Source organism: Halodesulfurarchaeum sp. (genome assembly GCF_036626455.1).
GTDB lineage: Archaea > Halobacteriota > Halobacteria > Halobacteriales > Halobacteriaceae > Halodesulfurarchaeum.
The window spans coordinates 1-45,958 of the sequence record NZ_JAZKRK010000016.1 but is presented as its reverse complement, the minus strand read 5'-3'; the positions used below and the strand labels follow the sequence as shown (position 1 = coordinate 45,958).

Sequence of the window (45,958 nt, the reverse complement as noted above, 5' to 3'; positions counted from 1 at the left end):
GGCCCGATTCGAGCTGGGTCAGTTCGGCCCCGCTGATCATCGGAATTTCGAGTTCGCGGGCCACCATGGCCGCGTAACTGGTCATTCCTGATTGGGCGCTGACGATCCCACCGAGGTTCTCTACCCCACTCGTAAGCTCCTCCTCGAACTCGGCCCGGATGATGCCGATGCTGCCAGGGTCGACGGTGGCTAGCTCCGTGGATTCGAGTTCGACGACCGGGCCAGCGATCCGTCCGTCGACCACCGAGCGACCGACTGCGAGCGTTTCGGCCGCGACATGAACTTTTAGCGTGTTCGTGGTGTCCTCGCCCTCGAGTTCGGTCATCATCCCGGTGAGGACCACGATCGTGTCCCCAGGGTCGATGACACCTGATTCGAGGCCAGCGCTCACCGAATCTTGGACGACCGAGGTCGCGGTTCCCGTCTGGACGTCGGCGTATTGTGCATTGACACCCCACACGAGTCCCAACTGTCGCCGCACGCTATCTCTCGGCGTCGTCGCGACGACCGGGACGCTGGGCCGGAACTTGGCGACCCTGCGGGCGGTGTACCCCGATTCGCTGGCGACGACGACGGCGCTTGCATCGACGTCTCGGGCCAGGTATCTGGCCGACCTTGCGAGTGCCTCAGTGCGGCTGTCCCCCGGTGCTTCCGGAACCCGTTGTTCCACGATATCGCCGTACTCATCGCTCGCTTCTATCTCCCGGATGATCCGATCCATCGTTTCGACCACCCGTGTCGGATGGTCGCCGATCGCGGTTTCGGCAGAGAGCATTACCGCGTCAGTGCCATCGAGCACTGCGTTAGCCACATCCGAGGCTTCGGCGCGAGTCGGGCGGGCCTGATCGACCATGGAATCGAGCATTTCAGTTGCGATAATCACCGGGACGCCGGCGGTTTGGCTCTTCGTGATGATCCGTTTTTGAATGAGTGGCACGTCCTCCATCGGGAGTTCAACCCCCAGGTCGCCACGGGCGACCATGATGCCTTGTGCCGCGCCGATGATCTCGTCCAGATGGTCGACCGCGTCCGCACGTTCGATTTTGGCGATCACTGGGATATCCCCAGCCAGGGATTCGATTTCTCGACCGACTTCGAGAACGTCCTCGGCGTCTCTGACGAAACTGGCCGCAATGAAGTCCACGTCGGCTTCGACGGCCAGTTCCAGATCGGCCCGGTCTTTTTCGGTGACGACGTCGACGTCGAGGTCGAGACCGGGCACGTTGACGCCTTTGTGACTTCCCAACGCGCCACCGCTGAGGACCGTCGCTCGAACGGCTCCTGCCTCGACGGACTCGACCTCGGTCTCGATGCGGCCGTCGTCGAGTAAGACACGGTCACCAGGCGTCACATGAGAGATATCCGTCGAAAGGCCGACCCGGTCAGCTGACACTGCGGACGACTCGACGAAGGTAACCGTCGACCCTGATCCGATTTCGATCGGGCTGTCCGTTTTGCCGGTTCGGATTTCAGGCCCTTGCAGGTCGACCATCACCGCCACCGGTTTGTCGGTTGCGGCATCGACCTGTTGAGCCCGCTCGATGAGCGCGGCCCGGTCTTCCCGGGTGCCGTGGCTCGAATTGATCCGTGCCACGGTCATTCCGGCGTCGGCGAGGGCGCGGATCGAATCGCGATCCTCGGTCGCCGGGCCGAGGGTGCAGACGATTTTCGCGTTTCGCATTACCCTCCCTTCGAGCCCACATCGAATAAAGGTGCCAACTGTGCGCCCGGATTCAGGCCCTATTGGATCTTCGTGCCGGGGAGACTGTCCCCCTGTGTGGTAAGGAGGTCGGCGTCGTCACCAGCGGCCAGGATCATTCCGTTCGACTCGACCCCGAAGAGGTCGGCTTTCTCCAGGTTGGCCAGGAGAACGATTTTCGTTCCGGGGAGTTCCTCGACATCGTGGAGTTGCCTGATCCCGGCCACGACTTGTCGGGTTTCGACGCCAATGTCGACCTCCAGACGGACTAATTTGTCAGCCCCTTCGATCGGTTCGGCGGATTCGATCTCTCCGACGCGTATGTCCAGGTCCTGAAAGTCATCGAAGTCGATTCGATCCTCGGCGACAGGTTCGATATCAGTCATTGTCGTGTCGGTGTCGTCCGCTGCAGCCGTTTCCTCGATCTGCTCTTCTAACGCTTCTTGGCGGGCCTGGACTTGCTCGTCCTCGATTTTCTCGAACGGCTCTCGAGGCGCTTCGAACGTGTCCGGCGGGACTTCGAGACAGGCCTCAAGGTTCGTGTCTTCGAGTGAGCCCTGCTCGTTAAGATCTGCCCAGATCTGGTCGGCGGTGTCCGGGGTGAACGGCGCGAGGGTGATGGTGAGTGCCTTGACCAGTTGCACGGAATCTCGGATGACCTGTGCGGCTTCAGCCGGGTCCTCGTCGACGAGGTTCCAGGGTTCGTTGCGCTGAATGTACTCGTTTCCGTACCGGGCGAGTTCCAGCGGAACATTTCCGGCGTCTCGAACTGAGTAGTCGTTGATTGCCGACCGAAAGTTCTCCTTGGCCGCCTCGATTTCTTCTTCGACGGCCGGGGAAACCTCCACGTCGGGGGTCCCGTCGTAGTTCCGCGTCGCAAAGAGGAGCGCCCGGTAGACGAAGTTCCCTACAACGTCTGCCAGTTCGGTGTTGGCCCGTTCCTGGAATGCCTCCCAGGAGAAGTCGATGTCACGCTGGAAGGCCCCGGACGTGGCAATGTAGTACCGCAGCAGATCGGTCTCGAACGGGGAATCGAGGTATTCGTCAGCCCACACGGCCCGATCCCGGCTCGTCGAGAAGCCTGCTCCGTCGAGGTTGACAAAGCCGCTTGCCATCACCGCTCGTGGCTCGGTGAACCCGGCCCCAGCGAGCATGGCCGGCCAGAAGACAGTGTGGTGCTGGATGATGTCCCGCCCGATGACGTGAACGATTTCCCCCTCCTCACGCCAGACTTCTTCCCAGTCGTAGGTGTCCGGACCGACACGTTCCGTGTATTGTTTGGTCGAAGAGATGTATTCGATCGGGGCGTCGACCCAGACGTACAGCACGAGGTCGGTCTCCTCGCCCTCCCGTTCTGGGTAGTCGATGCCCCAATCGAGGTCTCGGGTAATACACCAGTCTTGTAACTCCCCCTCGATCCATTCTCGCGGCTGATTGCGGGCGTTTTTCGTTCCCTCCAGTCGGTTGATGAACTTCCCGAGGTAGTCCTGAAACGCGGAGACCTCGAAGAACTTGTGCGCCCGAGAGCGATATTCAGCCGGATTGCCAGTGAGAATACTCGTCGGGTTTTCGATCTCGCCGGGTTCCAGATGGCGACCACAGCCCTCGTCACATTCGTCGCCCCGGGCATCTGCGCCACAATAGGGGCAGGTACCTTCGACGTAGCGGTCCGGAAGCGGCTGGCCTTCGATTGGGTCCCAGGCCACTTCGATTTCTTTTTCGTACACATGGCCCTTCTCGTCGAGCGTCTCGACGATTTCCCGCGTCATTTCTACGTTCGTCTCTTGATGGGTGTGACCGTAGTTGTCGAAATCGATGTCGAACTGCGGGAAGGTATCCTCGTAGGTTTCGTGCCAGTCGAGGGCGAAGTCCTCAGGTGAGACGCCGGATTCGGCGGCGTTGACCGCGATCGGCGTCCCATGCATATCTGACCCTGAGACGAAAGCGGTCTGCTGGCCGATTGTCCGGAGCGACCGAGTGAGGACATCACCACTCACGTAGGTCCGGAGGTGTCCGATGTGAAGGTCCCCGTTCGCATAGGGAAGCCCACAGGTCACCACCGCCGGGTTGTCCGTGGGGAACGGCTCGTAACTCATGGGTATGGATGCCAGCCCCGCAGGTTAAAGCTCCCCGTTTCCGTTAGAGTAAACGCAGGAGAAACCCCACGACTTCAGTCGTGGGTAAACTCAAATGAAGAAGAGTGCCCCTTCGATTAGCCCCATCGTCACCCCGAGTCGGCCAACGCTGCCGGCAAAGGCCGCGGCCGCGAATTTGGTATAGCTGCTCTCGATCACGGAGAACGCGTAGATGGATGCGGTGTCGGGGAAAAAGGGAACGCTCAGGCCCACTGCCATCCCGAGATGGCCCCACCGCTGCCCGATTTTGACGAGTGTTCGTTGGGACCATTCGAGCGGTTGAAACCCGAGTCGACGGAGACTCCGAATCACGATCCCGGAATGTGAGGCGTTGTGACCGACCAGCAGGGCGATGACGCTCCCGATGGCTTTGCCAAGCCCGCTAACCACGATTACCAGTCCGAGTTGCACTTCGTAGGGCAACGGAGCGAGCGCAAGGGTGTTCACGGGACACAGATAGCCGACCGGACAGAGGACGATTTCGCTTGGCAGCGGGAGAACAAACGCGATCAAAATCGAGTAGACGAAGATTACCCCCAGACCGCTCCACCCCGAGGCTGCGGCCACCGCAGCTTCGAACCCCCCGAGGCCGATATCTAGGAGCGATCCCAACATATCTCAATGGTACGAGTCACGTTTCAAAACGATGCCGGTCACGACCGGCGTTGATCGACATCGGCCAGGAAGGACTCGAGCATGGACTTGGTGACGTGGGGCATAATAACAAGTCGGATGGCTCCCGTTCTCGTGCGGGCGATTTTCCAACCGGCGGCCCGGAGCGCCTCGAAGAGTTCGGACTCGGGCACCCAAGTGACCAGGGGCAACGTCGGTTGAGATACGGGATAGCCCCGTGATTCGAGTTCCCCCGTGACCCAGGTCGCGAGGTCCATGTTTCGCTCGAATGCCGCCCGATATCCCTCCGGCCAGAGCACTTGCAAAGCAGCATGGGCGCTCGCAACTCCCGCACCGCTTCGTGTTCCCCCCAGTGAGGCCTGTGTGGCCGATTCGAGATACGGTGTTTCGACGGCGAGTGCATCGAGAACCGAGTCGTCTCTTGCGAGGAATCCGCCGGCTGGAATCGCTGCCCGACCGACCTTGTGGGGGTCGATCGTCATCGAGTCGATGGGTGCGTGCCCGAAGTGCCATTCGGCGTCGGTAAATGGCAGGAGGAATCCGCCGAATGCTGCGTCCACGTGACACCGAGCCCCAACCGAATCGGCGAGTTCAGCGAGCGCCGGGATCGGGTCCACCCGGCCGTATTCGGTCGACCCGGCGACACAGAAAATCAAGACTGTTTCCGCATCAGCAACTGCTGCCATTGCCTCCGGGTCAGCCCGGTGATCCGCTCCAGTTTCCACACGTCGCAACTCCACGTCGAGCAGTTCCGCGGCTTTCTGCAACGAGAAGTGTGCGCTTTCCGGAGCGACGATGTTCGGCGCTGACACGTCGGCCAGATTTCGAGCCGCTCGCACGGCCTGGATGTTAGCTTCCGTGCCCCCAGCCGTCACATAGCCCTGCGGGTCATCGAGTCCAACCACGTCCCCGAGCAACGAGATGGTTTCCTGCTCCAGCCCCGCGACCGATTTGAACGTCCCCGGATCACCTGGATTGGTTGCCAGGAACTCCTCAGCGGCGCGTCTGGCGACCGGAGCCGGTTCCGTGCACATCGAAGAGAGCACTTTGTCGAAGGATTGTGGCTCCGGTGCCTGAAACCGCGTCATGGCTCGGACAACCGGGAGGAGTGGTTTAGCCGTTTTGCTCAGCCGCCGTCAGGTCACGGATCCGTTCGGGAATCGGTGGGTGCTGGTAATGAAACGCTTCATACCAGGGGTGGGGGAATGGGTTTCCGAGGTTCTCTCGCTGGAGTGTTGCAAGGGCATTCGCCAGGGATTCGCCTCCATTCATGACATCCACGGCGAAGGCATCTGCTTCCCGCTCGTTTCTGAGCCACAGGCGGTTCGAGAGCGGCTGGGTAAACTCGAAGACCGGTTCGAGCCAGAGGATCGCGAGGATAAGCCCGGCCGCCGGAACTGATGGGGCCCCGAACATCCCGTACAGCCATCCCGTGTTCATGAGGACCTGTGCGAGGAAGAGCAAGAGACCAGCTTGAATAACACTGACTGCCATCCCCTGCCAGATATGCCCCTTTTTCCAGTGTGCGAGTTCGTGCGCAAGCACTCCTTGAAGTTCGGCTTCTTCGAGTTGGTCGATCAGGGTGTCAAAGAGGACGACCCGTTTGGCCGCCCCGAAGCCCGTAAAGAAGGCATTCGAGTGGCCAGAGCGTGAACTTGCGTTCATCTCGTAGACGTCCTCGCAGGTAAATCCGGCCCGCTCGAAGACCGTCTCGACGGCTTCGCGAAGATCGCTGTCCTCGACCGGGTCGAAGTCATAGAACAACGGCATGATGACCCGGGGCACGAGGATCTGGCTGCCGAGGCTGAAAAGGGCCACGACGCCCGTGGCGCCGAGCCACCACCAGTTCGGGAACTGTTCGATGACGAAGAGCACGGTACCACCGACGAGAGTCACAAGGACGATTGCGATGGCGGTGCTCACGAGTGTGTCCCGAAGAAACAGCCTCGGCGATTGTTCATTGAACCCGAATGCCTCCTCGATCGCAAACGTCTCGAACGCACTAAACGGGAGCTGAAGCAACTGAACGGCGATTGTGGTGCCGATAAAGAGTACGATTCCGGCCAGCAGGGTGTTTTCGATACCAGTGTAGACGACGGCCACCAACTCGCCGAAGAGCCCAGAATACAACCCGAGCAATACCAACACGAGCCAGAGCACCGACTGGAGTTGCTCGGCTGCAGTCGTCAGCCGCTGATACTCCAACACCCGACCCGGGGCTTCGATTCCGAGGCTTTCGGCCAGCCAGTCAGCTCGGTCCCTGACCGTCGCTTTGCCGTAATGCACGTTTACGGCAGCGAGTCCTAGGAAAAACCCGGTCGAGCCCACGAGCAAAAGGAGGAAGACGGCGTGGTACAGGAGCATATTCGTCGGGTTGGGCACGATGCAGGAAACGTCTGTTGTTGGCGATGGGCCGCTTCAGGGTGTCCCCATCACCGCACCGAATCGAGCAAGAGGCGCTGTTCGGTCCGTTTGACTTCATGTTGGACGTCACGAACGGCGTCGATGTTCGCGGAGATCGACGAGACCCCCTCTTCCACGAGGAAGTTGACCATCTCCGGTTTCGAGCCGGCCTGGCCGCAGATGCTCGTGTCCACGTCGTGCTCTTGACAGACCTCGATGGTCCGGCTGATGAGTTTGAGCATCGCGGGATGGAGTTCGTCGAACCGATCGGACACTCGTTCGTTGTTTCGGTCGACGGCGAGCGTGTACTGGGTCAGGTCGTTCGTTCCGAAGGAGGCAAAGTCGATACCCTCCGCAGCCATTTCATCGATCGTCATGACACTGGCGGGGGTTTCGACCATGACACCCCACGAGCGTTTTTCCGGATCGATGCCGGCACCTTCGAGGTGTTTTCGCGCCCGCTCGACGTCTGATGCGTCGTTGACGAGCGGGAACATGATCTCGACGTTGTCATACCCCATCTCAAAGAGCCGTTTGACCGCCCCGAGTTCGTATTCGAAAAGCTCCGGTTCTTCGAGGCTTCGGCGGATTCCACGCCACCCGAGCATGGGATTGTGCTCACTTGGCTCGTCGTTTCCGCCCTCCAACTGTCGAAACTCATCAGAGGGTGCGTCAAGCGTGCGAACGCGAACTGGTCGCGGGTAGAACTCTTCGGCGACCTCCCGGATGCCGGTGACGATTTCGTCCTCATAAGCGTCAGCCCCGTGATCGCTGATGTACCGCTGGGGCGTTTTGTTCGTCCCTAAAATCATATGCTCCATTCGGAGAAGTCCGACTCCGTCAGCACCGGTGGCGGCCGCTCGTTCCGCTGCGCCGGGGATCGAGATGTTGACCTTCACCTCTGTTGCGGTCATCGGCTTGACCGGGGCTTTGGGCCGCGCTTCTTCGATCGGTTCTCGCTCTACTTTGGCGGTCTCCCGGCCCTCCCGAATGGCGCCCCTGTCCCCGTCGATGGTGACGATCTGGTCGTCTTCGAGGATGTCAGTGGCGTTTCCCGTCCCAACCACGGCTGGGACGCCGAGTTCGCGTGAAACGATCGCGGCGTGACTGGTCATCCCCCCTTCTTCAGTGATGATCCCTGAAGCTCGTTTCATCGCGGGCACCATGTCCGGAGTCGTCATCGGAGTGACGATGATGTCACCCTCCCCGACTTTGTCGAGCTGGTCGAGCTTTCGGATGGTCCGCACCGCCCCCGAGGCGATGCCTGGACTTGCTCCGAGGCCGGAGAGGAGGCTGTCCCCAGTCGAATTCGTCCCGTCGGCCTCTTCGTCTGCCTCCCCTTCGTTAATAGTCGTGATTGGGCGGGACTGAAGCATATACACCGTCCCGTCAGTGATGGCCCATTCCACGTCCTGTGGGGTTTCATAATGGTCTTCCACCCGCTCGCCCATCGTGACGAGTTCGTCGATTTCCTCATTTGTCAGTACCCGGGCGTTTCGCCTGTCGTCTTCGATGGGCTGAGAAACTGTCTCGCCGGTTTCTGGGTCCCGGACCATCTCGATTTTCTTCTCCGTGACGGTGGCTTCTTCGAGTTCACCGGTCGCACGGTCGATGTGATAGTTGTCCGGGGATACTGACCCCGAGACGACTGCTTCGCCCAGCCCCCAGGCAGCCTCGATGATCGTCATCGCCGCGCCGGTCGAGGGATGACTGGTGAACAGGACCCCACTCTTCTCGGCGTCGACCATCTGCTGGACGACGATCGCGATATTGACCGCGTCATGGGCGAACCCTTGTTCCTCTCGATAGTAAATCGCGCGTTGGGTAAACAGTGATGCCCAGGCCCGGCGAACCCGGTCAAGCAAATTATCGCCCTGGACGTTGAGAAACGTTTCCTGCTGGCCGGCGAAACTGGCTTCCGGAAGATCCTCGGCGGTTCCAGAGGAACGAACCGCGACGAAGGGCTCCTCCCCATCGAGATCGGCATATGCCGACATGATCTCCTCCTTGATGTGAGTGGGAACCGGGGTTTCCAAGATCAGTTCCTTGGCCCGCGATTCGGCTTCAGCAAGCGCCCCTGAATCCTCGGTTTCCACGTCAACGGCCGCGAACAGTTCCGTATCGATGCCTGTGTCCTCGATAAACGAGCGATACGTGTCCGCGGTGACGACAAAGCCCGGTGGGACAGGGAGCCCCGCTTCGGTCATTTCCCCGAGTGACGCGCCTTTCCCGCCGACACTCCCGATATCGTCGGCCCGTATGTGTTCCAGCCAGCGTACTGCCATGTGGCAGGTGAGTAAACCCGGACGAAACTCATGAAGGTTGCGGCGCGGTTCTCGATTGATCGTGCTGGTCTGACCATCGGTCCGGGCCGAGGACGAGGTCTACCCAACGACCAGGGCCGTCGACGGCGTCTGACCGCTAGATCGGTCCGAGAACGTGCTCCGATCACCAGATCGGACCGAGGCCGAGGTCTGACCGCCAGATCGGTCCATGATCGTGGCCAGCTTGCCGGCCCGTCTCGAAGTCATGGCGGAATCTTGAAACCCCGCCCCCGCATGGCCCCGATATGGACCAGAAACGCTCACTCCGCTTTGCCGGCTGGTACTTCTTGTACACGACTGGACTCTCGCTCCTCGGGCTGGTGATCGTCGGCATCGGCGGGTATCTGTTCGTTGGCGGACTCACGTTCGGACCGGAGACCCTCTATGGGTATCCGATTCCACAGGTTACGACACAGAGCTACCTCGGGATTGTTCCCGTGATTCTCGGTCTCGCAGTCTGGCGGGTGGGCAAAGCTTGGGCGCTCTATCACACGCTGACCGGGGCGATAGCCGAGGACCTGGGCGAGACCTACGACACCGAACACGTCAAAAGTGACATCGTCGCGGTCCTTGACGATCGGTTATCGGACATGCAGCAGGACCTCCAATCGGTCAACCGGGAACTCCGGAACATCAAACAGGCTGACGAATTCGATTTCGGCTCCGAAGAATGACTTGTTTCTCAGTGAGATAGCATGGGTTAAAGTCCGGCCGCCTCTCTATGTGTAATGGTGACCGAACCTCATGGCTGACCTGCCGGATACGTTCAACTGTACGGTGACGAACTGGGATTACATCTATGACCTCAACCGATTGGTCGCGGACCAGGTGAAAGCGGATGATTTCGATCCCGATGTCATCGTAGCGCTGGCAAGGGGTGGCTGGTTTTCGGGGCGAGTGCTCTGTGACTTCCTGGGCCTGGACGATCTGACTAGCCTGAAGATGGAACATTACGTCGGCACGGCGGCGAAATCCGACGAACCTGAAATCCGCTATCCAATGCCCGAGGGCTCGGTCGAGGGCAAAGACGTCCTCATCGTCGACGACATCGCCGACACGGGTGGATCGATCCAATACGCCTACGATTACGTCACCGATCGAGAGGCAGAGGAGGTTCGCACGGCAACCCTCCAACTCCTCCAGACAAGCAAGTTCGAACCTGATTTCGTCGGTGAACGGCTTCACGAGTGGACCTGGGTCGTCTATCCCTGGAATTTCATTGAGGACATGGTCGACCTGATCGCTGGCGTGATGCGGAAAGCCGAGGACGGCCCCTACAGCAAAACAGAACTCCGCTCCCAGCTCTCCACGTATCACGGGATCGATCGTATCGAGATGGAAATTGCCCAGCCGAATCGGTTGGATGAAGTCCTGGCGGAGATGGTTCGGCGAGATGTCGCCGCCGAACCGACCCCAGGCCGCTGGGAAGTGATCGAGGACTGAGACGGGGCGCGGGGCAAACCCAACGTTTAGGTTCAAACCAGGCCCAGCGTTCGATATGATCGGCTTCATTGGCGGAAGCGGAATCTACGAGGCCCTCCCGCTGACCGACGTTCGGGAACGGGATATCGAGACCCCCTTCGGTAGCCCAAGTGCACCGGTAACAATTGGGACCTACGAAGGAACCGGGACGGAGGTCGCGTTTATCCCCCGTCACGGTCGGCATCACCAGTATTCGCCCACTGATCTCCCCTATCGGGCAAATATTTACGCGTTCAAGTCTCTCGGCGTCGAACGAGTCATCGCAAGCAACGCGGTCGGGAGCTTACGAGAAGACCTCGAACCTCGGACCCTGGTCGTTCCAGATCAACTTTTCGACCGAACGCGACATCGAGACTACTCCTTTTTCGGGGATGAAATGGTCGTCCACCAGGGGTTCGCTGAACCCTTCTGCCCGGACCTCTCCGGAACACTCCAGGACGCAGCCGAAACGGCGACTGACGCTGCTCTCGAGGAGGGCGGGACATACGTCACGATCGAGGGGCCCCAGTTTTCGACCCGTGCGGAAAGTGAGTTCTACCGTGATCAGGGCTTTGACATCATCGGCATGACCGCGATTCCGGAAGCGAAACTCGCCCGCGAAGCCGAACTGTGTTATGCGACGATTGCCGGCGTGACCGATTGGGACGTCTGGAAGACCGATAGCCAGGTCTCTCTCGAAGGGGTATTGGAGAACGCCTCGCACAACGAATCGGCGATCCAGGCAGCTGTCGGGGCCGCTATCGAGTCCCTTGAAGCCAAACGGGACTGTGAGTGTAACTCGGCCCTGGCCGGGACGATCAACACTGACCCCGAACATATTCCGGTCGAGACCCTCGAATCGGTCGACCTACTGGTCGATGAGTATCTGTAAAGAGAACCCCGGGAATTCGTCACGTTCAGTCGACCGGACCAGGCTGGTTCCGCTCCTCCGAGTCGGATTCCACTGACTCCTCCGAGCCCGATTCTGCTGACCGCTCGAGCTCCTCTTCTAACTTCACCCCTGCCTCTGCGAATTGCGCTACGACAGTCTCCGGGTCGGACTCGTTCAAACCCTGATCCTCGATCCAGAGGTCTCCGAACAGGTCGTCCTGTTCGAGATAGACTTCGCCTCGGTGGGAGAGAAAGAGCAAGGCGAGGAAGGTCTCGACTCGTGATCCGGCGGTGTCGGCGATTTCCATGAACAGTACTTCGGGGCGACCCTGGTCGTACCGCTCCGTGAGAGCGGCTGTGACAGCTTCGATGAGTTCGTCGATGTTCTCGTCGTGGGCTGTGCCGGTGACTGCTAATTCATTCGGCTCCCCTTCAGACCGGGTATCGTCCCCGGAGCGGTAATCGAGGGTTTGGACCCCGCGATGGAAGCCGCGGGGCGAGTGTTCCGTATCGTAACTCCGGCCCGATTTCCACCACGACCCACGTTCGGCCTCCCGGAGTTCATGGACCAATTCGTCGAGCGTTTCAGGGGTGCCTCGAGCGGTTTGCCGATCGAGCCGGCGGTCCATTTCATCCTCGAGTTGATCGATCGGATCGCCAACGCCCGCAGCCGGGCTGTCAACCGGGGACTGCTCCGCGAATGGGTCGATTCGGTCCGGCTCCGCTTGCTCCGGCTCTGGGTCCTTCGAGAACAGCTCGTCACTTTTCATCCGCAGGAGGACACTCGCATAGAACAGCGCACGGCCGGAGGAGCGGATCTCCCCGTCGTCCAGGGCCGACAGGAACGCATCCGTGACCTGGATGATGTCGATGTCCCAGGGGTCGATTTCCCCGCGCTCCGCGAGTCCGACCAGAACTTCCACCGGCTCGGCTGTCTCCTCGTCCGGGGACGGTCCCATGGGGGCCGTTTCAGTCATCGGCGACTGCCTCCCGGTCCGCAAGGTCGATGCCTGTGACAGCCGACAGATTGTCCTCTTGCATCGTCACGCCGATGGCCCGCTCCGAGCGCTCCAGCATCGCCGACCGGTGAGAGACGACCACGAACTGGGCCTCGGTGGCCAGTTCGTCGACCATCTCGCCGACCCGTTCAGCGTTTGCTGCATCGAGGAACGCGTCGATTTCGTCGAGCGCGTAGAACGGTGCCGGGTTGTACCGCTGAATTGCGAAGATGAAGGCCAGGGCGGTGAGGGATTTTTCGCCGCCTGACATCGCATCGAGGCGCTGGATCGGTTTGTCCCCTGGCTGGGCGCGCATCGTCATGCCCCCCTCGAAGGGTTCCTCGGGATCTTCGAGGGAAAGTTCGCCGGTTCCGTCGGAGAGTCGTTCGAAGATGTTCTGGAACTGGCCGTTGATGGCCTCGTAGGCCTCCATGAAGTTCTCCCGCTTCAAGCGGTCGTAGCGGTCGATCCGCTCTTCGATGGCCGCCCGTTCCTCGTCCAACTCGTCCCGTTTCTCGGTGAGCCGGTCGAGGACCGTCTCGACGGTTTCGTATTCGTCGATGGCCTTCATGTTGACCGGTTCGAGTTCGGACATCTGCCGTTCCAGGCGCTTGACGTTCCGTTCGACTGTTTCCAGGTCCGGGATTTCCTCCGGCTCGGTTTCCTCGACGGACTCCTCAAGTTTGGAAACTTCAGCTTCGAGCCGGCCCGCGGATTGCTCGAGACTCCGGATCCGATTTTGGAGACTATCGACCTCGGTTTTCGTTTCGTCCCGCTCCTCGCGTGCGGCCGACAGCTCCTCACGCAGGTCGTCCCGCTCGGATTTGAGCTCTGTCAACTGCTCTTCGAGCTCGGCAATTGCGGCCTCTTTTTCCGCCAGTTGCTCCTCTCGGTCCGCGATTTCACCCTCCAATTCTTCGATCCGCTCTTCCTGCTCGGCTTTGGTGTTCTGCGCGGCTTCGACGTCGTCGTGGAGGTCCTCGATCGCCGACTCTGCGTATTCCTTTTCCAGACCGAGACTGTTGAGTTCGCCTTCGATTTCGTCGATCCGATTTTCGATGTCTGTCACTTCGGCCTGGAGTGACTCCTTTTCATCAGTGAGTTCCGGGATCTTCGAATCGGCGAGCTCGGATTTTAACTCCTCGATTGCTGCTTCTTTGTCACTGATCCGTTCGGTCGTCGCGTCGATCTCCTTGTCCAGTTCGGCCATGTCTTCCTGGACGGATTCTCGCTCGGTCTCCAATTCGTCGATCCGCTTGATCAGCGATTCGATCTCGGTCTCGGTTTCCTCGAGTTCGCGTTCGGCGCGGCCGAGTTCGGTTTCGATCTCTCGGAGCCCGTCGAGTGCGTCGGCTCGCTTCTCTTTTGCTCGGTCGAGTTGGTCGTCGAGGTCCTCGATGTCATCGACGATGGTAGCTCGCTGGTCTTCGAGATTTTCGATTCGCTCTGCCACCCGCTTGAGTTGCCCCTCGCCTGTTGCTTCGAAGGAGTATCTAGACCCGGACCCGCTCCCACCGGTCATGGCGCCACTCTTTTCGACGAGGTCACCGTCTACCGTGACCAAGCGATACTCGCCCATGAACTCCCGGGCTGTGGCCATGTCCTCGACGACGAGGGTGTCACCCAGGACATAGGAGAACACTGGTGCGTACTCGGACGCGAAATCCACGAGATTGAAGGCGAAGTCGACCACGCCGGGATGATCTGGTGGGTCGGGGAGGTAGCGGTCCTCCATCTTCGTGATCGGGAGGAAGGTCGCCCGGCCGGCGTTTCGCTGCTTGAGGTACTCGATACACCGCTCCCCGACTTCGTCATCCGACACGACGACGTGGGACATCCGCCCGCCAGCGGCGGTTTCACAGGCCGTCGCGTAGTCCCGACCGACGCTCCCGAGTTCGGCGATTGCCCCGTGCACTTCGCCCATGTTAGCGTTCAGGATCGTCGTCACCGACCGGCCAAAGGAGCTATCGCCGTTCTCGTCGGCATGGGCTTCGAGCGAGGCGTATTCCTTCTGGGCGTCTTCGAGCTTTGACTCCAGGCCCTCGAGATCCGACTCTCGCTCTGCCTTGCGGTCGTCCAGGTCCTCGATAACGCCCTCGATCTGGGCCTTGTTCTGTTTGGATTTCTCGTGTTCGCGTTCGAGGTCCTCGATTCGCGCTTCCAATTCCCCGGTCCGTTCTTTTGCTGTTTCCAAATCCTGACGGCGCTCGTCGAGTTCCGTCGACCGACGGCGCGCCTCGTCTATATGGCGGTCTTTCTCCCGCTGGAGTTCGTTTCGTTCGGTTTTCGCGCCCTCGAGTTCCGTCTTGGCTTCCTCCAGGTCGGTACGAAGATCGTCGAAGGCCGTGTCCACGGCTTCGATCTCTTCTTCGACGCCCTCGATTTCGGCTTCGAGTTCGCTCTTTTCGCCGGCAAGTGAGGCTTTCTCGACCTTTCGCTCGCGTATGTCGCCTTCAAGCTCCTCGATTTCCTCTTGCTTGCGATCGATTTTGACAAAGGCCTGCCGCCGGGTTTCGGTGGCTTCTTCGATCCGCTCTTTGGCTCCTTCGATCCGGTCCTCAAGCCCAGACATCTCGCCTTTGAGTTCCTCCATCTCGCCCTTGAGCTTGAGCTGTTCGTCCTCACCGGTTCGTTCAATCTCGGCGTCGAGGTCCTCAAGGTCCTCTTTCAGCCGAGTCACTGACTCCTCGCGATCTGCGAGTTCGGCTTCTACCTCCTCGAGTTCCCGCTGCCGGTCTTCGATATCGGCTCTCGTGGCCGCAAGTTCCTGCCGTCGCTCATCGAGTTCGGCCAAGTCGCGGTAGGCTTCGTACTCCTGCTTTTCCTCTCGGAGCCCCTGGTATTCCAGGGCCGTCTCCCGTTCGTCTTCGAGTTGTTCCAGGCGCTCGGTTTTCTCCTCGATCCGGAGTTTTGCTTCACCGATCCGCTCGCGGACCTGTTCGAGTTCCGTCTGGGCGTCGGCTTTCTTTCGGTCGAACTCGGCGACACCGGCGATCTCGTCGATGATCTCCCGCCGCTCGTGGGGGGTCATTTGAATGATCCCGGTCACGTCACCTTGCATGACGACATTGTACCCTTCCGGTGTTACTCCGGCCGTCGAGAGCAGGTCCTGAATGTCGGAGAGGTTGACCGAGCGGCCGTTGAGGTAGTAATACGAGTAGTAGTTGTCCTCGGTCTGTTTGATCCGGCGTTTGACCCGGATCTGGTCGACTTCGTCGACGTCTTCGGTCCCGATGGCGGTCGCAATCTGTGACCGAGTTATCTGTCGGTCTTCGTTCGAAAGGGTCACCTCGACGCTCGCCTCCCGGGCGCCCTGGTGGTCTCGGTCCGCTTCGTGGGCCGGATTGTAAATCAGATCGGTCAGCTTTTGGGCCCGCATGCCCCTCGTTCGGGCCAGGCCAAGAGCGAAGAGGATCGCATCGATGATGTTTGACTTCCCGGACCCGTTCGGACCGCTGATCGTCGTGAAGTCCTCGTAGAACGGGATTTTGGTGGCTCGTCCGAAGCTCTTGAAATTCTCCAGGACGATCTGGTCTATGTACATCTGGTGTGGGACATGTTCAGCCGACGATGATGTCGTCGCCGATCGTTTCCACGTCTTCCAACTCGGTCTGTTCTGCGTCCGTCCCGTTGTTTCCTTGGACAAACATTTCTTCGACGCTTTGTGTTTCCAGCGGTTTCTCGTCCTCCAGTTCCACTTCCAGGTCACGTACCCGCTTCTGGAGGTCGAGCAGTTCGGTTGTCAGTCCGTCCACGGTAGCAATAAGTTCCTCGACGCGGGCTGAATCGGCATCTTCGTCGTCGGTCATGCGTGTATGAATCACCGTGATCAACTTAAAGCGTGTGACAGACAGGCGTCAGACATCGATTCGGCAGCGGAGGCTTCGTCAGGTCTATACCCCTCCACGGGGAATCGAACGCCAATGACACAGGCCTCCACGCGGGCCTCGCTCGCACCCGTCATCGGCCTCGAGGTCCACGTGCAACTCGAGACGGAGACGAAGATCTTCTGTGGCTGTTCGACCGACGTCGAAGACACCGAGCCGAATACGAACACCTGCCCGGTGTGTCTCGGATTACCCGGTTCGTTACCGGTACTCAATGAGGCCAGCGTCGAGGCCGCGGTGAAACTCGGGAAAGCCATCGAGGCTAATATTCCCGAACGTACCCGCTTTCACCGGAAGAACTACTTCTACCCCGACCTTCCGAAAGGCTTCCAGATAACCCAGTACGACGCCCCGATCTGTGCGGATGGCCACCTCGAAATCTCCCACGAAGGCGAGCGCCGGGACATCGGCATCGAACGCGCGCATCTCGAAGAAGATCCTGGCAGCCTCCAACACGAAGGCGGGCACATCGACACGGCCGACTACACGCTGGTTGATTACAACCGGGCCGGCGTTCCCCTGATGGAAATCGTCACGAAGCCGGATTTCCGAACCGCGGGAGAAGTTCGGGATTTCCTCACCAAACTCGAAGAGGTCCTCGAGTATCTCGGGATCTATGATAGCCAGCGAGACGGCAGTCTCCGTATCGACGCGAACATTTCCCTCGTGGCCGAATCCGAAATCGGCCCGGCGGGTTCGATTTCAGATGTCGTTCTGGCGGATGCTAACCGTACCGAAGTCAAGAACATTTCGAGTCACAAGGGGGCCGAAACGGCGCTGGCTTACGAAATCACTCGCCAGCGCAACGCGATCGAACGAGGCCGGGAAGTCACCCAGGAAACCCGCCACTGGGACGAGACACGTGGCATCACGGTGTCGATGCGGGAGAAGGAGGCAGAAAAGGAGTACCGGTACTTCCGGGAGGCAGATATTCCACCACTCGAAGTCGCAGACTGGAAAGCGGAGATCCCGATTCCGGAACTTCCCGACGCCCGCCGGGAGCGCTTCCAAACAGAATACGGACTCGGTGACGAGGCTGCGGCCAAACTCACCTCGACGAAGCAGGTCGCTGACTTCTTCGAGGCCGTCGCCGATCGCTTCGATCCCGACCTCGCGGCGTCCTGGGTCGCGGACACGCTGTTGGGTGAACTGAACTATCGCGACATGGCCATCACGGACGTCGAGGGCCGCTTCGACGAGATCTCCCGTCTCATCGAACTCGTTGCCGAGGAGGAAATCACGGAGCGTAACGCCCGTGAGGTCGTGCTGCGATCGATGCTTGACGAGGGCCACACCCCGGACGACGTCGTCGAAGCCGAGGACCTCGGCAAGTCGGGTGCGGATGAAATCGCAACCGCCGTCGAGGAAGCCATCGAAAACAATCCAGAGGCCGTGGATGATGTCCTGGCCGGGGAAGAGGGGGCTATCAATTTCCTCGTCGGACAAGTGATGCAGGAGACCGGTGGCCGGGCGGATCCGGGTGACGTGAACGAATTGTTGCGAGAGCACCTGCCCGAGACGAACTGAGGGACACAAGTGACCCCGACGCCGGCGACGAAATCCTTACAAGGAGTCTTGGCCTACGGCTCACCATCCTGGTGGTCCCGTGGAACTCATAATCACCGAGAAGAACAACGCCGCCCGCCGAATCGCAGAGATCCTGAGCGACGGGTCTAATCGCACTGAGCGGGTCGCTGGGGTCGACGTGTATGCCTGGGGTACACACCGCGTTATCGGCCTTGCGGGCCATGTTGTCGGCGTCGACTTCCCCGAGGAGTACTCGGACTGGCGTGACGTCGAACCCGCCGAACTGGTTCACGCACCGATCGAGACGCGTGTCACCAAACCGGACATCGTTTCGGCGCTGAAACGACTCTCAGGAAAGGCAGACCGGGTCGTGATCGCGACTGATTACGATCGCGAAGGTGAACTCATCGGGAAGGAGGCCCACGAACTCGTTCGGGAGGTCGACGACTCGGTGCCCGTTGACCGGGTCCGATTCTCCTCGATCACCGAAAACGAGGTCAAAACCCAGTTCCAGAACCCGGACGACCTCGACTTCGAGTTAGCTGCCGCCGGCGAAGCCCGCCAGCGGATCGATCTGCTCTGGGGCGCTGCACTCACCCGATTTCTCTCCCTCACCTCAGGCCAGCGAGGAACGGACTTCATCAGTGTGGGCCGGGTACAGAGCCCCACCCTCAAGCTGATAGTCGACAAGGAGCGGGAAATCCAGGCCTTCGATCCGGAAACCTACTGGGAACTGTTCGCTGATCTCGCAGGGGACCAGACGACCTTCGAGGCGCAGTATTTCTACGACGATACCGGCTCGGAAGCGGAACGAATCAGGGACGAGGCTCACGCGACCCAGGCCGAACAGGACCTGTCGACTGCCGAGTCGGTCACGGTCGAATCAGTCAATCGGCGCCGCCGTACTGACGACCCGCCGGCCCCGTTTGCGACCACACAGTTCATCAAAGCGGCGGGCTCGCTTGGCTTCAACGCCGGGCGCGCAATGAGCCTCGCCGAAGACCTCTATACGGCTGGTTACATCACGTACCCGCGAACCGATAACACGGTCTACCCAGATGACCTGGAACCGGCAGAACTGCTCTCGAAGTTCGAGGGGACACCATTCGACGAGGCGGCGACCTCCTTGCTCGAAAAGGGGGCACTCGAACCCTCGCGAGGGGAATCCGAGACGACCGATCACCCACCGATTCACCCAACGCCGGACGTGCCAGCGCGGGGCGACCTTTCAGAAGACGAGTGGCAGGTGTACGAACTCGTTGCCAGACGGTTTTTCGCCACGCTGGCCGACCCGGCCGTCTGGGAGCACCTTCGAGTTGTTGCAGCCGCGAGGGACCGACGACTCAAGGCCAACGGCAAGCGACTGGTCGAACCCGGCTATCACGATGTCTACCCGTATGTCGATACCTCCGAGAACTACGTGCCGGATTTGACCGAGGGAACCTCACTGGGAATCGATTCGGTCTCTCTGGACGAGAAGGAGACCAAACCGCCACGACGCTACGGGCAGTCCCGGTTGATCGAAACGATGGAGAAACTCGGTATCGGAACGAAAAGCACCCGCCACAACGTCATCGAGAAACTTTACGACCGTGGCTATTTGGAATCGGACCCGCCTCGGCCAACCCAACTTGCCATGGCGGTCGTCGAAGCCGCGGAGGAGTACGCCGACCTGGTGGTCAGCGAGGAGATGACCCGGGAACTGGAGGCAGAAATGACAGCGATCGTCGAGGGAGAGAAGGAACTCGAGGAGGTCACGGCCGATTCACGGGATGCGCTGGATCGCATCTTCGACTCGCTGTCGGATTCGCGGGAGGCAATTGGTGACCACCTCCGGTCCTCACTCAAGGCGGACAAAACACTCGGGCCATGTCCCGAGTGTGGCGAGGACCTGTTAGTTCGACAGAATAATCGGGGGTCGTATTTCGTTGGCTGTGATGGCTATCCGGACTGTGAGTTTACCGCACCGCTGCCTAATCGGGGTGATCCACAGCTTCTTGATGCGGTCTGTGAGGAACACGATCTTCACCACGTCAAAATTCTCGATGGTCGGAGCACCTTCGTTCACGGGTGCCCGCTCTGTCAGGTGGCCGACGCGGAGGAAGCAGCAGACGAAATCATCGGCCCGTGTCCGGAGTGTCACGCGGAACACGGCGGCGAACTCGCAATCAAACATCTCCGCAATGGATCACGACTTGTCGGTTGCACCAGGTATCCGGATTGTGAGTACGCCCTTCCGCTCCCCAGGCGGGGCGACATCGAGATCACCGAGGGGCGCTGTGACGAACACGATATGCCCGAACTTCGCATCGTTGACGATGGGGACGAACCCTGGGAGTTTGGCTGCCCGATCTGTAACTACCGGGAATACGTCGCGAACCAAAACGGCGATCTGACGTCGATCGACGGGATCGGCGAAAAGACGGAGGAAAAACTCCAGGCCGCTGGTATCGAGGACGTGGGTGACCTTCTGGAGATCGATCCGGAAACCGTGGCCCAAAACATCAATGGCGTCTCAGCACAGCGCCTTAGCGAGTGGCAGCAAAACGTGGGATGAACCCGGCTGAACGGGTCAGCGAACGGTGGGTGGCAGGCCGACCCCGAGTGTTTTAACCGGATGCCAGTCCTGGCTTTTGGTAATGCGCCTCGACGAGTACCTCGAGGGTTTCGAGCCCGACGAATCGGCCCGCAGGCGCCGACTCGCCGAGGAGAAGTCCTACGAAATTCTGGACTATGTCGAGGGTCTCCAGACCGAACTCCAGTCTTCGCTTTCGGGTAATTCGCTGGTCGGGAGCACCTCCCCATCGGTGTTTGTCGGCCGCTCCTCGTATCCGAACGTCAACACGGGAATTCTGGCCCCAGTCGGCCAGGAGGACCGCGCCGAGGACTTTGCGACGAGCGGGAATTGGTATCAGCAGGGCCTGGATATTGAAAACGTTCTCCAGTACCGGACGGGGCTGTTGAACTCGCGCCGGTCCTCGAAAGTGGACGTGGAAGACGTCTGGGACGGGTTTGTCGGGACTCAGCGTGAGGTGGCGATAGCCGATCGCCCCGTCGACGTCGAAATCGGCCTGCAGGGGACACCGAACATTGACCTGGACCGATATCGCGAACCGCAGGCTAACGCGCCGAGTGGCCCGAACGTGACCGCCGAATCGGCGGATTTGGGGGAGAACCCACACGTTCCTCGGCAAGTGAAAAAGACCCTTGAGGACGATGACTGGCGAGCGGAAGGGGCGATGAACTACCTCTATCGGCGGGGATTCGACGTCTATGACATCAACCAGGTGCTCTCAGTCGGAGCTCTTGGGCGCGGAGAAGCCCGTCGACTCGTCCCGACCCGCTGGTCCATCACTGCCGTGGATGATACGGTTGGCAAATTCCTCCGCGGGTCAATTCGGAACGCCCCCTCCATCGACCAGGTTCAGGTCTTCGTCAATCAGTACATCGGGAACCGGTACTGGATAGTGCTCGCTCCGGGCAACTGGGAGTACGAACTTGTCGAAATGAAGTCTCCCGGCAGTATCTGGAACCCTGACACCACAGGCAATGTGTTCATGTCAAGCGCGTATGAGAGCTATGAGGGTCGGACTGGCTATGTCGAGGAGACGGCCGGGGCATATTACGCAGCCCGGCTGGGGATTCTGGAATATCTGAACGATATCGGGCGACAGGCCAAAGCGCTCGTGCTGCGGGAGGTTTCAGATGATTACTGGGCCCCGGTCGGGGTCTGGCAAGTCAGGGAGAGTGTGCGCAACGCCTTCAACGAGGGACCAAACTCGGAATTTGCCGGGGAACCGGGGGTCGCCCAAACTTTTGATTCAGCGATCCGCCAGATCATGCCCCACCTGCCCATTTCAGCCGGAGCGCTGCGGCGGAAATCAGTGCTCGCCGCCGGGAGACAGGCCGGAATCACCGACTTTCTGACCTGACCGCGATTAGGACGGCAGCCCGATGACCGCTGGCAGAAAGGTTATTCGGCCCAGGGTCGGAATCCTGGGCATGAATCAATCGGATCCCTGGGCCCCGCGGACCGAACGGGGACCACACCGGGGATATGCCCTCCTCGGCGGGGTCGTTGCCGCGGTCCTCGGAATCGCTGCCGCGTTCGTTCTGAGTGGTGCGGTTGTGCTGGGGGTCGGTGGCTTCGGCGGGCAACTGGGGTTGATACCCACCGTGATGGTGTTGTTCGTCACGAGTGCGATCGGGTTAGGCGGAACAGGGGCCCTGTACCTCTCGCTCCGCGGGATTTCACCGGTGTCATATGTTGGCATCCAGGCACCTGGACTCGGGGATCTGTTCTGGGCAGTGGGTGGGTACGTCGCCGCGTTGGCGATCGTTTTCGGAGCGGGGGTTCTACTCACAGCCCTCAACGCTGAACCCGAGACGACCAACCAGGCCGCAGAACTCGGCATGCAAAACCCGGAACTGCTCCTTTGGCTCGTGCCCCTCTCGTTTCTGGTCATCGCCCCGGGAGAGGAGTTCCTGTTTCGTGGCGTGATTCAGGGCCGACTTCGGGAGGCCTTCGTCGCGAAACTCGCGATCCCGTTCACCGCCGCGCTGTTCGCACTCGTCCACTACTTCTCGCTGACGGGTGGGGCGGGAGCCCGAATGACGGCGATTGTGATCCTCTTTTTCCCGAGTCTGGTCTTTGGCTACGTCTACGAACGAACGGAAAACCTGGCGGTTCCGATAGTGATCCACGGAGCGTACAACTCGACGCTCGTGTTGTTGGTCTACGTTACCATCAAACTTCTCGGAGAAGCGCCAGCATAAGGCTACTCCTCGAAGAAACGCCGACTTAAGCCGACTCTTCGCCAGTTGGGACCGGACCAGAGCCGATCACGGCCTCGACCGCCTCACGGAACGACTGGCGGGTCGGGAAGTACGTTTCGTCGATTTCAGCGAGGATGTCCGAGAGTGCCCGCGGGCCGTCGGGCGTTCGGATTTTGGTTTCGCCTTCTTTGCGATCAATTTCGCTTTTCTGGATCGCCCACGTGAGTCGTTCGGCGACCCGGGAGATGGGCGCGCCCTCGACTGCTGGCCCGATTCCCAGTTCGACGCCGCTCTCCTCATCGGTGTCCTCGGCCATGCCCAAGAATTTTCTCGGCCATTGATTCAAGCTTTCGATGCGTGGGCGCTGATCCGGAGCATGTCTGACATACTGTTATAATCCTCCATACTGTAGTGCATAGTATGCCTAGTCTCGGGGATACCTACGAGCGCCGGGTCGGTGTCGCAAGCCGCAAGCAGGTGCTCCTTGGGACTGCGCTTTTCGCTCTGGGATCCGTGCTTGTCGTGTTGGGAATTCTCTTTGGTGGGACCGGTCTCCTCGTTGGGAACGGATTCAGCGTCTTCCAAAGCCGGGAAATAGCCGGCATTCTCGCAGGGATTGGCGTCCCGGCTGTCTTTGTTGGAATCACAATTGTGCTCCCCGGGAGGACCATTCACCGGGTCGCAGCAGTGGTCGGGGCCGGCTTCGCCCTGCTCGGCGTCTGGCTTTTCCAGGCCGCCTACCCGGAGAACTGGTTTGCCAGTGCCGGCGTGCCGACCAATTTGGTCCTCCTCCTCTTGTTGGTCTACTTCACCGGCGTGCTGATCACCTTCTGGTCGCTTTTCACGGCGGTCGCGACGTTCAAGACCCGGAACGACCCGGGTGGGACCGTCTCGTTGCAAGTGGGCTCCGAAGGCCCAACGATTCGGGCCGTTGAAGCCGTCCAGACGGAATTCCAGAACGCCGGAAAGGCAATTAGCAGCGGTCTCGGTGGGATAGGAACGTTCGGCGACGAACAGGACACGACGGATCTGGGGCCACAACCGCACCAGCAAGGGTCCCTATCAGATGGCGGTGAATCGGCCGATGCCGAAATCGTTGAGCCCGAACCATCCACAGCAACTAGCCCGACCCAGACTGCCGGGGACGCCGAAGTGTTAGAGGAACGGGAGATAGGGCCGGACAAATACTGTGGGAACTGCAACCACTTCGAATACGAGACCCCGGAGCAACGGATGGACCCCTATTGCGGACTCTACGACGAGCCGATGGACGATATGGAAGCTTGCAAGTGGTGGCAACGCAACGCGTAGGCTCAGAGTTCTTCGAGTCGCTCGTCCAGATGCGTCCAGTGACTGCCTATCCAGTAAAACTGCCCACAGTCACGACATTGCCAGACGGGTTCAGCTTCGGGGTCCGGGCCCTTCTTCGGACCTGGACCGTCGATAATTCTGCGGAGGCCTCCGTTGCAGTGAGAACACCGGCTCGGATCGGTTAGTGCGAGTTCGAATCCACCGTCGCTCAGTTCCCGAAGCTGTTCTTGGGGGTCGGTTTCGGTCAGTAGGCGGCTCGGTTCGGCTCGTGTGGCAACTTCCCCATCTCGGGTGAGCAAGAGCCGGTTTTCGCGGTCGGCCAATTCGATGATCGCATCATCGGCCTCGATGTCACGGTCGAGGGCGTATGCGGTGTCATACCCGATCATTCGCAGCGGTGAGACGATGCCGCCAAGCATCACGTCGAGACAGAGCTTGGTCTCCGTCGGTGTGTACATTACTCGAGAAATTGCCGAAGCCCATTGAGGGTTCGCGTGTTCAGGATGTCAGCGGCCGTCGCCCAACCACGTCTTGCGGTATGGACCCCGAACCGCTGGTAGGCGAACTCTCTCGGATCATGGGCGTCAGTATTGATAGCGATGGTCGCTTCCTCCTCGATTGCGGCGGCCAAAGCGCTTCCCCAAAGGTCGAGCCGATTGGGATTGGCGTTGATTTCCAGAGCGACCCCATTTTCGGCGGCCGCTTGGCCGATCTTCGAGGGATCAAACTCCATCGCTGGGCGCTGATTCAGGAGCCTGCCGCTTGGATGACCCAAAATGTCGACTTCTGGGTGTTCGATGGCCGTCACCAGTCGCTCAGTGCGATCCTCCCCGTCGCCAATGTCCGCATGTGGTGACGCGATCACAACGTCAAGGTCAGCTAGAACGTTCGGATCGGTTTCGCCCACTGTTCCGTCCGGACTGATGTTGGCCTCGATGCCGGTCAGGACGGTTATTGTGGTGTCCGCTGCAACCTCCTGGACGGCTTCGATCTGCTCATGAATGTCATCCTCAGAAAGGCCACTATCGCCGAAGACGCCCGGGCCTTCGGCGTGATCGGAGATAACCAGATACTCGTGACCGTACTCGACCGCGCCCTCGACCATCTCCTCGATGGAAAAGTCGCCGTCCGACCAGTTGGTATGGGTGTGCAGATCGCCCTGGAGGTCCGCTTCTGTGACTAAATCGGGAAGGTCGCCTGCCGCAGCCGCGGGGATTTCCCCTCGGTTCTCCCGAAGTTCCGGCGGGATCCACGGCAGATCGAGCGCTTCGTAGACACTCGATTCGGTTTTCCCGGCGATCCTGGTTCCAGCCCGAGTGTCCGGGTCCGCCCGCTCGGCGTCCGTGACCTCGAACACCCCGTATTCGTTCACCTTCTGGTTCGAGTCGATCGCCCGATTTCGGAGCGCGATGTTGTGATCGCGACTGCCAGTGAAATAGACCAGGGCCGCGCCGAACTCCGCCGGATCGACAAACCGGATATCGACTTGCATATCTGACACCCGGAGGCTGGTTTTGGTCGACCCTGACTCGATAACGGACGTGACTTCGTCCCACTCGGTAACTGTTTCCGTGACCGATATGGGCTCTTCTGTCGCCACAAGCACGTCGACGTCGCCGATCGTTGGCCGCCATCGCCGGAGCGACCCGGCTAATTTGACCGCCTCGACTCCGGCGTGGTTGGCGAGGTAGCCCGTGACTTCCTCTCCGACCGCCCGGGCATTTCCGAGCAAGGAGCGTTGTCCTGCGTGACGAGCGAACTCGATGTTTCCGAGAATGTTCTGTTCGGTTTTCGCCCCGAAGCCCGAGACCTCCTGGATGTCGCCGGCCTCGGCCGCATCTTCGAGATCATCGAGTGTCTGGATGCCCAGTGCCTCGTAGAGTTTGCCCGCGGTTTTCGGCCCCACGCCCTCGACTCGGGTGACCGCCTCCATCTCAACCGGAAGCGACTCCCGCTGTGTGTTCAACTCTTCGATAGCCCCGGTTTCGACGTATTCGACGATCTTCTCACCGATCGCTTCCCCGACCCCTTCGATCTCGCGAACCGCGTCGAGTCCGTTGGCGACGAGATCGCTGACTGAGTCCGGGGTCGAACGCACATTGTCGGCCGCCGTTCGATAGGCTCGTGGCTTATACTCGACATCCTGGGCCTCCAGCAGGTCGGCCAGTTCATCGAGTCGCGCCGCGATCTTTTCATTTGATGTCATTCCTGTCCCTCTCTGACCGAGCTCCCACCGTCGCCGGTGACCTGCTCGACGAACGAGAGCCACCGCTTCCGATCGGCTTGTCGATTTCGGTTTGATTCGGCCTCGATATCGGTCTCGTCGTCGGATTCCAGTACAGTAAGCGCTCGATCGATACCGAGAATCGAATCGGCTAGCTGCTCGGCTTCGTCCAGAGAAATGTCTCCCGTTTTGATCCTCTTTCGCCGTCGCTGCCGCTCCGTTCTTAGTCCGCGAATGACTTTCTGAACTCGCTTCTCCTGGTGGTGTCCCCCGCCTGCCTGGTTAACGAACGATGCGAGGTCGACCGTTTCTCCCTCGACTGAGAGGGTCTCTGGGATGGACGCTCCGACGGTGGCGCCGTCCCGCTCGATACGTTCGAGCAGTCGGTCCCGCTCGGACTGTTGCACGGGACGTAATAAGCGCTCCAGTTCCAAAAACCCACCCGGGCGGCCCGGTTCGGGAGTTTTATCCCGAGGACTGTCATATCGGGGCTCATGGTGCGATGTGATTACTGTGGGCAGGAAGAAGGCATGCCATACCAGTGTCGCCACTGTGGCGGCACGTTCTGTTCCGAGCATCGCCTTCCCGAAAACCACGACTGCCCGGGACTCGGTGAGTGGGACGACCCGGGCGGGGTCTTCGATTCGGGGTTCGACGCGAGTGTCTCCGGGTCGAGTACGACCGAGCGCTCGGCCTCACGTGGTCGCAATCTCCTCTCTCGACTCGGGATTTCGACCGGGCCTGGCGGAATCGGGGGCTACTTCCGCCGGAACATGACCTACGTCTTTCTCGCGATCATTTGGATCGTCTTCCCGCTGGAGTTCGTTGCCTTCTGGCTTGGGGGGACCGACCTCTTCAGGGCGATTTTCACACTGAGTTCGGACAACCTGGCCTACGTCTGGACGTGGGTTACCTCGATTTTCGCCCACTCCCCGACTGGATTCATGCACATTCTGTTCAACAGTATCGTGCTGTACTTCTTCGGCCCTATTGTCGAGCGGAAGGTCGGGTCGAAGAACTTCGCAATCTTGTTTGTGGGTAGTGGGATCGTCGCCGGTCTGGCTCAGGTGCTGGCGACGGTCGCCGTGGGTGGAACCACGTCCGTGTTGGGGGCCAGTGGGGCGATCATGGCCCTTATGGGCGTGCTCACCGTGCTCAATCCCAACCTCCGCATCTACATCTATTTCATTCTCCCAATGCCGCTCTGGGTCGCCACGGCGCTCTTTGCGGGCTACTCGGTCCTGGTGAGTACGGCCGGGGGCATTGGTGCAGGCGGGGTCGCCCAACTCGCCCACCTCGCTGGGCTGGGGATCGGCCTGCTCTATGGCTCGTACCTCAAGCAACGGGGAAAGGGAGCGCCCAAACAACTACAAATCGGGGGCCGCGGTCGGGGCGGACGGCGACGCTGACGGTGCCATGACTCCTGTCAACCCGGAATTCGTTCCCGATCCGGACGCGTCACGGTCCGAGATGAAAGCCCAACAGCGTCGCCTGTCCAGCGAGGCTATTTTTACTGACAAGGGATGTCCGTCACCGGACTCAGTGACTCTCACTGAAACGCCGGACCTTGACAATCACACATCGGTTACTGCAGACGACCCGATCGTCGTCGGGATCGACCAGGCGTTCGAAGACGACACCGCTGTGAGTGCAGCCGCCGCCATCCAGAACGGAGAGATCCTCGAGGTGGTATGCGGGCGGACACCCCTCTCGATTCCATACATCCCTGGGCTCCTCGCGTTCCGTGAGGGCGAACCGATAATCGATGCACTGGCCCAGCTCACCGTCGATCCCGACTTGCTTGTGTTCGACGGGAGTGGTCGGATTCACTACCGGCAAGCGGGTATCGCGACACATATCGGTGTTCTTTACGACGTGCCCGCGATCGGCGTCACGAAAAACCTCCTCTGTGGCACACCGGCCGAATCACTCGAGGAGCCACTCTCAGAGGGGACACAGGTGGCGATTCGGGCCGATGAGGAAGTGGACGCTGAGGCGGGAACGCTTCTCGGATACGCCCTGCAAACTCGGCAGTTTCCGAACCCAACTGTTCGACACGTGAACCCGGTGTTCGTGAGCCCTGGTCATCAGGTCGCTCCAAAGACGACTATTAGGCTTGTTGGGGCTCTGGGGACTGGGTACAAGCTCCCGGCACCAGTTCGGCTCGCAGATCGTGCGGCTGCGGAGTGCAAGCGTTAACTGGGAACCGGGTGAGGATAACGTATGGAACGGACCGTACTCATTACCGGCTGCTCCTCGGGCATCGGTCGGGCGACGGCCGAAGCCTTTCTCGATGAGGGGTGGACGGTGGTCGCGACCGCTCGAGACGAGTCGGCCATCCGGGACCTCGGGGACCGGGGTGCGCTGACACGCACACTCGACGTAACCAAACCCGCCCAGTGTCAGTCCGTGGTTGCGGAAGTAATCGAGGAGAATGGAGGGCTCGATTGTCTGGTGAACAATGCTGGGTACGCACAGTTCGGGCCCACAGAGGACGTCCCGACTCGACTCGTCGAGGACCAATTCGACGTCAACGTGTTGGGCCCCCATCGACTCATCCGAGCGGCACTTCCGCACATGCGAGAAGCCGAACGGGGGACGATTGTCAACGTCTCGAGTGTCTCCGGGCGACTCTCCGCCCCGGGCATGGGCGTCTATTCGAGTTCGAAAGCGGCGCTCGAATCGATGAGCGATGCATTGCGAGTCGAAGCTTCCGCCTTCGATGTCGATGTGGTCCTGGTCGAACCGGGACCGGTCGAGACACAGTTCGACGACACAGCCCAGTCCTCCCTGTCTGACCTTGACCGAACCGAGGCTTACGGGGACATTTATCGGACACTCGAAGACTGGGAAACCGTCGGGAGCATGAGTTCGATTCCGGCCTGGCAGGTCGCATCGGTGATTCTTGAGGCCGGGGTTTCGACCGACCCACAGACTCGGTATACTGTGGGGACTGGCTCGGAGTATCTCACATTGGCCCGATTTCTGCCGGACAGCTTCCGCGACGCGGTGTTCTCGCTCATCAGGGGGCTTGCCGGATGACGCGGGTCGAAAACCGAGACACGCTCGCCCGGAGCGAGGCCCACGAAACAGTGCTGGAGAGCCTTCTCGCTGGCATCGAGGCCAGCAACCCGTCGCAGGTCATCGAGTCGACCGTTACGGTAACTGGGAACGAACTCACGATCGGCACTGACCAGTACGACCTGAGTACTTACAGAGAGCTCATCGTTTTGGGCGGTGGGAATGCGGCTTCACAGGTCGCGGGGGCTTTAGAAGCTGAACTCGGGGATCGGATTGACGGGGGGATTATCGTGACCGATGACCCTGTCGAGACCGAGCGGGTGACAGTCTTGCCGGGTGATCACCCCGTTCCGAGCGAGCGTGGCGTCGATTCGACGCGCCAATTGCTTGACCGGGCCACGGCCGCGGACGAAGACACCCTTATCCTCGGGGTGATCACTGGTGGTGGCAGTGCGCTCATGCCGGCCCCCGCTGATGGGATCGATCTCAGAGCCTTGATCGAAACGACCGACGAACTCCTCCACAGCGGGGCTCCAATACGGGAGATCAACGCCGTGCGAAAGCACCTCTCCGAACTCAAAGGTGGCCAACTTGCTGCCAAGGCGGCGCCTGCGACGACAGTCTCGCTGGTCCTCAGCGATGTCGTCGGCAACCACCTGGACGTGATTGCGAGTGGCCCCCTAGTTCCCGATCCGACGACTTTCGAGGACGCCCAGGCGGTCATCGACCGGTTTGACTTGACCGTTCCCGAACCAGTCAGGGAACGGATTCAGGCCGGTGTGGACGGAATCCTTGAAGACACCCCCAAGCCCGGAGATCCGGTTTTCGAGCAGGTGGGGACCCATGTTATCGCTGACGGAATGACGGCCATTGAAGCGGCGGCAGCGGTTATTGAAGACGCGGGTTACGAACCGCTTGTCCTCTCCTCGATGGTCGAAGGTGAGGCCAGCGAAGCGGCAAAAACCCACGCCGCGATTGCGAACGAAATCCGCGCAACTGGCACGCCGATCAAACCCCCTGCTGCGGTCCTCTCGGGTGGCGAAACGACAGTGACCGTCGAAAGCGGCGGTTCCGGTGGGCCGAATCAGGAGTTCGCCCTCTCTGCGGGACTTTCGATCGATGGCTCGACGATTGTCGGGGCCGTCGATAGCGACGGTATCGATGGTGCGAGTGATGCTGCAGGCGCCCTTGTTGACCTAACCGACATCGACCGACCAGCCGCGCAGGCAGCCCTCGACGCAAACGACTCTGGCGCGTATCTCACCGAGCGGGATCGAGTTGTTCTGACGGGTCAGACGGGCACCAATGTCAACGATATTCGCGTGTTGCTCGTGCCTGACGAATAGTAACTACTCGAGACAGGCGCCCACGAGTCGAAGCATGTCCGTACCCTGTACCTCATCTGCGAAAAGTGGGACCCGTTTCACGTCGTAGTTCATGAACAGGGTTTGGGCCCGTTCGAGCGCGGACTGCTGGACCTCCCAGCGTCGGGCACAAAACGGACAGTCGCCGAGATGGGGCGACACGTATTCTCCCGCTGGCACTTCCGGGACAATTTCCTCGACGGGTTCCATCACCCGATTCACGATGACAGTTGAGACTGGAATCTCGAATTCCTGCAATCGCCCGTCCAGCCGTTTTGCCTCCTCGACGGCCATCTCTTCCGGGACAGTGACGATTCGAAAGTCAGTTTTGCCGGGGTCCTGCAGGAGCCCTCGGAGGTGTTCGATGCGGGCTGCCTGTTCTTTCAGTCCCGGATTCGGTTCTTCGGATTCCGGCTCTTCTCCGAAGAGGCCCGCGAACTGGTCCCCCAGCGAGCCTAATCGCTCCCGAAAGGCGGCCATTCGCCCGACCATCGTCTCCATCAACTCCGGGAGTTCGAGGAGTCTGAGCGTGTGCCCGGTCGGTGCGGTATCCACCACGATGCGGTCAAAGCGCTCGTCATCGAGGTAATCGAGTAACAGCTGCATCGCAGCGGCCTCGTCGGCCCCGGGAAATTGGCCGTCCATGAGGGGGTCGATCCCAGCGTCACCGAGCAGGCTCTCGATACCACCCATCGATCCCTCGTCACCGAACACACCGACCTCCTGGAGCGCCGCGTCGGGATCGATTTCGACACCGTACAATGGGACGTCTTCCCGGAGTTTCGTCGGTGTATTTGGAACCGCTGTGCCAAATACGTCACCCAGCGAATGGGCCGGATCGGTCGAGACGACAAGCGTCGCCGTTCCATCGAAGGCACTCGCGAGACCGGTCGCGGCAGCCATTGTTGTCTTCCCAACACCGCCCTTACCACCGTAGAGGATGTATTCCGCGGTCCCGCCTGCAACGCCCGGTTCGAGGGACTCGACGGCCTCGACCTCGATTTCGTCCATGTTCTCACTTCGCACGAAGCCGGGTGTATTCGTCGATTCTCTCCCTAGTCCGGCCATAGATTCTTGCTTACGGGCCGTCGAGCATCTACATGGACCGACAAGCCGAAGATTCAGTTGCGGTCCGGGTTGGTGAGTTGCTGGAGGCGACTGGTGAGACGCTATCGACTGTGGAATCATGCACCGGTGGTCTCATTGGTTCCACGGTCACCGATGTCTCCGGTTCGAGCTCGTACTACGACCGTGGGTACGTGACCTACTCAAACCGGGCGAAACTCGCCCTCGGCGTCTCGCGGGAGTCGATCGAGGAGTACGGCGCGGTCAGCGAGCCAGTCGCCCGCGAAATGGCCCAAGCCGCGCGGGACGCTGCTGGGACGACTTGGGCGGTCTCGACGACGGGCATCGCTGGGCCGAGTGGTGGTACAGCGGAAAAACCGGTCGGAACAGTGTATATTGGCGTGGCCTACGCCGGAGAGTGGGGTCGTGGGACAAGCGAAACGACGGTTACTCACCAGGAATACGATGGGACCCGAACTGAGATCAAAGACAAAGTCGCCCATGAGGCGCTTGAACTTGTGGGTTCAGCAGTGAACGAACGGTGGTGATAGGACTTTCAGGAACGACCGATGCTCACAGGCCTCTCAGGAACTATCGGCGGAAAGAGCCTCTCAATACACCGAAACGTCATCGAACTGCCCCTCATAAGCGATATGACGCGGGTGTGTTGCCTCGGTGCCTGAGAGAAGCAATCGGTCGAACTTCTTCCAGGTGTTCTCCCACCCAAGGTGGGCGAATTCGGCCATTCGGCGAATGTCATGGCGCTGTGTCGATCGGTGTTCGACCCGTTTCTGTCGATCCGATCGAAACGCCTCAAAGAGGTCAGTTTCGGTTTCTATTTTCGTGTCGATGGTAGTCCAAACCTCCCCAACTGTCGTTCGTCGATGGGCATATGAGGAGCCAAAGACCTCGAAATCGTAGGTCTCGGCCAATTCGAGGGCCCGGTCGTTGTGATGTGGGAGGTGTTTCGGGTTATAGACCTCCAATGCGTCGATCTGTGACTCGTAGGTCTGGAGGTCACTTTCTTCGAGGCTGACCGTGAGGAACTCGGGATGGGGGGCCAACACGACGGCGTCCTGTCGGTCGAGTTCCCGCATCGCTACGTCGAGTGGGATGAAATCCGGAATCGGTTCGTTCAGGCCGAGTGCGAGGACATGCTTGCGGTTTTGCCAGCCACCGGTGAAGATCTCACGGCCCGGGACGACAAGGAGGTCCTCATCGCTCAATCGCTTTGACCGGCGGCGGGCTGTCGGAAGGCGTGTAAAGTGCGGGGCATAGACCAACACATCGATTCCGCGGGTTTTGGCCCGCTTGACGACCTGTTCGTCGAGAATTTTGACGTGTGGGTCGATGCGGGTTTCAGGCACAGTCGTCTTTCGGGAGCCGGTGATTTGTCGCTTGTGGAATGGTGGACAGTGGAGCGGTGGGAAATGGTTATGGGCGCGTCGGGCCAAAGAGGGAATATGTCACGCTGGCTCTGTGCTATCGAGGGCTGTTTGGCGGACTTCGAAGATGTCGAGTCCGTACTCGCCCACCAGCGAGACGAGCACGAGAGTCACACCTGCAAGGTATGTAACGAACCGGTGCCTGCGGGGTTCTTCGCGATCAAACACGCCTTTGCGGACCATACCCGTGCCGAATACGTCAGGCATTACGAAGCTAATTCTGATGCGATACGGTGGCGAGAACGGATTACGCGGTCCGTCGAATCAGCTCTCGATTCCGAGGACGGGTCGACGGCTGACTGACAAATTCACCAACACAAGGCGGAGGCCCCATCCTCAACGAGCGAGCGGGTCCTTAGACCCCGAGCGAAGTAGGGGAGGGTAGTTTACCGCTCGTCGCTGTCCAGGACTCTGATCTGGTCGCCGCGGACCGTAACCGGAATGGGAACCGTGGCTTCGTACAGTTCGACTGTCACCTGATCTTTGCCCTCGTCGATGCGCTGAACCTGGGCCTTCTCGCCCTTGAATGGGCCGGCGATCAATTCGACGATATCGCTCTCTGCGATTCCTTCAACGTCTGGTTTCGGTGAGAGGAAGTGCTCGACCTCGGAGATGCCACTGTCTCCCGGCACGATACTTCTGGCGTGAGGGATGTCTTCGAGCACTCGTTCAAGCACACCGGTATCTTCGGCCTCGACCATCACATAACTCGTCAGCGATTCGGGGGCGAGAACGGCGTGGACCTTGTCTTCTTCCCGGTTTGCGATCATGCTCGCGACGGTCTGTTCCTGGCTGGCCGTGGTTTTGACGGCGAATATCGACATGATCAGGCCCCCGGCAGGACACTCATGACCAGGAAGATGAGAAAGCCGATGACGCCGATAAGGAGAATCCCGGCCGCTGCAATGAGCGAAATACGGGAGAACTCCTCCCAGTCCGGAGTGCTTGCCAACTTGAGCACTCGGGTGTAGGCGTTCAATGTGTAAGGTACGTCCATGAACAGGTGTTCGGGATGGGTGCTTTTCTATCTATTGAAAATGCCGGGGACTTCGGTTACTCGACGTAATCGAATTCTTCGACTTCTTGGGGTGCCGGCGGCTCGTCCTGTCGGCCGTAGATCTGCGGGGATTGAACGCCGGTGACCACGACCATCGTTCGCATATGGCCGTCGAGTTCCTCGTTGATTGAGGTCCCCCAGATTATCCGTGCGTCCGGATCGATCCGGTCGTAAATCTCTTCGACGACACCCTCGGCTTCCTCTATCGACATCTCTGGTCCACCAGTAACGTTGACCAGTGCGGAGTTGGCCCCGGCAATATCGACGTCCAAAAGCGGGGAGCGAAGGGCTTCCTGTACCGACGCCTGGGCTTTGCTGTCCGAGTCTGCGTCGCCCAGACCGATCATGGCGACACCGCCTTTCTCCATGACTGTGCGAACGTCCGCGAAGTCCAGGTTGACCAGTCCTGGTTTCGTGATCAGTTCTGTGATACCTTTGACTGAGCGCATCAGGATCTCATCAGAGACTTTGAAGGCCTTTCTGACCGGAAGTTGCCCCACGGAGTCGAGCAACCGGTCGTTCGGGACGACGATGACCGTGTCCGCGACATCTCGAAGACGCTCAAGACCGGCTTCCGCGTTCGTCCGGCGAACCTCGCCTTCGGCCGTGAATGGCGTCGTGACCACAGCAATTGTCAGGGCATTCATCTCCCGGGCCGCCTTTGCGACCACGGGTGCTGACCCGGTTCCGGTCCCACCGCCCAGTCCAGCGGTCACGAACACCATGTCCGATGAGGAGATGTTGTTTCGGATCTCGTCTTGACTCTCTAGTGCAGCCTCTTCCCCAACTTGTGGGAGGGATCCTGCACCACGACCTTGGGTCTTCTCGCGCCCCATCAGGATTTTCTGGTCGGCCTGAATGTCGACTAGATGTTGAACGTCTGTATTTGCTGCAACGAGTTCGGCTCCATGGATGCCCTCCTCGAACATCCGGTTGATCGTGTTGCTCCCGGCCCCACCACACCCCACAACGGTGATCTCGGTCTGGAGGTCCTCGAGGACGGCCTCGAGTTCTTCATCAGTCATTTCTCCTGTCGGGTGGAGCTCCGGTTCGGGTTCTGATGACCCGGCCCCGGTCTCGGCTTCGTCGATTGCTTCCTCGACGATGGAATCCATCTTGGGTATCGATAACCGATGGAGGTTAATTACCTTTCCCCTCTCCGTCATGCGGGCGTCACACCTCGAAACGCCGCGTTTCCAGACTGTGCACGTCCGTCGGTGAAATCGTTTCACCATCGACAGTAACCGTTTCCCCGGCACTGAGGCGTCCAAATAGCGGCCCCTCGGGGACGCCCAGCTGGGCTGCGCGTTCCGGATCGAACACTGCCCGCTCCGCAGAAACCGTCGAATCGGTGCGTTCGATGGTGTCATACTCCCGTTCGAGCAATTCGGCGAGAGCGTCTATCAAGCCGTCATAGGCCCCAGTATCGCTGAACGCAGCCTGCTCGCCAACCCGGTTGCCGTTCTCGGTTGTTTGATAGGCTACGCTGTGAGCCGCGACGGTCTCGACAGTCGATTTTGGATCGATCGCTGCACAGGCCGCAATGAGATCCGATGGTAACGCTTCGATATCGGGATCATTTGCAGATTTCTCTCCAAACCGAAGCCCGGATTCGATCGAACCCAGCTCCGATTCGAGCCTCGAAACGAGATCGGGGTGGACGCCGCTGGTTTCTTGGACCCACGTCTCGCTGACGACCCGATAGTCCAGGGACTCGACAACGGCCCGAACCGCCGGCCAGTCGCCCTCGATCAGGGCGTTTGTCGTCTCGCTCTTTTTGAACATCGCCTTGAGAACATCTCGGTTGGCTTCGGGATCGCCGAGTTCCTCGAGGCTCCAGTCGGCTGCGACGTGGCCGATTGCGGCGTCGGTTTCGAGCAGGATACGGGTCGGCTGGGGCGCGTAGTGGTTTCCACCGAATGCAACGAGGGTTCGGTCACTTGTTGGCTCCACGGCTTCCAATTCCAGAATCGCCTCGGCGACAGCTCGTCCTCCCGTTGTGTCCGTCCACTGGTCGGGTCCACTTCCGAGTTCCACGAACATCCCTGGCGCGCCCAGATCCGTCGGGCCATGATGGGTGCATTCCATCGTCACGTCGTAGTCAGCCGGCGCGAGGGCTTCGAGTTCCCGAATAACTCGTTTGAGGGCCCCTGGGGCTGGATCGATCAGTTCCCGATCCGACCCGCCGTATTCGGCTGCTCCGAAATTCCCCGTGAAGTGGGCGCTTAGGAGCGCTCCAGTGTCGCCCGAGTGTTTTGATGCCACGACGATGTATTCTGGGTCGTCGAACTTACGGGCGACGTCGTCCAGTTCGAGATGGAGTGTGTCGAACTCGCGGAGTTCGAACCCCTCACGTCTGTATACCCCTGCCTCTGTTTGTGTCCAGTCTGCCACCTTGCGCAACTGCTTACCGATGGTTACGGAGGCCTGATCCGCGGTACTAACGACGATTCCGATCACGCGTCACCCAACGAGACCACTTCGATTAAGCGCGTCGAAGCGCCAGCCCAATGTCGCTGTGGAATGGGGTTAAGTGCGGACCGGCCGTGAACAACGCTAATGGCGCGAACCCAGACCTTCGAAGTGTACGAGGACTCAGCCGGAGCGTGGCGCTGGCGACTCGTCGCCCCGAATGGCAACATCATCGCCGACAGCGGGGAGGGATATAGTTCGAAACAGGGCGCGAAACGGGGAATCGAGAGCGTCAAAAACGGAGCGAGAGACGCGACGATCGAATACACCGACTGAGCCCCCGATTCGAAGCAATCTTTCCCTCAGTTGGGGGATTTCGGGTGTGTGAGGTTCTGAACTGCCGTAACCACGGCGAACCCGGATTTCGACGGGTCGGTGGCCCCAATCACGGTCAGACCGCCCATCTCCTCCAATTAGGAACATCTTGTGTCTTATAAGGGGTGGCGGCAACACACGAATAGAGACAAATAATGGACTGGTTGGCGCGTTTCTATTGGCTTTTGCATTCGGTCGATAGGGGTTACCCCGGGTGGATGCGATGAATCGGCAAACGATCGGCGCCCTCCTTGGTGCGATCGGGCTGACGGTTCCTTGGTTTGGCTACTGGCTCCTGACCCTTTTTACTGACCGGAGTGTCGAGCACCTCTCGACAAACATCACGGTCCTGATCAGTGGCTTGTCAGTACTCGGGGCCGCGTTTCTTCTTGCCTGGGCGGCTGAAACGGCCGAGCGAGACGTGCCCCGGCCATTCGCCATTGCCGTGTTGGCGGTGCTTGCTGTCGCCCCAGAATACTCGGTGGACGCATTGTATGCCTGGAATGCCGGTGCCTTTGCCGGCACGGCTCGGGGCATCGAGGCCGGTAACCTGGCGGTGGCAAACATGACTGGTGCGAACCGAATCCTGATCGGTATCGGCTGGGCGGGAATCGCCCTGTTTACCGTGTATCGTCGGGGCTCCAGTCTCGATCCGTCGGTCAAAGACCGGGCCGGAGTGCTTGCCGAGGCCGTGTCGGTCGACAAGGATCTGGCTCTCGATATCGTCTTCCTGATGGCTGCGACCCTCTGGGCCTTTTTCGTTCCACTTTTCGGTGGGATCGATGCGTTGGATATGGTCATTCTGGTCGGCCTCTATGTGACCTACATTCTCGTGGTGCTACGGGGCGATATCGAACCCACGGAGGAACACGTAGGTGTTCCAGCGGCCCTGCAGGCACAACCGAAATTGCGCCGATTTCTGACTGTTATCACTCTCTTTACGTACTCAGGGCTGTTGATTTTCACAGCTGTCGAGCCGTTTGCACACGGTCTCGAAACGATCGGCACCAACATCGGCGTCCCGTCTTTCTTCATGATTCAGTGGATTGCACCCCTGGCCTCCGAATCGCCCGAACTGATCGTGGTTGTCTATCTGGTGAACAAGGCCCGGTCGACCGCCGGCTTCAACGCACTTATTTCCTCGAAACTCAACCAGTGGACGCTGTTGATCGGGACTCTCGTAGTCGTGTATTCGATTGCCAACGGGCAATATGGCGTGCTGCCATTCGACGCGAAACAGGCAGCCGAGATCTGGTTGACTGCAGCCCAGTCGTTTTTCGCCCTGGCGATTCTGGTGAACTTCGAGATCTCCGTTCGCGAAGCTATCATGTTGCTCATCCTGTTCGTCTCCCAGGTCGTCATCGAATTTCTCATCATTCGGGACATGGTCACCCTGGCGCTTTCGAGCTACGAGTTGCTCCTCGTTTACACTGGGGTGTATCTGGTCCTCGGGACCGCGCTCTTTGCCATGCGACGGGCCGCGCTCAAGACCCTTTTTGAGCGGGCGGGCCAGACGATTTGGGCTGCCCTCCCGGCTCGTATCTCCGAGTAGGGGTCCCGACAAGCGGGGCGAACGGGGGTACAGCGACAACGCTTAACCCGACCCGTGCCGACCGCTCAATATGGACGTTTACGGACTGATCGGGAACCCGGTCGCTCATTCGGTCTCCCCTGGCCTTCACGAAACCGCATATGAGGTCCGGGGCTTGGACGCCCGATATGTCACGCTCGAAACCGACCCCGAGCGATTGGACCAGGCGATCGAGGGTGCGGCTGCACTTGGAATCGACGGGCTGAACGTGACGATTCCGTTCAAAGAGGCGGTCATGGAGGTCGTCGACCCTTCGGAGACGGCTGCATCGATCGGGGCCGTGAATATGATTGATTTCTCGACTGACCCACCGACCGGCGACAATACGGACGCTGCGGGGGCTCGGCGAGCATTGGAGCGCCACGGTGTCGATCCTGGTGCAGGCACGGCGGTGATCGTCGGTGCTGGCGGTGCGGCCAGAGCGATCGGGCATATGCTCGTATCAGCTGGTGCAACGGTCCACATTGCCAACAGGACCGCAAGCCGGGCCGAGTCTTTGGCTTCGGACCTGGGTGGGACTGGTCATTCCCTCGATGTGGTTCCGGAGCTTGCAGCTGGATCCGACCTGCTGATCAATGCGACGAGCGTCGGGATGGAGGAAGACCGGTCACCAGTTTCTGCGTCGGTGTTTCACGAGGACCTGGCAGTGATGGACGCCGTATACACGCCGCTAGAAACACGATTCCTCCAGGATGGGTCTGCCGCAGGCGCGACCACCATTGACGGTGCCTGGATGCTCCTCTACCAGGGTGTAGCGGCATTCGAACGCTGGACCGGTGTCGAGGCACCCGTGTCTGCGATGAATGAAGCGCTGCGGAATCGGTTGGAATCCGAGTGGAGCGAATCATGACTGGTTCGCAGTTTTTCATGTGGCTCAGAACCGTGTTCGGCCTAACGGCTACGGAAGATCCAGAAACTAACGCGGAAGGCGGGGAAACTTTTCGCATCGGACCCCGAACGGGGTCTGAGCGACCTGGCGCCCAACCAGAATCTGAGCGACCTGGCGCCCAACCAGAATCTGAGCGACCTGAACCCCGAACGGAATCTGAGCGGGCGGTCAAAGCGCCACTCGAGGATGTTCCCGACGTCCCCGATCATGAATCAGGCGACTCTCAGGAGCCCTGATCACGACTTGGGTGTGTCGGACCGACTCCCGAAATGCCGTTGGGGCGTCGAGACGGATGAAAAATGACTTAGGAAACCCCCGGGAGGGTAGGGATATGGATGCTGTCGTACTTGCGGGGGGCTATGCAACCCGCCTGTGGCCGATCACGAAACACCGGCCCAAGATGTTTCTCCCGATCGGCGAGCAGACGGTCATCGACCGGATTTTCTCGGCGCTCGAAGCCGATGACCGCGTCGAGACCGTCTTCGTGAGCACCAACGAACGGTTTGCGGAGGACTTCCGAGCCCACCTGGCGGCCACCGACTACGAGAAACCGACTCTCTCCGTCGAGGAGACAACCGCCGAATCGGAGAAATTCGGGGTTATCGGAGCGCTTGCCCAACTGGTCGACAGAGAAGGGATCGAAGACGATCTGCTCGTTCTCGCAGGTGATAATCTCATCAGTTTCGACGTGAGCGACTTTGCTGACTTCTTCGAGGAACGGCGAACTCCGACTATCGCCGCTTACGACGTGGGAAGCCGTGAGCGAGCAAAATCGTACGGGCTGGTCGAACTAGACGAAACCGAGGTCACGAACTTTCAGGAGAAGCCGGATGATCCACAGAGTACGCTCGTCTCGATCGCGACCTACGCCTTCCCGGCCGACTCGCTGTCGCTGTTGGAGACGTATCTCGAAGGGGACAACAACCCGGACGAACCGGGCTGGTTTATCCAGTGGCTCCAGGACCGTGGCCCGGTCCATGCGTTCACGTTCGACGGGGCCTGGTTCGACATCGGGACGCCGGAGAGCTATCTCGATGCCGTTCGCTGGGCGCTCGATGGAGACACGGTCATTGCTGATACCGCTGTCCTCGAGGATACCTCCGTCGGGGAGAACGTCCATGTCATGGCCAACGCGGAGATAGCAAACTCTCACGTGAGCAATGCAGTGATCTTCCCCCAGGCAACGATCCGGAACTGTGAGGTCCGGGATTCGATCATCGACGAACAGACCTGTATCGAACACATCGACTTCTCCGGTGCGCTCATCGGGGCGCATACCGAGATTTCGAGTCCGAAATAACTCAGCGCAGGTGGGCAGATTCGATTTCGAGGTGGCCACGCGTTCCGTCCCAGGTTTTCGAATACTCTATCTCGAGTGGCCGATCCATATGTGGCCCGTCGGTAACGAGGGTTTCGAACTCACCACCCTCTCCGAGGATGTGCACCCCGTACTCCTCGTGTAACTCCGTTAATTCTGAAAGCGCCGCTCGATCAAGGGTTCGCCCGAGCCACGATCGTTCAAGTCCGGCGGCTGCGACCTTGATGATCCGGATTTCAAAACCCGTCTCCACGAACCACTCACCGAGTTCGACTGGCGGTTCGTGCCAGAGCGGGGCGTACATGTCGATCCCCAGCCGTCGGCACATTGCTTCGATCCGGGATGACTGGAACTCACTTTCTATCGCACCGACGGTCACCCCCGCCAGCCCCGCGCGGGAGTTTGTGTCTAGTTCCAAGAGCGCTGCTTCGAGTGGTTCGATCTCTCGGTCTCCCTGAGCGCCTGAGTCGTGGCCCGAGACACCAGGACCTTCGACGGCCGTCATCGAGACACCCATGCTTTGGGCGGCCAGATCGACAAGTTCGGTCGCAGGGACGTGATACATGTACGAATCGCCTGCTGAATGGACCGTGACCAGTCGATCCACGTCCAAGCCGGCCTCTCGGGCCCGATAGAACGCACCCACAGAATCCTTTCCGCCTGAGAACAAACTCACCCACGTTCCGTTGGTCATACCTGATAGTCCGCATCGAGCCGGAAACATCGCTTGGCCCGCAGGGTGGCCTGAAGGGGTGTCATGCGGTCTCCGCCTCTGCTGGCTGTTCCGTGCTCAATCGGGAGGCGAGCCAGATGCCGAGCAGGCTCACGACAATGCCAAGGAGGACGAACACACCGAGCCGGTGTTCGGGTGCCAACGTGACCCCCCGGATCGTGATGGCACCGATACTGGTCGGTTCGATCACGATCCCATCGATGAGGTTCGCCCGTTCGAGGAAGTAGGCTGCGAAACCTCGAACGACCAGGCCCATGGCCAGTGCGCCGAACGGGAGGTTCAGGGAGGCCATTCGAAGGTGATTGTCACGGAGGAGTTCGTCCACGAGGCGGCCAATTGTGGCCGCGATCGCTCCCAGGGCGATCCACGGGACACTGTAGTAGGCAAACGCCATTCCAGTGACGAACTGGAGACTGTCTAAGCCCAGTTCCGAGATCCCGAGGACGCCAACGAAGATGCCCACGAGTGCGAGGCCGGCGGCGATTACCGACGTGACGATCGAGAGGCGGCCCGAGTAAAGCGCCTCTCGTGCCTGTTTGGAAAGCCCTGACAGCCGTTCGTCGATGCCAAACCCGCGGTAGAGAAGGAAGGTCCCGATGACAGCAGTGATCGAGCCCACTGCCACCGCGATGTCGCTCAGCATGAGGATGGCCGGGAACACGAGCATGACGATCCCGATTGGAACGAGCACTGTGCCCCGAAGTTCCTCGTCAGCGAGGAACTGTTTCAGGAGGTAATACGTCGATTCGAGATCCCGCGCTTGGCGGACGACGACCCGATCAACCGAATCGACCTGAATCCGACTCTCGATGATCGGCAGGAGTCGTTCGTCCTCTGTACTGTCGATGACGACAATCGCCGAGTCCGGATCGTGGCTCGCGAGCAACTGGTCGACTTGTTCGGCAATGGCCTGATCGGCCGGGACAACTCCCTCCGTATTGCCTGACAGGACAGCGATCGTGGCCCTGTCACCCTCGGCTTCGATTTCGTTGCCGATGGCGACGGCTTCCAAAAGTGTGTTGACCATCGAGTCCTCCGGGTCTGCCATCCCCAACTCGAGGATCAACTCCGAAATGGTGTCGGCTCCCGAAACCGGAAGTGACACACCGGTGTGTGCGGGGACATCGCCCGTTTGGTCGATGGCCACGACCAGAGTCTCCATTCGGTTGTGACGTTGCTCCGACGGAATAAAAACGTCCGGTGTCAGCGGCGGATTTAGAGGTGGCCGCTCTTCTGAAGCTTTCGCAGGTCCTCGGTGTCCAGGGTTTCGCCCTCTTTGAACCGCTCGTAGATCTCCTCGGCCTCTTCGCGGGCTTCCTCCCGTTTGGCATCGCGTTGGTCCTTGCGTTCCTCCTCTTCCTGCTTGTCAAGTTCGCGTAATCGCTTCTGGACTTCCACGAAGGCCTGGTGATGGGCGTCAGCGGCCTCCTGGGCTTTCACGAATTCCTCGTGGGTTTCGTCGGCCCGGTCGCGAACGTCGTCGGCCTCGCGGTAGGCCTCGATCATCTTGTTGTGGTGCTTCTGGGCGCGGTCCGCCAGTTCGGTGACCTTCTCGTGGTGTTTCGAGGCTTCCGCGCGGACCTCCTCTGCCTTCTCGACGTACTCCTCGAGGTCGTCGTTCTGGTCGAGTTTGGCCTTGCGTTCCTGGTACTCGTCGCGTTTTTCCTCGATCTTCTCGATGAGTTCTCGCTCGTCTTCGGTCGAGAGCACCTCGGTCTGCTGTTTGAACTCGAGGTCCTCGATCTCGGATTTGAGATCCTCTAGGTCCTTCCCTTCGTCGAGTTCGAGGTCGGCCTTCATGTCCTCGACCTGTTCGAAGAGTTCGTTTGCCTTCGCGTTCAGTTCGTTTCGCACCGATTTGTGCGCTTGAACCCGGTCGTTCAGCGTGTCCCTGACCTCTCGGTGTTCCTGGGCGCTATCGACTTTCTCTCGGGTTTTGGCGTTCAGTTCATCGCGCTTGGATGCGCGATTGCTCGCCATCTGGTTCAGTTCGTTCCGGCGGTCCCGAAACTGGCCAGCCTTTTTGATGAGTTGGCCTTTTGATTTTTCCTGAAGCTCTTCGTCCGTGATGAGTTCGTCCGCACTCGATACTGTGATTTCAACTTGTTCTGCCATTGGTTGGCCCTCGATTCCATACTGTCACGACGTTCGCATAGCGACGGCTCGTCGATCCGTACCCATCGCGTGAGAACCTTCGATCATTTGTCGGGCTATGCGCGAACACTCGTGACCTTCTGGTAAATCGGTATACCCTACCACTGTGATTAAGTGTTTCGCTGTGGCTTTGATTACTTTCACTTTCACCGCGCACCTGGGTGGCATTCAGGGTGCTCCAACCCGTAGTTCTGCATATGTACCCAAACCTTGCGCTCACCTGCACCCGCTGCGGCGCCGATCTGGCCTCCGGCGATCGCAAGCTATCAATGCGGACTCCAGAGGGTCTGCGACACGCCTACGAGTGTTCGTGTGGTGCAATCACCATCACTGTCTCGGCTGATCCGGTCCCGATCGCAGGCGAAGGGTGATTTGCTCGACCCGAATCGTTCTTTCTTTCCCCGATCCGTTCTCGGGACCGCTCGGCCACGAATAGCACCACTCAAACGTCCCCACCCGATAGCACGGCTACATGGTCATCGAGGATCGAGTACTCGCCAGCGGACACGAAAACGTCCGCGCCGAACACGAGAGCACCTTCGAAGTGACGACTGAGGATTTTCTCACGCCTGCGGGCGATTGTATTCTCGGTATCGGGGCTGACCGATCACCGGCGGATTTCGAGGATCAGTTCGTGGAGGCTGCCCAGAACGAGACGGCAACGATTACAGCCAACTTCGAAGCAGCGGGTCAATCCGTCACAATCAGTGGCCGGGGCGATCCACGACTCACGTTCGAGAACGAGGTCAGTATGGTCGGCCGAACGAGTGACTACGTCGACGACCGAACGATTCTGGTCGAGGCGGATGGGGCGGCTACTGATATGGACCGGGACTTCGTCGAGGCGCTTGCCGATGGAGCCGACCTTATAGTTACTCTCACAGTCGAATAAGACCCGGGAGAAAGCTATGAACCAGATCCAAACCGCGTTTGACTCATGACCGAATCAGGTGAACCCGCTCACAATATCGCTGGTGGAGAGGGAAACGACGAGGAGGCAGCGGGAGTGAGCCCGGCGTCCAGTGAGCCTGGGACTCGAGCTGAAGCGGTTGTCGACCGGCTCGGTGAATTGTACTGGCAGACCTCTTATGGGAGCCAACAGGCATTCGAATCACTTGTTCGAACGATTCTCTCCCAGAATACGAGCGACCAGGCGAGCCAGCCGGCCCACGACGCCCTCATGGAACAGTTTGGGGACGAAGCGCTCGCTCATTCCCTTGCCGCGGCCGACAGGGACGAAATCGCCGTGATCATTCAACCGGGCGGCCTCCACAACCAAAAATCAGCTGTCATCAAGCGAGTCGCAGCCCACGTCCTCGAAATGTACGGGAGTGCCGAGGCTTTTGATCGGTACGTCAGGGAGGAGGGGGCTGTCGAGGTTCGAGATACCTTATTGGAACTCAAGGGAGTTGGCCCGAAAACCGCTGACTGTGTCCTTCTTTTCGCTGGTGGTCGGGACGGCGTGTTTCCCGTGGACACGCATGTGCATCGGATTTATCGGCGACTCGGGATCGCGCCACCTGACGCGGACCACGAGACAGTTCGGACTGACCTCGAATCCGACCTCCCGCCCGAGAAATGTGGGTACGGACACACGACGAGCATCCAATTCGGCCGGGAATACTGTACGGCCCGCGATCCCGTCTGTCTTGAGGATCCCGAGGCGTGTCCACTTTCAGATCTCTGTGATCGAGTTGGGATCAACGGAGAATCCGGGACTGTGGTCGATCCGGCCGAAACACTCGACTAACTAGACGAAGCGGAACGTTTCGAGGTTCTTCGGGGCGAACGTTCGAATGTCGTACTTGTGGTACAGTGCCGAGGAAAGCTCCTGTGTCGAGCGCTCATCGCCATGGACACAGAGGACCTTCTCCGGCCGGGGGTTCATCGTTTTCACGAAGTCTTCGAGGCCCTGGCGATCCGAGTGACCGGAGAACCCGTCGACGGTCTCGACGTCGATGTCGAGGGTGACCCGTTCGCTGCGACCCCCACCCTTTGAGAGCGGCACTTCATCCCAACCGCTCTGAATACGTCGCCCGAGAGTCCCCTGGGCCTGGTAGCCGACGAAGACCATGGTTGAATCCGGGTGCGGTCCCAGGTGTTCGAGCCACGACATGATGGGGCCACCGGTGACCATCCCGGACGTCGAGAGGATGATCGCTGGGTCTCCATCCGTGATTTCTCGCCGTTCGTCCTCGCCGGCGTCGACCTGGTTGAACTGGTCGGCGAGGAACGGGTTCTCGTTCTCGTGGAAGATCCGGTCCC

General features: G+C 59.9%; 45 protein-coding genes. 22 read left to right on the top strand and 23 right to left on the bottom strand.

Annotated features, from left to right (window positions below; translation table 11 throughout):
* From pyk to ppsA, 6 genes are all read right to left on the bottom strand, one after another.
* Nucleotides 1-1,681, bottom strand: a 1,681-nt coding sequence (gene pyk, locus V5A26_RS06630; RefSeq protein ID WP_332322287.1) for a pyruvate kinase, incomplete at its 3' end; no start/stop codon positions are given.
* A 59-nt stretch (nucleotides 1,682-1,740) separates the two neighbouring features.
* Nucleotides 1,741-3,795 carry a methionine--tRNA ligase gene (metG, locus tag V5A26_RS06625; protein WP_332320241.1) on the bottom strand — a complete coding sequence of 685 codons (2,055 nt, stop codon included), beginning with the start codon at nucleotides 3,793-3,795 and terminating at the stop codon, nucleotides 1,741-1,743.
* A gap of 90 nt (nucleotides 3,796-3,885) precedes the next feature.
* On the bottom strand, nucleotides 3,886-4,449 hold the full coding sequence (locus tag V5A26_RS06620; RefSeq protein WP_332320242.1) for a VTT domain-containing protein: 564 nt from the start codon (nucleotides 4,447-4,449) through the stop codon (nucleotides 3,886-3,888).
* 38 nt (nucleotides 4,450-4,487) lie between these two features.
* On the bottom strand, nucleotides 4,488-5,555 hold the full coding sequence (gene mfnA / locus V5A26_RS06615; RefSeq protein ID WP_332320243.1) for a tyrosine decarboxylase MfnA: 1,068 nt from the start codon (nucleotides 5,553-5,555) through the stop codon (nucleotides 4,488-4,490).
* Nucleotides 5,556-5,580: 25 nt separating this feature from the next.
* Nucleotides 5,581-6,831 (bottom strand): M48 family metallopeptidase, encoded by a 1,251-nt coding sequence (locus V5A26_RS06610; protein ID WP_332320244.1) that lies wholly within the window; start codon nucleotides 6,829-6,831, stop codon nucleotides 5,581-5,583.
* Between the two features lie 68 nt (nucleotides 6,832-6,899).
* Nucleotides 6,900-9,155, bottom strand: a complete 2,256-nt coding sequence (gene ppsA, locus V5A26_RS06605; RefSeq protein WP_332320245.1) for a phosphoenolpyruvate synthase — start codon at nucleotides 9,153-9,155, stop codon at nucleotides 6,900-6,902.
* A 284-nt stretch (nucleotides 9,156-9,439) separates the two neighbouring features.
* On the opposite strand from ppsA, the gene V5A26_RS06600 reads away from it, so the two are divergent.
* From V5A26_RS06600 to mtnP, 3 genes are all read left to right on the top strand, one after another.
* Complete coding sequence (locus V5A26_RS06600; RefSeq protein WP_332320246.1) at nucleotides 9,440-9,868, top strand: hypothetical protein; 429 nt, start codon at nucleotides 9,440-9,442, stop codon at nucleotides 9,866-9,868.
* A gap of 70 nt (nucleotides 9,869-9,938) precedes the next feature.
* Entirely contained in the window at nucleotides 9,939-10,637 is a 699-nt protein-coding gene (locus tag V5A26_RS06595) for a phosphoribosyltransferase (RefSeq protein WP_332320247.1), read from the top strand.
* 55 nt (nucleotides 10,638-10,692) lie between these two features.
* Complete coding sequence (mtnP, locus tag V5A26_RS06590; protein ID WP_332320248.1) at nucleotides 10,693-11,547, top strand: S-methyl-5'-thioadenosine phosphorylase; 855 nt, start codon at nucleotides 10,693-10,695, stop codon at nucleotides 11,545-11,547.
* 25 nt (nucleotides 11,548-11,572) lie between these two features.
* Here the strand turns inward: mtnP and V5A26_RS06585 are convergent, their stop codons facing one another.
* From V5A26_RS06585 to V5A26_RS06575, 3 genes are read right to left on the bottom strand one after another with little or no spacing between them, the layout of a single operon-like run.
* Nucleotides 11,573-12,523, bottom strand: a complete 951-nt coding sequence (locus V5A26_RS06585) for a ScpA family protein (RefSeq protein WP_332320249.1) — start codon at nucleotides 12,521-12,523, stop codon at nucleotides 11,573-11,575.
* On the bottom strand, nucleotides 12,516-16,088 hold the full coding sequence (gene smc / locus V5A26_RS06580; protein WP_332320250.1) for a chromosome segregation protein SMC: 3,573 nt from the start codon (nucleotides 16,086-16,088) through the stop codon (nucleotides 12,516-12,518). Before smc ends, V5A26_RS06585 begins: the two co-directional genes overlap by 8 nt.
* Nucleotides 16,089-16,104: 16 nt before the next feature.
* A complete protein-coding gene (locus V5A26_RS06575) occupies nucleotides 16,105-16,353 on the bottom strand; it encodes a DUF7518 family protein (RefSeq protein WP_332320251.1) in 249 nt (82 codons plus the stop codon).
* 114 nt (nucleotides 16,354-16,467) lie between these two features.
* Here V5A26_RS06575 and gatB point away from each other — a divergent pair, with 114 nt between their 5' ends.
* From gatB to V5A26_RS06555, 4 genes are all read left to right on the top strand, one after another.
* The gene (gatB, locus tag V5A26_RS06570; RefSeq protein WP_332320252.1) at nucleotides 16,468-17,958 is read left to right on the top strand and encodes an Asp-tRNA(Asn)/Glu-tRNA(Gln) amidotransferase subunit GatB; all 1,491 of its coding nucleotides are present in this window, start codon (nucleotides 16,468-16,470) and stop codon (nucleotides 17,956-17,958) included.
* A gap of 79 nt (nucleotides 17,959-18,037) precedes the next feature.
* Nucleotides 18,038-20,515 (top strand): DNA topoisomerase I, encoded by a 2,478-nt coding sequence (locus V5A26_RS06565; RefSeq protein ID WP_332320253.1) that lies wholly within the window; start codon nucleotides 18,038-18,040, stop codon nucleotides 20,513-20,515.
* 82 nt (nucleotides 20,516-20,597) lie between these two features.
* Complete coding sequence (gene nreA, locus V5A26_RS06560) at nucleotides 20,598-21,890, top strand: DNA repair protein NreA (protein ID WP_332322286.1); 1,293 nt, start codon at nucleotides 20,598-20,600, stop codon at nucleotides 21,888-21,890.
* 70 nt (nucleotides 21,891-21,960) lie between these two features.
* A complete protein-coding gene (locus V5A26_RS06555) occupies nucleotides 21,961-22,734 on the top strand; it encodes a CPBP family intramembrane glutamic endopeptidase (protein ID WP_332320255.1) in 774 nt (257 codons plus the stop codon).
* Nucleotides 22,735-22,759: 25 nt separating this feature from the next.
* Here V5A26_RS06555 and V5A26_RS06550 read toward each other — a convergent pair whose 3' ends face one another.
* Nucleotides 22,760-23,050, bottom strand: coding sequence for a DUF5789 family protein (locus tag V5A26_RS06550; protein ID WP_332320256.1), 291 nt, complete (start codon nucleotides 23,048-23,050; stop codon nucleotides 22,760-22,762).
* Nucleotides 23,051-23,154: 104 nt separating this feature from the next.
* Here V5A26_RS06550 and V5A26_RS06545 point away from each other — a divergent pair, with 104 nt between their 5' ends.
* Entirely contained in the window at nucleotides 23,155-24,045 is an 891-nt protein-coding gene (locus tag V5A26_RS06545; RefSeq protein ID WP_332320257.1) for a DUF7139 domain-containing protein, read from the top strand.
* A gap of 2 nt (nucleotides 24,046-24,047) precedes the next feature.
* On the opposite strand, the gene V5A26_RS06540 is transcribed toward V5A26_RS06545, so the two are convergent.
* From V5A26_RS06540 to V5A26_RS06530, 3 genes are read right to left on the bottom strand one after another with little or no spacing between them, the layout of a single operon-like run.
* A complete protein-coding gene (locus V5A26_RS06540) occupies nucleotides 24,048-24,503 on the bottom strand; it encodes a Mut7-C RNAse domain-containing protein (protein WP_332320258.1) in 456 nt (151 codons plus the stop codon).
* Nucleotides 24,503-26,251 carry a DNA polymerase/3'-5' exonuclease PolX gene (polX, locus tag V5A26_RS06535; protein WP_332320259.1) on the bottom strand — a complete coding sequence of 583 codons (1,749 nt, stop codon included), beginning with the start codon at nucleotides 26,249-26,251 and terminating at the stop codon, nucleotides 24,503-24,505. Before polX ends, V5A26_RS06540 begins: the two co-directional genes overlap by 1 nt.
* On the bottom strand, nucleotides 26,248-26,676 hold the full coding sequence (locus tag V5A26_RS06530) for a DUF5788 family protein (protein WP_332322285.1): 429 nt from the start codon (nucleotides 26,674-26,676) through the stop codon (nucleotides 26,248-26,250). Before V5A26_RS06530 ends, polX begins: the two co-directional genes overlap by 4 nt.
* Before the next feature lie 87 nt (nucleotides 26,677-26,763).
* On the opposite strand from V5A26_RS06530, the gene V5A26_RS06525 reads away from it, so the two are divergent.
* Genes V5A26_RS06525 through V5A26_RS06510 form a run of 4 tightly spaced genes read left to right on the top strand, consistent with a single transcriptional unit; the run spans nucleotide 26,764 to nucleotide 30,636 of the window.
* A complete protein-coding gene (locus V5A26_RS06525; RefSeq protein ID WP_332322284.1) occupies nucleotides 26,764-27,678 on the top strand; it encodes a rhomboid family intramembrane serine protease in 915 nt (304 codons plus the stop codon).
* Nucleotides 27,679-27,685: 7 nt separating this feature from the next.
* A complete protein-coding gene (locus V5A26_RS06520; protein WP_332320262.1) occupies nucleotides 27,686-28,468 on the top strand; it encodes an endonuclease V in 783 nt (260 codons plus the stop codon).
* Between the two features lie 24 nt (nucleotides 28,469-28,492).
* Entirely contained in the window at nucleotides 28,493-29,311 is an 819-nt protein-coding gene (locus tag V5A26_RS06515) for an SDR family oxidoreductase (protein ID WP_332320263.1), read from the top strand.
* Nucleotides 29,308-30,636 (top strand): glycerate kinase type-2 family protein, encoded by a 1,329-nt coding sequence (locus tag V5A26_RS06510; RefSeq protein WP_332320264.1) that lies wholly within the window; start codon nucleotides 29,308-29,310, stop codon nucleotides 30,634-30,636. The genes V5A26_RS06515 and V5A26_RS06510 overlap by 4 nt, the downstream gene beginning before the upstream one ends.
* A 3-nt stretch (nucleotides 30,637-30,639) precedes the next feature.
* Here V5A26_RS06510 and V5A26_RS06505 read toward each other — a convergent pair whose 3' ends face one another.
* Nucleotides 30,640-31,665, bottom strand: coding sequence for an ArsA family ATPase (locus V5A26_RS06505; RefSeq protein WP_332320265.1), 1,026 nt, complete (start codon nucleotides 31,663-31,665; stop codon nucleotides 30,640-30,642).
* A gap of 89 nt (nucleotides 31,666-31,754) precedes the next feature.
* On the opposite strand from V5A26_RS06505, the gene V5A26_RS06500 reads away from it, so the two are divergent.
* A complete protein-coding gene (locus tag V5A26_RS06500; RefSeq protein WP_332320266.1) occupies nucleotides 31,755-32,267 on the top strand; it encodes a CinA family protein in 513 nt (170 codons plus the stop codon).
* 63 nt (nucleotides 32,268-32,330) lie between these two features.
* Here V5A26_RS06500 and V5A26_RS06495 read toward each other — a convergent pair whose 3' ends face one another.
* Nucleotides 32,331-33,086, bottom strand: a complete 756-nt coding sequence (locus tag V5A26_RS06495; RefSeq protein WP_332320267.1) for a PHP-associated domain-containing protein — start codon at nucleotides 33,084-33,086, stop codon at nucleotides 32,331-32,333.
* 96 nt (nucleotides 33,087-33,182) lie between these two features.
* Here V5A26_RS06495 and V5A26_RS06490 point away from each other — a divergent pair, with 96 nt between their 5' ends.
* On the top strand, nucleotides 33,183-33,467 hold the full coding sequence (locus tag V5A26_RS06490) for a DUF7565 family protein (protein ID WP_332320268.1): 285 nt from the start codon (nucleotides 33,183-33,185) through the stop codon (nucleotides 33,465-33,467).
* Nucleotides 33,468-33,550: 83 nt separating this feature from the next.
* Here the strand turns inward: V5A26_RS06490 and V5A26_RS06485 are convergent, their stop codons facing one another.
* From V5A26_RS06485 to V5A26_RS06470, 4 genes are read right to left on the bottom strand one after another with little or no spacing between them, the layout of a single operon-like run.
* Complete coding sequence (locus V5A26_RS06485) at nucleotides 33,551-33,988, bottom strand: transcription elongation factor Spt5 (RefSeq protein ID WP_332320269.1); 438 nt, start codon at nucleotides 33,986-33,988, stop codon at nucleotides 33,551-33,553.
* A 2-nt stretch (nucleotides 33,989-33,990) separates the two neighbouring features.
* Complete coding sequence (locus V5A26_RS06480; RefSeq protein WP_332320270.1) at nucleotides 33,991-34,161, bottom strand: protein translocase SEC61 complex subunit gamma; 171 nt, start codon at nucleotides 34,159-34,161, stop codon at nucleotides 33,991-33,993.
* A gap of 56 nt (nucleotides 34,162-34,217) precedes the next feature.
* The gene (gene ftsZ, locus V5A26_RS06475; protein WP_332320271.1) at nucleotides 34,218-35,336 is read right to left on the bottom strand and encodes a cell division protein FtsZ; all 1,119 of its coding nucleotides are present in this window, start codon (nucleotides 35,334-35,336) and stop codon (nucleotides 34,218-34,220) included.
* 58 nt (nucleotides 35,337-35,394) lie between these two features.
* Nucleotides 35,395-36,681 (bottom strand): D-aminoacyl-tRNA deacylase, encoded by a 1,287-nt coding sequence (locus V5A26_RS06470; protein ID WP_332320272.1) that lies wholly within the window; start codon nucleotides 36,679-36,681, stop codon nucleotides 35,395-35,397.
* Nucleotides 36,682-36,780: 99 nt separating this feature from the next.
* On the opposite strand from V5A26_RS06470, the gene V5A26_RS06465 reads away from it, so the two are divergent.
* From V5A26_RS06465 to V5A26_RS06445, 5 genes are all read left to right on the top strand, one after another.
* Nucleotides 36,781-36,969, top strand: a complete 189-nt coding sequence (locus V5A26_RS06465; RefSeq protein WP_332320273.1) for an HVO_2922 family protein — start codon at nucleotides 36,781-36,783, stop codon at nucleotides 36,967-36,969.
* A gap of 262 nt (nucleotides 36,970-37,231) precedes the next feature.
* On the top strand, nucleotides 37,232-38,560 hold the full coding sequence (locus tag V5A26_RS06460) for a sodium:calcium antiporter (RefSeq protein WP_332320274.1): 1,329 nt from the start codon (nucleotides 37,232-37,234) through the stop codon (nucleotides 38,558-38,560).
* Nucleotides 38,561-38,630: 70 nt separating this feature from the next.
* Nucleotides 38,631-39,449: a shikimate dehydrogenase gene (locus tag V5A26_RS06455; RefSeq protein ID WP_332322283.1), complete on the top strand. Its 819-nt coding sequence runs from the start codon at nucleotides 38,631-38,633 to the stop codon at nucleotides 39,447-39,449.
* Nucleotides 39,446-39,724, top strand: a complete 279-nt coding sequence (locus V5A26_RS06450; RefSeq protein ID WP_332320276.1) for a hypothetical protein — start codon at nucleotides 39,446-39,448, stop codon at nucleotides 39,722-39,724. Before V5A26_RS06455 ends, V5A26_RS06450 begins: the two co-directional genes overlap by 4 nt.
* Nucleotides 39,725-39,819: 95 nt before the next feature.
* Entirely contained in the window at nucleotides 39,820-40,788 is a 969-nt protein-coding gene (locus V5A26_RS06445) for an NDP-sugar synthase (protein ID WP_332320277.1), read from the top strand.
* A 1-nt stretch (nucleotide 40,789) separates the two neighbouring features.
* On the opposite strand, the gene V5A26_RS06440 is transcribed toward V5A26_RS06445, so the two are convergent.
* The 3 genes from V5A26_RS06440 to V5A26_RS06430 form a co-directional block, all read right to left on the bottom strand.
* The gene (locus V5A26_RS06440) at nucleotides 40,790-41,500 is read right to left on the bottom strand and encodes a diphthine--ammonia ligase (RefSeq protein ID WP_332320278.1); all 711 of its coding nucleotides are present in this window, start codon (nucleotides 41,498-41,500) and stop codon (nucleotides 40,790-40,792) included.
* 61 nt (nucleotides 41,501-41,561) lie between these two features.
* A complete protein-coding gene (locus V5A26_RS06435; RefSeq protein ID WP_332320279.1) occupies nucleotides 41,562-42,701 on the bottom strand; it encodes a DUF373 family protein in 1,140 nt (379 codons plus the stop codon).
* 53 nt (nucleotides 42,702-42,754) lie between these two features.
* The gene (locus V5A26_RS06430) at nucleotides 42,755-43,654 is read right to left on the bottom strand and encodes a coiled-coil protein (protein ID WP_332320280.1); all 900 of its coding nucleotides are present in this window, start codon (nucleotides 43,652-43,654) and stop codon (nucleotides 42,755-42,757) included.
* A 236-nt stretch (nucleotides 43,655-43,890) separates the two neighbouring features.
* Here V5A26_RS06430 and V5A26_RS06425 point away from each other — a divergent pair, with 236 nt between their 5' ends.
* From V5A26_RS06425 to V5A26_RS06415, 3 genes are all read left to right on the top strand, one after another.
* A complete protein-coding gene (locus V5A26_RS06425; protein WP_332322282.1) occupies nucleotides 43,891-44,064 on the top strand; it encodes a hypothetical protein in 174 nt (57 codons plus the stop codon).
* Between the two features lie 101 nt (nucleotides 44,065-44,165).
* Nucleotides 44,166-44,585, top strand: coding sequence for a DUF371 domain-containing protein (locus V5A26_RS06420; RefSeq protein WP_332322281.1), 420 nt, complete (start codon nucleotides 44,166-44,168; stop codon nucleotides 44,583-44,585).
* A gap of 45 nt (nucleotides 44,586-44,630) precedes the next feature.
* Nucleotides 44,631-45,443: an endonuclease III domain-containing protein gene (locus V5A26_RS06415; protein ID WP_332322280.1), complete on the top strand. Its 813-nt coding sequence runs from the start codon at nucleotides 44,631-44,633 to the stop codon at nucleotides 45,441-45,443.
* Here the strand turns inward: V5A26_RS06415 and V5A26_RS06410 are convergent.
* A partial coding sequence (locus V5A26_RS06410) for an MBL fold metallo-hydrolase RNA specificity domain-containing protein (protein ID WP_332322279.1) occupies nucleotides 45,444-45,958 on the bottom strand: 515 nt, incomplete at its 5' end. It lies immediately after the preceding gene.

Bases quoted from the DNA above. Each gene is read 5' to 3' on its own strand.
- metG (WP_332320241.1), bottom strand. From the start codon at position 3,795: ATGAGTTACGAGCCGTTCCCCACGGACAACCCGGCGGTGGTGACCTGT.
- V5A26_RS06620 (WP_332320242.1), bottom strand. From the start codon at position 4,449: ATGTTGGGATCGCTCCTAGATATCGGCCTCGGGGGGTTCGAAGCTGCG.
- mfnA (WP_332320243.1), bottom strand. From the start codon at position 5,555: ATGACGCGGTTTCAGGCACCGGAGCCACAATCCTTCGACAAAGTGCTC.
- V5A26_RS06610 (WP_332320244.1), bottom strand. From the start codon at position 6,831: ATGCTCCTGTACCACGCCGTCTTCCTCCTTTTGCTCGTGGGCTCGACC.
- ppsA (WP_332320245.1), bottom strand. From the start codon at position 9,155: ATGGCAGTACGCTGGCTGGAACACATACGGGCCGACGATATCGGGAGT.
- V5A26_RS06600 (WP_332320246.1), top strand. From the start codon at position 9,440: ATGGACCAGAAACGCTCACTCCGCTTTGCCGGCTGGTACTTCTTGTAC.
- V5A26_RS06595 (WP_332320247.1), top strand. From the start codon at position 9,939: ATGGCTGACCTGCCGGATACGTTCAACTGTACGGTGACGAACTGGGAT.
- mtnP (WP_332320248.1), top strand. From the start codon at position 10,693: ATGATCGGCTTCATTGGCGGAAGCGGAATCTACGAGGCCCTCCCGCTG.
- V5A26_RS06585 (WP_332320249.1), bottom strand. From the start codon at position 12,523: ATGACTGAAACGGCCCCCATGGGACCGTCCCCGGACGAGGAGACAGCC.
- smc (WP_332320250.1), bottom strand. From the start codon at position 16,088: ATGTACATAGACCAGATCGTCCTGGAGAATTTCAAGAGCTTCGGACGA.
- V5A26_RS06575 (WP_332320251.1), bottom strand. From the start codon at position 16,353: ATGACCGACGACGAAGATGCCGATTCAGCCCGCGTCGAGGAACTTATT.
- gatB (WP_332320252.1), top strand. From the start codon at position 16,468: ATGACACAGGCCTCCACGCGGGCCTCGCTCGCACCCGTCATCGGCCTC.
- nreA (WP_332322286.1), top strand. From the start codon at position 20,598: ATGCGCCTCGACGAGTACCTCGAGGGTTTCGAGCCCGACGAATCGGCC.
- V5A26_RS06555 (WP_332320255.1), top strand. From the start codon at position 21,961: ATGAATCAATCGGATCCCTGGGCCCCGCGGACCGAACGGGGACCACAC.
- V5A26_RS06550 (WP_332320256.1), bottom strand. From the start codon at position 23,050: ATGGCCGAGGACACCGATGAGGAGAGCGGCGTCGAACTGGGAATCGGG.
- V5A26_RS06545 (WP_332320257.1), top strand. From the start codon at position 23,155: ATGCCTAGTCTCGGGGATACCTACGAGCGCCGGGTCGGTGTCGCAAGC.
- V5A26_RS06540 (WP_332320258.1), bottom strand. From the start codon at position 24,503: ATGTACACACCGACGGAGACCAAGCTCTGTCTCGACGTGATGCTTGGC.
- polX (WP_332320259.1), bottom strand. From the start codon at position 26,251: ATGACATCAAATGAAAAGATCGCGGCGCGACTCGATGAACTGGCCGAC.
- V5A26_RS06525 (WP_332322284.1), top strand. From the start codon at position 26,764: ATGGTGCGATGTGATTACTGTGGGCAGGAAGAAGGCATGCCATACCAG.
- V5A26_RS06520 (WP_332320262.1), top strand. From the start codon at position 27,686: ATGACTCCTGTCAACCCGGAATTCGTTCCCGATCCGGACGCGTCACGG.
- V5A26_RS06515 (WP_332320263.1), top strand. From the start codon at position 28,493: ATGGAACGGACCGTACTCATTACCGGCTGCTCCTCGGGCATCGGTCGG.
- V5A26_RS06510 (WP_332320264.1), top strand. From the start codon at position 29,308: ATGACGCGGGTCGAAAACCGAGACACGCTCGCCCGGAGCGAGGCCCAC.
- V5A26_RS06505 (WP_332320265.1), bottom strand. From the start codon at position 31,665: ATGGACGAAATCGAGGTCGAGGCCGTCGAGTCCCTCGAACCGGGCGTT.
- V5A26_RS06500 (WP_332320266.1), top strand. From the start codon at position 31,755: ATGGACCGACAAGCCGAAGATTCAGTTGCGGTCCGGGTTGGTGAGTTG.
- V5A26_RS06490 (WP_332320268.1), top strand. From the start codon at position 33,183: ATGTCACGCTGGCTCTGTGCTATCGAGGGCTGTTTGGCGGACTTCGAA.
- V5A26_RS06485 (WP_332320269.1), bottom strand. From the start codon at position 33,988: ATGTCGATATTCGCCGTCAAAACCACGGCCAGCCAGGAACAGACCGTC.
- V5A26_RS06480 (WP_332320270.1), bottom strand. From the start codon at position 34,161: ATGGACGTACCTTACACATTGAACGCCTACACCCGAGTGCTCAAGTTG.
- ftsZ (WP_332320271.1), bottom strand. From the start codon at position 35,336: ATGGATTCCATCGTCGAGGAAGCAATCGACGAAGCCGAGACCGGGGCC.
- V5A26_RS06465 (WP_332320273.1), top strand. From the start codon at position 36,781: ATGGCGCGAACCCAGACCTTCGAAGTGTACGAGGACTCAGCCGGAGCG.
- V5A26_RS06460 (WP_332320274.1), top strand. From the start codon at position 37,232: ATGAATCGGCAAACGATCGGCGCCCTCCTTGGTGCGATCGGGCTGACG.
- V5A26_RS06455 (WP_332322283.1), top strand. From the start codon at position 38,631: ATGGACGTTTACGGACTGATCGGGAACCCGGTCGCTCATTCGGTCTCC.
- V5A26_RS06450 (WP_332320276.1), top strand. From the start codon at position 39,446: ATGACTGGTTCGCAGTTTTTCATGTGGCTCAGAACCGTGTTCGGCCTA.
- V5A26_RS06445 (WP_332320277.1), top strand. From the start codon at position 39,820: ATGGATGCTGTCGTACTTGCGGGGGGCTATGCAACCCGCCTGTGGCCG.
- V5A26_RS06440 (WP_332320278.1), bottom strand. From the start codon at position 41,500: ATGACCAACGGAACGTGGGTGAGTTTGTTCTCAGGCGGAAAGGATTCT.
- V5A26_RS06435 (WP_332320279.1), bottom strand. From the start codon at position 42,701: ATGGAGACTCTGGTCGTGGCCATCGACCAAACGGGCGATGTCCCCGCA.
- V5A26_RS06430 (WP_332320280.1), bottom strand. From the start codon at position 43,654: ATGGCAGAACAAGTTGAAATCACAGTATCGAGTGCGGACGAACTCATC.
- V5A26_RS06425 (WP_332322282.1), top strand. From the start codon at position 43,891: ATGTACCCAAACCTTGCGCTCACCTGCACCCGCTGCGGCGCCGATCTG.
- V5A26_RS06420 (WP_332322281.1), top strand. From the start codon at position 44,166: ATGGTCATCGAGGATCGAGTACTCGCCAGCGGACACGAAAACGTCCGC.
- V5A26_RS06415 (WP_332322280.1), top strand. From the start codon at position 44,631: ATGACCGAATCAGGTGAACCCGCTCACAATATCGCTGGTGGAGAGGGA.